Below are 56638 nucleotides of genomic sequence, written 5' to 3' on the forward strand. Positions count from 1 at the left end.
GTGCCTTAAGCGCTTTATCGAAATCGAAGGGCTGGGACATGTGTCATTCCTTTTTGATTGTATATTACTGGAATGACACAGAATTTCTAACACTCCCACAAGGACACGGCAACCAGTATTACCCTGGCGTGCAGTGGGATATGCGTGATTCCGCATGGCGCTATATCACTATCCTCGATCTGCCCTTCTCACTGATCTTCGATACACTGCTACTGCCGCTCGATATTCACCACGGGCCTTATGAGTAATTAACGCTCATCCCATTCGTCTGCCGCAGTACGGCCTTCCTCGGTATCAAGCGGGGGTTCAAGCTGGAATTCCCCTTCATCCCATTCATGCAAAGTATTCTCTTCCTGCCATTCCTGGCGGATCTCTATCTCATCATAATCGCCGTCAAACACGCTCTGCGCGGCTTCACCACTCAGCATCGGCAGACATTCGCCATCTGCACCTTCATCGGCGAAAAATTCGACCTGCCACATGATGTCCCCATCCTGCAGTACATATTTCTGAACGTTGAACTGCTGCACATTCGCTTCATCTTGTTCGAGGCCTGGATGGTCAGCCAGAAATTCTTCCCGGGCTGCATCGATAGCTTCTTCCAGCGTGGCATACATGGTCATCAGTGTCTCCCTTTGATTTGACGAGGTATTTAGGGAAAGAATAGCTGATTCTGTGATATTGCAAGTATGAAAGCGCAAAAATCATTCTATTGCCAGTCTGCGCCGTCGTAAGCTGTTCCATGAATAGATGGCATTGAACAACACCACGCCTGCCGTGACGCAGAATACGGCGCGGAAGCCATAGCTCGCGGAAATTGCGGCGCCCATGAGAGGGCCGGTGACGTTGCCGATATCGCGGAAAGATTGGTTGTAACTGAATATGCGCCCGGCTATCTGGTTGGTAGAGTTGTAAACCAGCAGAGTTTGAACGGCTGGCAGCAGCGCGCCATCCGCCGCGCCAAGCAGAAACCGCAATAGCGCGAGCTGCCACGGCGTTTGCACAAAAGACATTGGAATCAGCAGCAGTACGGAAATAATCAGCGCGACGATAAGGATCTTTTCCGGGCCAATTCTGTCGCCGAGCTTGCCGAGCCGGGGGGCGCTAAGTAATGCCGCCACGCCGGGAACGGACGCTATCATCCCGCTAATGAATGCAATATTACTGACATTTCCCGCGAGTTCGCGCACATAGAGCGTCAGGATGGGCGCAATAGACCCCGTCGCCACCTGAATAATCAGCGTGGTGACAAACAGGCTTAACACCAGGCGGGGATTTTTTAACGAGGCGACCACTTCCCGAACGTGAAGCATCTCTTTTTTGCTCACCGGCAGGAAATTCTCGCGAATAAAAAAGAAGGTGAGCAGAAAACAGATAAACAAAACGCTGGCGGTAATAAAAAAGACCGGGCGAAGGCCGTAATGGTCGGCGAGCAGACCGCCCGCAAGTGGGCCAAGCAGAGCGCCGCTGACGCCGCCAGTAGAGAGCGTCCCTAACGCCCAGCCGCTTTTATGGCGCGGCACCTGAGTGGCGATGAGCGCATTGGCGTTGGGAATAAATCCGCCCAGCAGGCCTAATAACGCGCGGAGGATCAGAAATTGCCAGATATTTTGCGCCATGCCCATTAACAGCATCACAATGGCCATGCCGAGAGCGGAACGCAACAGCATGATCTTACGCCCTTTACGATCCGCCAGGCCGCCCCAAAAAGGGGAAGCAATAGCTGAAAAGAGGAACGTAATACTAAAGACCAGCCCGGACCACATGTTGAGCGCGCTATGGCCTGTTACGCCGAGTTGCTCAACGTAGAGAGGGAGAAAAGGCATGACCAGGCTGAATGCCGCGCCGGTTAAAAAACAGCCCAGCCAGGTAACGGTTAGATTGCGTTTCCAGTTTATGGGGACATCAGAGGGTGACATAGCGTTCCACAGTATGATGCGCGGTTTGCGCTATCATCAATTTAATTATGAGCGTACTAATTATAATTATGCGCCGACCTTACCAGCCTCGCAATGTGGGGAGCTTTTAAAGCTAAAAGAGGGGAAAAATTGCAGCCTGACGGCTGCAATCCTGTCAATAGCGCGACGGTACGCCTTCAGGGCGAGTTTTAAAGCGGCGATGCAACCACATATACTGCTCTGGCGCCATCATAATGCACTGCTCAACAATCTTATTCATCCATGCGGCAGTCGCTTCTGCGTTCTCCAGCGGAGGCGAATATTCCGCAGGAAGAATGATCAGTTCGTAGCCTTTTCCATCGGGTTTACGGCGAGGCACGAAGGGGATAATACAGGCTTTAGACATGCGCGCGAGCATCCAGGTACCGGAGGTCGTGGCAGCCTGGTCGACAGCGAATAATGGTACAAAAACGCTGGCGCGCGGGCCGTAATCGTGATCCGGCGCATACCAGATCAATTCGCCGCTTTTCAATGCCTTAACCATGCCTTTCAGATCTTTGCGATCCAACATCGATTTATTGGAGCGTAAGCGTCCCCAGGTCTGTAACCAGTCGAGCAACGGATTATCATTCGGGCGATAAACTCCGATACCCGGGTTATGCATACCAAACATGCGGGCGCCAAACTCAAGGGTAAGAAAATGTATTCCTACCAGAATGAACCCCAGCCCCTGCGCCTTAACTTCACGGATATGCTCCAGACCGCTCGCTTCCATCCAGCGGTTCACTCGCCGATCGGGCCAGAACCAGGCCATGCCGGTTTCCATCACGCCCATACCGACGGATTCAAAGTTTTTGACCACCATGGTGTGGCGTTCCTGCGCGCTCATTTCCGGAAAGCATAATTCAAGGTTGCGATAGGCGATTTTCGCGCGGCGTTTCATTACGCGTCGCGCCAGGTGGCCCAATGCGCAACCCAATTTATAGATGACCGGGTAGGGGAGTTGCACGACCAACCAAAGCGCGCCTATACCCAACCAGGTTAACCAATAGCGCGGGTGCAGTAAGGCCACGGAGAACTTAGGCAACTTCGTCATTTCTATCCTGTCTTTCAACGAACAATTCCCCGTATTCTCGCATCTTTTTGCGTTGAGCAAAAATATGTAGCAGGAGAGTGGCGATTAAATCGACAATTGTTGTTAATTATTTAGTGTAAAGCAGGAAATGTAGCGCAAAATGTGTGGATGTAAATTGGCGAGACTTGCCTTATCATGCCTGCCCACTTTATTTTTTGCTGATTGCAGGATACGTACACCATGCCAGTGTTACACAACCGCATCTCTAATGACGAGCTGAAAGCCAAAATGCTGGCGGAAAGCGAGCCGCGTACGACAATTTCTTTTTATAAATATTTCACTATCGCCTCGCCGCAACAGACGCGGGACGCGTTGTATCAGGTGTTTACGGCGTTGGACGTTTTTGGTCGCGTTTACCTGGCGCATGAGGGCATCAATGCGCAAATCAGCGTGCCGCAAAGCAAGGTCGAGACCTTTCGTCAACAGCTTTATACGTTCGACCCCGCGCTGGACGGGGTGCGTTTAAATATCGCGCTGGAGGATGACGGAAAGTCATTTTGGGTGCTGCGTATGAAAGTTCGCGACCGTATCGTTGCTGACGGTATTGACGATCCGAGTTTTGACGCCAGTAATGTCGGCGATTATCTGAAGGCGGCAGATGTGAATGCGATGCTGGACGATCCTGACGCGGTCTTTATTGATATGCGCAACCACTATGAGTATGAAGTTGGCCATTTCGAAAATGCTCTGGAAATCCCGGCGGATACGTTTCGTGAACAGTTGCCAAAAGCGGTTGAAATGCTGCGGGAACATGCAGATAAAAAGATAGTGATGTACTGTACCGGCGGTATTCGTTGTGAGAAAGCCAGCGCCTGGATGAAACACAACGGTTTCAATAAAGTCTGGCATATTGAGGGTGGCATCATTGAGTACGCCCGTCGCGCGCGCGAGCAGGGGCTTCCCGTTCGCTTTATCGGCAAAAATTTTGTATTTGATGAGCGAATGGGCGAACGAATCTCGGATGAGGTTATCGCGCATTGCCATCAGTGCGGCGCGCCCTGCGATAGCCATACCAACTGCAAAAACGACGGTTGCCATCTGCTGTTTATCCAGTGTCCGCAGTGCGCCAGTAAATTTAACGGCTGCTGTAGTGAACAATGCTGTGAAGAGTTGGCCTTGCCGGAGGAAGAACAGCGCCGACGTCGTGCGGGTCGCGAGAACGGCAACAAAATTTTTAATAAATCTCGTGGTCGGCTTAATAGCAAACTGAGCATTCCCGATCCGGCTGAGTAATATCTTGCCGGATAGCAGCGTAAAGGCCGCTATCCGGCATTTCGCCAGGCGTTACTTCTGCTGAACGCCTTCTACTGAGATGATAAGCTCAACCTCTTGTGAGGCCGGGCCGAGATCGGTAGTTATATTGAAATCCTTCAGCTTAATTTTTCCTTCGGCCTCAAAGCCCGCGCGCTTACCGCCCCACGGATCGTCGCCCTGGCCCATCAGCTTCGCTTCCAGCGTCACCGGTTTAGTCACGCCATTGAGCGTCAGATTGCCGGTAATATCCAGTTCATCGCCCTCTTTTTTCACGCTGGTAGAGGTGAAGGTTGCCTGCGGGAATTTCGCAACATTAAGAAATTCCGCGCTACGCAGGTGTTTGTCACGTTCGGCATGGTTAGTGTCGACGCTATTGGTGTTAATGGTCACGTTCACTTTGTCGGCCGACGGATTTTTTTCGTCAAAAGTGAACGTGCCGTCGAAATCTTTAAAGGTGCCGTATAGCCAGCTGTAGCCCAGATGCTGAATGCGGAAATTGACGAACGCATGTTGGCCTTCTTTATCAATTTTATACTCCGCCGCCACGGCGGAACCGGTCGTGAATAACAAGGATGCGAGGGTGAATCCCAGCAGGTTCTTTTTCATTTTTGAGCTCCATAGTCAGATGACGACATTCCTGTCATACGTTTCAGTGTGTCGTCTTTATCGATGAAATGGTGTTTTAGCGCCATAACCCCATGCGAGAGCGAGATAATGACCAGCGACCAGGCAAACCACAGATGCAGCGTTCCGGCGATGTCAGCCTGCGCGCCCGCGTCCGTAAGCGTGGCCGGAATCTCAAACCAGCCAAAGACGCTAATCGGTTTACCGTCGGCGGTGGAAATCAGGTAGCCGCTAATGATTATCGCAAAGAGCAGGAGATACAGGAGGAGATGACCCGCGGCGGCGCCAGCGCGCGTTAAACGGGAATAGCTGGTCAACGCAACGGGCGGTGGCGAATAAAGCCGCCAGATAATACGCACGATCAGCGCCATCATCAGTAACATGCCAATACTTTTATGTATTTCCGGCGCCTGGTGATACCAGCCGTCGTAATAACTGAGCGTGACCATCCATAAACCCAACGCAAACATGCCATAGACCACCAGGGCGGTCAGCCAGTGGAGCGCGGCGGAAACCACGCCATAACGCTGTGGAGTATTTTTAAATTGCATAAACACACCAATGAATATTTCACGAGAGAATGAAAATGGCGTGGAAAAGCGTCGAATGCAACTTATAAATAAGAATTTGAATGATATTTATTTTTATTTCAATAATTTTGATGTTGTTTGCGGTTCAGCTTCAGAAGTTTCGAGATATTTCACTCCTGTAACCGCGCAACGGCAGGAACTAGCATTATTGTCGTGCTTCAACGTTATGAAATAAAAAGTGAGGAATTTTCAGGAAGTGTCAGTTAACGTCAATGAAAAGCAATCAGAAGAAAAGGAGATAAACAATATCCATCACCGCCAGCAGCGACCAAAGAATAACGTAAAGCATGAAATGTTCGCGAATATTATTCATCAGAAAATGAAAGAGACGACGCATAGCTTACCTTAATAAACAGCCCCTTTACGGGGCCGACAAATTATTGGCTAAAACGGGAAAGCCGGAACGGCGTCAGATCAAAGGAGGGCGTTTTTCCCAACGCAAAATCCGCAGCGATTTCTCCTAACACCGGGGCGAATTTAAAACCATGTCCGCTGAGTCCAGTGATGACAAGCGTGTTCTCATGGCCAGGCAGCGTATCGATAATAAAATCCTCGTCCGGCGAATTATCATAGGTACATGCCGCCCCATGTAAACAACCGCCGATACCCGGCAGTACGTTACGCAGGAAAGGAAATGCTTCCGCGCCATCGCTGGCAACGGCGGCAAAGGGCTTGCGCTCTTCCGGAGCCTGTATTAGCTGTCCGCCATTGTGTTTGCCGATTTTTAACTCGTCGTTTTCCGCCGGGAAGCCGTAATATTGATCGCCGTTGGGCATTTCGCCGGTAAAGGCCGGAAAGCGGTTTTTAGTGCTGTAACGTCCATCCGCCTTAAACCAGGCAAAAACTTTACGTACGGGCTGAACGGGCAGCTCCGGTACCAGCGCTTTGACCCAGGTGCCCGCGCTAATTAGCGCCTTGCTGGCGTGGTAGCTGCCTTCACTCGTCTCTATCGTCACACCGTTATCATCATGGTGAATATGGCTTACCGGGCTGTTAAATAGCTGTGCGCAGCCTGCTTCTCGGGCCAGACGAAGCCATGTGGTAATGGCTAATTCGCTGCGCAGGAAACCGGAGTCAGCTTCAAACAGCCCGATATAATTTTCGGGCACGCGAATTTCCGGCCAGCGCGTCATGAGGGCCGTCGCGTCCAGGCGCTCGACGTTCAATTGCCACTGTTGCGCGCTTCGTGCGACGTTGGCTAAGAAAGCGGAATCGGCCGGGCCGAGGTTAACGACGCCGGAGCGGACAAAAATAGGCTCTTCATTGTGTGTGGAGAGTTCATCCCAAAGTGCCTGGGCGCGAAGCACCAGTGGGACATATTTTTCGCCTTCACCATAAGCGTGGCGGATAAGACGGGTATCGCCGTGGTGGCTGCCCTGTTGATGAGGCGGCATATGCGCATCGGTCATCAGGACCTTTAGCCCGGCGCGGGTGGCGTAATAACCAGCGGCGGCGCCAACCGAACCGCTGCCGATAATAATAAGGTCGTATTTCATCAGCTTCTCTCTGCTATCGCGATGATTTCAGGGTAAATAACTGCGCTGAGATATACAAGCCAGAAATAAGTGAGGCACCTTACGGTGCCTGAGAGAGGGGGAGCGCGTCACGCTAATGGCGACGATACTCGTTTTCCTGGTAATCGCCTGATTCTATTTTGGCGATGCCGGCTTCTAATATTGAAATAAATTGCCTGGCTACATCTGTTGTTAACCAGAGCGTTTGACCAACTTCAGTCCCTTCCGGTTCCGGACGATTTGGGGTCTGGTAGTGTAAACGCAGCATCAGCGCATCATAGCTATCGACGGTGCTGATGTCCCATCCTACAAGCGGATGGGTCTGAATGACTTCATTATTCTTTTCCATCATGCCCCCCTGGTACGTGTTATAAGACAACGGTTCTCGAGGTTCAATGCGTGTTTTTCTTCTGAAGCAACTTCAGTATACCAATTAATAAGGCTATTCACTGCGTTTTTAAAGAGACCGGAGGATAAATTTCTCTTTTTAAGAATTATATGAACAATAAAGCGGCAGTTCATTCATATTTTTTTAGGATGTTGTGCAATTATTTTGACGGTCAGGCGAAATATTCATCAGTTGCGCAAATAAAAAAGCCGGGGCGACCCGGCAAACATACATCACTGCATATCATTTTTTATTCATTGATGAACCAGTCATCAGCGCTCTCCCAGGTCTCCTGGAGAATCTCGCTAATGCGTTCTTTGTCCTCTTTTGATGCGCCAATGACGGACAAGTTGTTGGCGGTAGCGTAACGCACGGTGACGTTACCCAAATTCTCAGGAAAATGATGGCTAATACGGCGGGAGAGTTCGCCCGCCAGCGCATCAATCGCACCGGCAGGCAGAGGTGACGTTTTGGCTATAGTGACTTCAATACGCATAATGGCCCCCTGTTGAATATACTGGATATATATACAGTTAAATCCAATATATAGCAACAGGTAAGCGCATTTTTTATTTTTTTACTGACCAGCGTACTGTTTCACCCGCTAAAAAAGGCACCAGCGAATCATCAGCCAGCGCGATATTTTCCGGTACCTGTTGTTCATCGCGAACCAGTTCCACCCACCCCGTATTCACCGGCAGGCCATAGAATTGCGGGCCATTCAGTGAACAGAACGCTTCAAAGTGCGCCAGCGCGTTCATTTCCTCAAACACGGCGGCATAACTGCCAAGGGCGGAGGGGGCGTTGAAACAACCGGCGCAGCCGCAACTGGTCTCTTTACGATGACGTGAATGCGGCGCTGAATCCGTCCCCAGGAAGGCGCGCGTAAAACCACTGGCAACCAGTTCGCGTAACGCCTGTTGGTGAATATTGCGTTTCAGAATCGGCAGACAGTACAGGTGAGGACGAATGCCGCCGACCAGCATATCATTACGGTTAAACATTAAATGTTGAGGCGTAATGGTAGCCGCCAGGTAGTCGTTGCCGTCACGTACATACTGCGCGGCATCTTTGGTCGTGATGTGCTCAAAGACCACTTTAAGCGCGGTCAGACGCTGGCGTAGCGGTTCCATTACGGTGTCGATAAAACGCGCTTCGCGATCGAAGATATCAACATCCGCATGGGTCACCTCACCGTGGACCAGCAATGGCATTCCGAGTTTTTCCATCCGCTCCAGTACCGGCATGATAGCGTCGACTGACGTTACGCCATGACTGGAGTTAGTGGTGGCATTGGCCGGGTAAAGCTTAGCCGCAGTAAATACGCCTTCATGGAAACCACGCTCCAGTTCATCGGCATCGAGCGAATCCGTTAAATAGCAGGTCATTAACGGCGTGAAATCATGCCCGGCGGGCACCGCATCGAGAATACGCTGGCGGTAGGCGATCGCTGCATCAACGGTCGTGATGGGGGACGCCAGGTTCGGCATCACGATAGCGCGACCATAAATTTCGCTGGTATAGGGTACGACCGTTTTTAACATGTCGCCATCGCGAAGGTGAACGTGCCAGTCGTCCGGGCGGCGGATCTTTAAAACCTGGGATGGTGCAGTCATTAATAAGCTCCGGCTGAGGAATAGTCTTTTTGCCGGAAACAAAGGATAAGCGGAAACGTTTTCGTTTGCACGTAAAAAAAGGGCGCGAGCGCGCCCTCCGAAATCAATTGGTGAAAGGAATAACGATTTCACCAGGTTTAACTTCAATGCCTTTCGCGAGTTTCTTCGCTAACGCTTCGCCTTTACTGCTGTCCTCACGCAACACGTAAGCGGGCCGCTGGTTAAAGTAGCTACGTAAAGACTGATTTAAATAAGGCAGGAGCGTTTGTAGCACCGATTGCATTTTCTCCGGCGTCACGGTGGCGTCTACTACTTCCATCTCCTGAAGATAGATGGCGCCTTTTTCTTTATCAAAGACCGGCAGGGCTTTTAGCTTGAGTTTCATCGCCGCTTTTTGACTGCCAAACAGGGAATTCATATCCAGCCTGGCATCGCCAGTAAGGGTGACTTTATTAGGCTCTTCCCGACCAATCTGGCTGGCAAGATTAGTCAATACGATATGCGCGTCGGCAATGCCGGGCAGACCAATATCTTTTGAGAAATTATTCCGTTTTTCAAGCGCTTGATTGATTTCTTGTTCGCTAATGGTGTATTGCGTAAGTTGATTACAACCCACTAACAGGCCGCTAACTACCAGCGCAGCGGCAAAAAAAAACTTTTTCATGGCGTTCCTTAGCATGTTGCCTGTGCCCTAATCTTGACACAAAGCAGTATGTCGCGCCAGCGGACATGGCGCCACTAGAAAAAGCTGAAAAAGGCGGCAAGAAAGGGTTGCCGCCTGGCGGGCGTTAGATAGCCATTGAGGAGAGTAAATTAATTTGCGTCTGCTTTGCCATATTATCGCGATAGTCCGCGACTTTTGTCGGCCAGTGAATACCGGCGACCAGCGTCAGATTACGCAGAAGCGGAAACAGATGAATATCATCTTCCGATAATTCGCCGTTAACGGCGTTGGGCTGTACGATGAGTTTATCCAGCAAACGTAAATCATCGCCGATCTTTTTAATCAGTCCGGCAGAGTGCGCAAGATGGTTGTCAAAACTGCCAGATGAGGCTTCTTTTTTGCGGATAAAATACTGGCGCGCCGCAGGGGTAGAAAATTCATCGAAAGCGGATTTTGCAAATCGCGGCAGCAGTAGCTGATTAACGTAACCGTTAACTTTGCGCAACCACTCTTCAATGGCTGGATTGCGTTTCCCGGTTAACAGCGGTTTGCCGTCGAGGTTGTCGACATAATGTACAATATCCATACTTTCAGGAAGGTAGCGACTATCATCTTTTTGCAGGATGGGCACCATCTTTTGACCAATCATCCGGGTGGGCGTCGCCTCGTCGTCATTTTGTAACACGTTAAGTTCAACGGGGATGTTCTTCAGGCCGAAAATCATGCGGGCTTTAACGCAGAAAGGGCAATGATCGTAAATATAAAGCTTCACGTTTCTCCTCCATTTGACTGTCGGTATCTGACCAGTATGGAGGAGATAGCGACAGGTATCAAATCAGGCGCCGGGTTCCAGCATCCGGCGCGGCGTGCGTTTATGACTAAATTGCCAGCCTAAAGCCAAAAAGGTGATGAAACCGATAATACCGAGCATCATCCACGGTAGTTCAGGCTGCGCAAACGCTTTACCCATATCAAACAACCAGCCGCCGCCGATATAACCAATCGCGCCGCCAATGGCTAATCCCAGACGGCTAAAGCCCATATAGCTTCCCCGCGCCCTCGCGTCCGCGAGCGACGCGCTGAGCGTTTCGCGCGCCGGTTCGGCGATAACCGAGCCGATGTAGAAAGCGCAAATAAGCGTAAAAAGCTGCTGTAAATTGCCCACCATCCCGATGGGGAGCATGCTCAGCGACATGACGAGCAAACCGGCCATCAGCCGATGCTCCAGCCGAAAACGCTTTTCGCTCCAGCGGGCAATCGGGTAGAGCAACGTCAGCGAGAGACACGCCTCTATAGCGTACATCCATTTCACGGCAGCAGGCGAACCGGCGATATCGTTTACCATAATCGGCAACATTAACATGACCTGTACCGCCAGCATATAGTAGCCCGCCAGCGTCAGCACGTAGGTGACAAACCTTTTATCGCTCATGACGCGGCGCATTCCTTCACGCACCGGCGTTCTGACCGTTGATAGCTTCCAGGCCGGAAGCAGCCATGCGTTGAAAAGGGCGCATAATATGAACAAAATAGCGCCCGTCGCGCAGACCAGGCGAAAATCGTATTGTAGCAACCAGCTTCCCAGCAGCGCGCCAATCACCGCGCCCGCGCTGTCCTGCATCATCAACAGAGAGAAGAAGCGGCCCCGTTGCTCCGGACGAATTAATTTGACCACCAGCGCTGAACGCGGCGGGTCGAAAAGCGTACCGCCGAGACCGGAAAGAAAGCAGGAAAACCACAAGAGCCAGGGCTCATGCGCGATACCCATGGTGGCAAAGCCTGCGGCGCGCATCAGCATACCGGTGACAATCATCGGTTTCGCGCCAAAGCGATCGGCGATGGCGCCGCCAAAAATGCCCAGACCTTGTTGAATAAACTGACGCAGGCCGAGCGCGATCCCTACCATTACGGCAGCCCACCCCATTTGATCGACAAAGCGAATAGAGATGAGCGGGAAGACGACGAAAAAACCCAGCACCACCAACATGTTATCGATGAGAAGAAAATATTTACCCAGGTTCCTCGCCTGCGAGACGCGCGACATTTCCCCTCCCGGGAAATAAAAGATGAGCGTCTTCTATTCTGCGGCGGCGTTTCGTTTTTTCCTACCGTTAGCGGGACAATATTTTTTTATCAAAAGTCCTTTTTAATCGAGAGTTTTCATCAAAAAGTGGCAGCAATTCAAAAAATGACGATTTGCGCTTTTCACAGAGCCTGGTTGCGCAGGTATAGTAATGTTACTGGCGTGCTGAAGACGTTACAGGAAGGAGTAGGTATAGAATGTTTGGCTATCGTAGTAACGTGCCAAAAGTGCGCTTAACCACCGATCGTCTGGTGGTACGTTTAGTGCATGAGCGTGATGCCTGGCGTCTGGCCGATTATTACGCGGAAAATCGTCATTTTTTAAAACCCTGGGAACCGGTCCGTGATGAAAGTCATTGTTATCCTTCAGGATGGCAGGCGCGTCTGGGAATGATCGGTGAATTTCACAAACAGGGCTCCGCCTTCTATTTCGCGCTACTTGATCCGGAAGAAAAAGAAATTATCGGCGTGGCGAATTTTTCCAATGTGGTGCGCGGTTCTTTTCATGCCTGTTATCTGGGCTATTCCATTGCGCAGAAGTGGCAGGGGCAAGGGCTGATGTTTGAAGCCTTAACCGCTGCGATTCGCTATATGCAGCGCACTCAGCATATCCACCGTATCATGGCGAACTATATGCCGCACAACAAACGTAGCGGCGCGTTGCTGGCGCGGCTTGGCTTTGAAAAAGAAGGCTATGCGAAAGATTACCTGTTGATTGATGGACAATGGCGCGACCATGTCCTGACGGCGTTAACCACGCCGTTATGGACGCCGGGGCGTTGAGCGGCTTACGGAATGAGAGGCAAAGGGAGAAAACGATGAAATATGAATTAACTGCCACTGAAGCGCGAGTGATTGGCTGTCTGCTGGAAAAGCAGGTGACAACGCCGGAACAGTATCCGCTTTCCGTCAACGGGGTGGTGACAGCCTGTAATCAGAAAACCAACCGTGAACCGGTGATGAACCTGACGGAACAAGAGGTACAAGAACAGCTCGATAACCTGGTGAAACGCCACTTTTTGCGTACGGTCAGCGGGTTTGGCAATCGCGTCACCAAATATGAACAGCGTTTCTGTAATTCCGAATTTGGCGATCTGAAACTTAGCGCGGCGGAAGTGGCGCTTGTCACTACGCTGCTGCTGCGCGGCGCGCAAACGCCCGGCGAGTTGCGTAGTCGGGCGTCGCGGATGCATGAATTCAGCGATATGGCGGAAGTTGAATCCACGCTGGAACGGCTTGCCAGTCGTGAGGACGGCCCGTATGTCGTCCGTCTGGCGCGTGAACCGGGTAAGCGCGAAAGCCGTTATATGCACCTTTTTTGCGGCGACGTCGATGAACTGTCTCTCCAGACGTCTGCGCCGGAAAGTGCGTCGGGCGATCTTCAGTCGCGCGTCGAAGCGCTGGAAAGCGAAGTGGCGGAGTTAAAGCAGCGGCTGGATTCTTTGTTAGCTCACCTGGGAGAGTAATGTGAGAACATTACGGATTGGCATTGTCGGATTAGGCGGTATTGCGCAGAAGGCCTGGCTGCCGGTATTAACCAACACCGCCGGATGGACGCTACAGGGCGCCTGGTCTCCTTCGCGGGATAAAGCCTTACGTATCTGCGAAAGCTGGCGCATACCGTATGTGGATTCGCTGGCGAATTTAGCGTCCGGCTGCGATGCGGTCTTCGTCCACTCCAGTACCGCAAGCCATTATGCCGTGGTCAGCGAACTTCTCAATGCCGGCGTCCATGTCTGCGTGGATAAACCGCTGGCGGAAAATCTACGTGATGCCGAACGGCTGGTGGCGCTGGCGGCGCAAAAAAAATTGACGCTGATGGTTGGCTTTAATCGCCGTTTCGCGCCGCTGTACCGCGAACTGAAGACGCGCCTCGGTACTGCGGCGTCACTGCGTATGGATAAACATCGTACCGATAGCATCGGGCCGCACGACTTACGTTTTACTTTGCTCGATGACTATCTGCATGTCGTGGATACCGCTCTGTGGCTGGCGGGCGGCGAGGCGCGCCTTGCCAGCGGCACGTTGCTCACCAGCGAGTCCGGCGAAATGTGCTATGCGGAACATCATTTTTCCGCCGACAAACTACAAATTACCACCAGTATGCACCGGCGCGCCGGAAGTCAGCGTGAATCGGTCCAGGCCGTCACCGACGGCGGGTTGTATGACGTGACGGATATGCGTGAATGGCGCGAAGAGCGCGGGCAGGGTATTCTCATCAAACCCATTCCGGGTTGGCAAACGACGCTTGAGCAGCGTGGTTTTGTCGGATGCGCGCGGCATTTCATTGACTGCGTACAAAATCAGACGGTTCCGGAAACGGCGGGGGAACAGGCGATTTTGGCCCAGCGCGTCGTGGAGGCGCTGTGGCGGGACGCCATCAGCGAATAACCCTCTGTAACATCTGGCGGTAGTAATTCATCGTAATCCAGGTACTATACCCTCAATAATTCGAGTTGCAGAAAAGCTAACGCACATGCAGCTCGAAGTATGGCGGGTATATATGCCCACTCTACATAATACCTCTTTTCACAGTGAATAATGGCAAACCGTAGGGAGTCTGTAAGGCCTGATAAGACGTTTTAACGTCGCCGTCAGGCGCGGTGATACAGCCGGATACGGCAGAAGTTGCGTTATCCGGTCGATGGATCAGCCATGCAGGAGTTTTACGCCAGGGTCTGGAATACAAAAGAAATGAATTTATTGAAATCGCTGGCTGCCGTCAGCTCGATGACTATGTTTTCACGCGTGTTGGGCTTTGCCCGTGATGCGATTGTCGCCAGAATTTTTGGCGCAGGGATGGCGACCGACGCCTTTTTTGTGGCGTTTAAACTCCCTAATTTACTACGCCGGATCTTTGCCGAAGGCGCTTTTTCTCAGGCCTTTGTGCCTATCCTGGCGGAATATAAGAGCAAGCAGGGTGAAGAAGCGACGCGGATCTTTGTCGCTTACGTTTCCGGCCTGTTGACGCTGGCATTGGCCGTCGTGACGGTGGCCGGTATGCTGGCCGCCCCGTGGGTGATTATGGTAACCGCGCCGGGTTTTGCCGATACTGCGGATAAATTCGCGCTGACGACGCAACTGCTGCGGATTACGTTTCCCTATATTCTGCTGATCTCGCTGGCTTCACTGGTTGGCGCCATTCTCAACACCTGGAATCGCTTCTCTATTCCTGCTTTTGCGCCGACATTTCTTAATATCAGCATGATCGGTTTTGCATTATTCGCCGCGCCATACTTTAATCCGCCGGTGCTGGCGTTAGCCTGGGCAGTCACCGTCGGCGGCGTGCTGCAACTGGTGTATCAACTTCCGTATTTGAAAAAGATCGGTATGCTGGTGCTGCCGCGCATTAACTTTCGCGACACTGGGGCGATGCGGGTGGTCAAACAGATGGGGCCGGCGATTTTGGGCGTTTCCGTCAGTCAGATCTCCCTTATCATCAATACCATTTTCGCCTCGTTTCTGGCCTCCGGCTCGGTCTCATGGATGTACTATGCCGATCGGTTGATGGAGTTCCCGTCCGGCGTGCTGGGCGTGGCGTTGGGGACCATCCTGTTGCCGTCATTGTCGAAAAGCTTTGCCAGCGGCAATCATGATGAGTACTGCCGCCTGATGGACTGGGGGCTGCGTTTGTGCTTTTTACTGGCGTTGCCGAGCGCGGTAGCGTTAGGCATTCTGGCGAAGCCGCTGACGGTCTCGCTGTTTCAGTACGGTAAATTCACCGCCTTTGATGCGGCAATGACGCAGCGGGCGTTAATCGCCTATTCGGTGGGGCTGATTGGCTTGATCGTCGTAAAAGTGCTGGCTCCGGGCTTCTATTCTCGCCAGGATATTAAAACGCCGGTGAAAATCGCCATCGTGACGTTAATCATGACGCAGTTAATGAACCTGGCGTTTATTGGACCGCTGAAACACGCCGGGCTGTCGCTCTCTATTGGTCTGGCGGCATGTCTCAATGCGTCGCTGCTGTACTGGCAACTGCGCAAACAGAATATCTTTACGCCACAACCGGGCTGGATGTGGTTCCTGATGCGTCTGATCATTTCCGTACTGGTGATGGCTGCCGTATTGTTCGGCGTGTTGCATATTATGCCGGAGTGGTCGCAAGGGTCGATGTTATGGCGTTTGCTACGTTTGATGGCGGTAGTGATTGCGGGTATCGCGGCCTATTTCGCCGCGCTTGCCGTGTTGGGCTTTAAAGTGAAAGAGTTTGTTCGCCGGACGGCGTAAATTCAGTGCCTGATAGCGCTGTGCTATCAGGCCTACAAGGCATTCAGGCCGGAAAGGCGCAACGTCGCCATCCGGCAATGATTAGATAGAAATTTTTTTACCGCCGCGGTGAGAGACGGAAGTCTGACCGTCAGCCCCGTACAAGGTCGGCTCCTGGTGAGGTTTCAGCACCTCCAGCGCCTGTTGATTACGCTCGATTTGCCCTTCCAGCAGCCAGCCGTTGTGCTGGTTGAGGTCGCGAAGATGCTGCGTTTTTTCGGTAATCGCCTGCCAGCGCTCTGCAATGTCATCGTTTGCGCTACGCTGCGCATTCTGCTCCAGACGGCGCTGTTGTTCCAGATAATCCAGCGTCGCCAGCAACGAGCTTTTTTCTTCTGTAATACGCTGTAGCTGGCTGCCGTTAATCTGGCCTACGGAAAGCTGTTGTTGCTCGGCGTCCATCACCGTCTTCAGGTCATTCAGGACGGTGGTCATCTGGTCAAGTATTTCTGACAAACGAGTCATACGCTTATTTACTCTGTAAGTAGCTCTGCGCCTCGCGAATGAGCGAGTCTGCTATTTTTCCCGTATCCATTTTTAACTCACCGTTACGGATAGCCGTTTTTAATGCTTCGACGCGTTCCATATTAATGTCGCTGACGCCTGGCTGCATGAGCTTCGCTTGCGCGTCGCTTAACGTTACGCTGGCGCTCGTCGCGGCGGACGTTTTTTCCTGACGTGTTTTTTGTACCGGCGTGTCGCTGGTTTCGCGCGTCTGGACAGTGCTAACGGGTTTCAAAGGTGAGGTACGGTCAATGCTCATTTATTTATCCTCATCGAGGGTTACGTTGTAGCGGCCAGCTACCATCATGGTTGAATATCTCATCGGCAGCCGCGACAAAATCTTTACACAATTATAGGTTAATAAGAATATTCCCATCAGAATCGACGGTTCCACTCACGATTTGACCCGATGTCATGCGCACGCGCGCATTTTGCGCGACGGCGGCATTATTCATCGCCTGACCTTCCGCATTGACGCTGAACCCCTCGCCATTGGCGATGACCTGTACTCGTTGCCCCGCTTTGACGCGCCAGGCCTGACGTATCATCGTAAGCTGTACCGGCTGCCCGGGAGCGAGATCGCGCAAACTGACGGCATCCTGAATCTGACGGATATCCAGTACCGTCCGCGGCGGTAACTGATCCAGCCTGCCACGTTTTAGCGTGACGTTGGCCGGCGTCAATTTTCCGCCGCGCGCGATGGGCGCGTCAACGGCGACATAATTGCCGGTCGCTTGCACATTCACCTGCAAATAACGTTTTTCATTGGCGCAGCGCGCCACCACATTGACGTTGCCCCACAGCTTCGCGCTGCCCATCATGCTGAAGGCTGGCTGCTCGCAGCTCGGCAGCAGATTGGGCGATGAACGGAGCGTGACAACCACCTCGTCGCTGAAGCCAGCCAGACGCTGGGAAAACCACGTGGCCAGCTGGGCGTTGATGTCCTGCGCCATTGTCAGGGGGCTGAACAGCAAAGCCGCCACGGCGAATCCTCGTTTTAACGTTTGCATGGTACTTCCCCCTGGTTGATGTCATGACAGGATTCTACCCGTGTGAAGCAAGCATCAACGCAATAAATAGCGACGCATTTTGCGTTTATTCCGGCGATAACGCGCGCGTGAAGGCATTTAAGCTGTCGGCTGAATTTTGCCATTTGCGGAGGAGATATGCTCGACAGGCTCGATGCCGCCTTACGATTTCAGCAGGAAGCGCTAAATCTGCGCGCGCAACGTCAGGAAATATTAGCGGCGAATATCGCCAATGCCGATACGCCGGGGTATCAGGCGCGCGATATTGATTTTGCCAGTGAGTTAAAAAAGGTGATGGTGCGTGGACGGGAAGAAACCGGCGGCGTCGCGTTAACGTTGACTTCCTCTCACCATATTCCCGCCCAGGCGGTCTCTTCTCCCGCAGTGGATCTGCTTTATCGCGTACCCGATCAGCCTTCTTTGGATGGTAACACCGTAGATATGGACAGGGAACGTACGCAGTTTGCGGATAACAGTCTCAAATATCAGATGGGGCTTACCGTTCTGGGTAGCCAACTCAAAGGCATGATGAATGTGCTACAGGGAGGAAACTAATTCGTGGCGCTGTTAAACATTTTTGATATTGCCGGATCGGCGCTTGCCGCGCAGTCCAAGCGGTTGAACGTTGCGGCCAGTAACCTGGCGAATGCGGATAGCGTCACCGGCCCGGACGGACAGCCTTATCGCGCCAAACAAGTGGTTTTTCAGGTGGACGCCGCGCCGGGTCAAGCCACTGGCGGGGTAAAGGTCGCCAGCGTGATTGAAAGTCAGGCACCGGAAAAGCTGGTTTATGAACCAGGCAATCCGCTGGCGGACGCTAATGGTTACGTCAAAATGCCCAACGTCGATGTGGTCGGCGAAATGGTTAACACGATGTCAGCCTCGCGCAGCTATCAGGCAAATATCGAAGTCCTGAATACCGTAAAAAGCATGATGCTTAAAACGCTGACATTAGGCCAGTAAAGGAGGCGCGTATGTCTATTGCCGTAAATATGAATGACCCGACCAACACGGGCGTCAAAACGACGACCGGCAGCGGATCGATGACCGGAAGCAACGCTGCCGATCTGCAAAGCAGTTTCCTGACCTTACTGGTCGCGCAATTGAAGAACCAGGACCCGACTAACCCATTACAAAATAATGAGTTAACGACGCAGTTGGCGCAAATCAGTACCGTGAGCGGCATTGAAAAACTGAATACGACGCTGGGGGCTATTTCCGGGCAAATCGATAATAGTCAGTCCCTACAGGCGACCACGCTGATTGGACATGGCGTTATGGTGCCTGGCACCACAATTCTGGCGGGTAAAGGCGCGGAAGAAGGGGCCGTGACGTCCACGACGCCGTTTGGCGTGGAATTGCAACAGCCTGCGGACAAAGTGACGGCAACCATTACCGATAAAGATGGCCGGGTGGTACGGACGCTGGAGATCGGTGAGTTGCGAGCCGGGGTACACACCTTTACCTGGGATGGTAAGCAAACGGACGGAACAACGGTACCGAATGGTTCTTACAACATTGCGATTACCGCCAGCAATGGCGGGACGCAACTGGTGGCGCAGCCGCTGCAATTCGCTCTGGTACAGGGCGTGACGAAGGGCAGTAACGGCAACCTGTTGGATCTGGGTACCTACGGCACCACCACACTCGACGAAGTTCGGCAAATAATCTAAGCCCTTACACTTATCAGGAGTCAGTCATGTCTTTTTCTCAAGCGGTTAGCGGCCTGAACGCTGCGGCCACCAACCTTGATGTTATCGGTAATAACATCGCCAACTCCGCCACCTATGGCTTTAAGTCCGGTACGGCATCATTTGCCGATATGTTCGCCGGTTCCAAAGTGGGGCTGGGCGTAAAAGTGGCGGGGATTACCCAGGATTTTACCGACGGTACGACAACGAACACCGGGCGCGGGCTGGATGTCGCGATTAGCCAGAACGGTTTTTTCCGCCTGGTAGACAGCAACGGTTCCGTGTTCTATAGCCGCAACGGCCAGTTCAAACTGGACGAGAACCGTAACCTGGTCAATATGCAGGGGATGCAGTTGACCGGCTATCCGGCCACCGGTACGCCGCCGACCATTCAGCAGGGGGCGAATCCTGCGCCGATCACCATTCCGAACACGCTGATGGCGGCGAAATCGACCACCACCGCGTCAATGCAGATCAACCTGAACTCAACGGACCCTGTACCGTCTAAAACGCCCTTTAGCGTGAGTGATGCGGATTCGTATAACAAAAAAGGCACCGTCACCGTTTATGACAGCCAGGGTAATGCCCATGACATGAACGTCTATTTTGTGAAAACCAAAGATAATGAATGGGCCGTGTACACCCATGACAGCAGCGATCCTGCAGCCACAGCGCCAACAACGGCGTCCACTACGCTGAAATTCAATGAAAACGGGATTCTGGAGTCTGGCGGTACGGTGAACATCACCACCGGTACGATTAATGGCGCGACAGCGGCCACCTTCTCCCTCAGCTTCCTTAACTCCATGCAGCAGAACACCGGGGCTAATAACATCGTCGCCACCAATCAAAACGGCTATAAGCCGGGCGACCTGGTGAGCTACCAGATTAACAACGACGGCACCGTGGTTGGCAACTACTCCAACGAGCAGGAGCAGGTGCTGGGGCAGATTGTGCTGGCTAACTTCGCCAATAACGAAGGTCTGGCATCCCAGGGCGATAACGTCTGGGCGGCGACGCAGGCCTCCGGGGTTGCGCTGCTGGGTACTGCCGGTTCCGGCAACTTCGGTAAGCTGACGAACGGCGCGCTGGAAGCCTCTAACGTGGATTTGAGTAAAGAGCTGGTGAATATGATCGTCGCGCAGCGTAACTACCAGTCGAATGCGCAGACCATCAAAACTCAGGACCAGATCCTCAATACGCTGGTTAACCTGCGCTAAGCGCCTGACGGGATAGCTTAATGGATCACGCAATTTATACCGCTATGGGGGCGGCCAGCCAGACGCTTAACCAGCAGGCGGTAACGGCCAGCAACCTGGCTAATGCCTCAACGCCGGGCTTTCGCGCGCAGCTTAACGCGTTACGCGCGGTGCCCGTTGATGGCCTCTCTTTAGCAACGCGCACGCTGGTTACGGCGTCGACGCCCGGGGCGGATATGACCCCGGGTCAGTTGGACTACACCTCCCGTCCGCTGGATGTCGCGTTACAGCAGGACGGCTGGCTGGTAGTGCAAGCGGCGGATGGCGCTGAAGGATATACCCGTAACGGGAATATCCAGGTGGGTCCGACCGGGCAGTTAACCATTCAGGGACATCCGGTTATCGGCGAAGGCGGCCCGATTACCGTTCCTGAAGGGGCGGAAATCACCATTGCGGCAGACGGCACGATCTCCGCGCTCAATCCCGGCGACCCGCCAAACACGGTGGCGCCCGTTGGGCGACTGAAGCTGGTCAAAGCGGAAGGCAATGAGGTGCAGCGGAGCGATGACGGTTTATTCCGCCTTACCGCCGAGGCACAGGCTGAACGCGGGGCGGTACTGGCCGCCGACCCGTCAATTCGCATTATGTCGGGCGTGCTGGAGGGCAGTAACGTCAAGCCGGTTGAAGCCATGACCGACATGATCGCCAACGCACGTCGTTTTGAAATGCAGATGAAGGTTATCACCAGCGTAGATGAGAACGAAGGGCGAGCTAACCAACTGCTGTCGATGAGTTAATACAGGACATTTTATGATCAGTTCATTATGGATCGCCAAAACCGGTCTGGATGCGCAGCAAACCAATATGGATGTGATTGCCAATAACCTGGCAAACGTCAGCACCAATGGTTTTAAGCGTCAGCGCGCGGTATTTGAAGATCTGTTGTATCAGACCATCCGCCAGCCGGGCGCGCAGTCGTCCGAGCAGACGACGCTGCCTTCCGGGCTGCAAATCGGTACCGGCGTGCGTCCGGTCGCCACGGAGCGCCTGCACAGTCAGGGGAACCTGTCGCAGACCAACAACAGTAAAGATGTGGCGATTAAAGGGCAGGGCTTTTTCCAGGTCATGCTGCCGGACGGTACGTCTGCCTATACCCGCGACGGCTCTTTCCAGGTGGATCAGAATGGTCAACTGGTGACGGCGGGCGGTTTTCAGGTGCAGCCGGCAATCACCATTCCGGCCAACGCGTTAAGCATCACGATTGGCCGCGACGGCGTGGTCAGCGTTACCCAGCAGGGGCAGGCCGCGCCGGTTCAGGTCGGGCAGCTTAACCTGACCACCTTTATGAACGACACCGGGCTGGAAAGCATCGGCGAGAACCTCTATATCGAAACGCAATCGTCCGGCGCGCCGAACGAAAGCACGCCGGGGCTCAACGGCGCGGGGTTGTTGTATCAAGGGTATGTCGAAACGTCGAACGTTAACGTGGCGGAAGAGCTGGTGAACATGATTCAGGTTCAACGCGCCTATGAAATTAACAGTAAAGCAGTATCGACGACCGATCAGATGCTGCAGAAACTGACGCAACTCTAAGGGGCCGCCGGTGGGGATACGCCACCGGCTCCCTGATTTTGAAGATGAAGGTAATGCAAAAATACGCGCTTCACGCTTACCCAGTTATGGCCCTGATGGTCGCGACGCTGACAGGATGCGCCTGGATACCCGCTAAACCGCTCGTGCAGGGGGCGACCACGGCGCAGCCGATACCTGGCCCGGTACCGGTGGCGAATGGCTCCATATTTCAGTCTGCGCAGCCGATTAATTATGGCTATCAGCCGCTTTTTGAAGATCGTCGACCGCGTAATATCGGCGATACGCTCACGATTGTGTTACAGGAAAACGTCAGCGCCAGTAAAAGCTCGTCGGCAAATGCCAGCCGCGACGGCAAAACCAGCTTTGGTTTTGATACGGTACCGCGTTATCTGCAAGGATTATTCGGTAATTCCCGCGCGGATATGGAGGCCTCCGGCGGCAACTCTTTTAACGGCAAAGGCGGCGCGAATGCCAGCAATACCTTTAGCGGCACGCTGACCGTGACCGTCGATCAGGTTCTGGCCAATGGCAATTTACACGTCGTGGGGGAAAAACAGATCGCGATTAATCAGGGAACGGAATTCATCCGCTTCTCCGGCGTGGTAAATCCACGCACCATCAGCGGCAGCAACTCCGTTCCCTCGACACAGGTGGCGGATGCGCGGATTGAATATGTCGGGAACGGCTATATTAACGAAGCGCAAAATATGGGCTGGCTGCAACGTTTCTTCCTTAATTTGTCGCCGATGTAAGCGAGGTGTATGTGTTTAAAGCTCTTGCAGGAATCGTTCTGGCACTGGTTGCCACTCTGGCGCACGCCGAGCGTATCCGGGATCTGACCAGTGTCCAGGGAGTACGGGAAAACTCGCTGATCGGCTACGGGCTGGTGGTCGGGCTGGACGGTACGGGCGACCAGACGACCCAGACGCCATTTACCACCCAGACGCTGAATAACATGCTGTCACAACTGGGGATTACGGTCCCCACCGGCACCAATATGCAGTTGAAAAACGTGGCGGCGGTGATGGTGACGGCGTCGTATCCGCCTTTTGCGCGACAGGGACAAACGATCGATGTCGTCGTTTCCTCAATGGGGAACGCTAAAAGTCTGCGTGGCGGGACGTTATTAATGACGCCGTTAAAAGGGGTGGACAGCCAGGTGTATGCTCTGGCGCAGGGCAATATTCTGGTCGGCGGCGCGGGCGCATCCGCAGGCGGCAGTAGCGTGCAGGTTAACCAGCTTAATGGCGGGCGCATCACTAATGGCGCGATTATCGAACGCGAGTTGCCGACTCAGTTCGGCGCTGGCAACACCATTAATCTGCAATTGAACGACGAAGATTTTACGATGGCGCAGCAAATTACCGACGCCATCAACCGCGCCCGCGGTTACGGCAGCGCCACTGCGCTTGATGCGCGAACGGTACAGGTACGCGTGCCCAGCGGCAACAGCTCGCAGGTGCGTTTTCTGGCGGACATTCAAAATATGGAAGTCAACGTGACGCCGCAGGATGCAAAAGTTGTGATCAACTCGCGTACCGGTTCGGTGGTCATGAATCGGGAAGTCACGCTGGATAGCTGCGCTGTGGCGCAGGGCAATTTGTCAGTGACAGTCAATCGCCAGCTCAACGTCAACCAGCCGAATACGCCATTTGGCGGCGGGCAGACCGTGGTGACGCCACAGACTCAAATAGATTTGCGTCAGAGCGGCGGATCGCTACAGAGCGTGCGTTCCAGCGCCAATCTGAACAGCGTAGTACGCGCGCTGAATGCGCTTGGCGCGACGCCGATGGACCTGATGTCGATTTTGCAGTCCATGCAGAGCGCGGGCTGTCTACGCGCCAAACTGGAAATCATCTGATGATCGGAGGCGGTAAATTGCTGGCCAGCGCGGCCTGGGATGCGCAATCTCTGAACGAACTGAAAGCGAAAGCGGGCCAGGACCCGGCGGCGAATATCCGTCCTGTGGCCCGTCAGGTGGAAGGGATGTTTGTGCAGATGATGCTGAAAAGTATGCGCGAGGCTTTACCCAAAGATGGTTTATTCAGCAGCGATCAGACGCGTCTGTATACCAGCATGTATGACCAGCAGATCGCCCAGCAGATGACCGCCGGTAAGGGATTGGGGCTGGCGGATATGATGGTTAAACAGATGACGGGCGGGCAGACGATGCCTGCAGATGATGCGCCGCAAGTACCGCTTAAATTCTCCCTGGAGACGGTAAACAGCTATCAAAATCAGGCGCTGACCCAACTGGTGCGCAAAGCCATACCGAAAACGCCGGACAGCAGCGATGCGCCGCTCTCCGGCGACAGTAAAGACTTTCTGGCCCGGCTTTCGCTCCCGGCGAGGCTGGCCAGCGAACAAAGCGGGGTGCCGCATCATCTGATTCTGGCGCAGGCGGCGCTGGAGTCCGGCTGGGGGCAACGGCAAATCCTGCGGGAGAATGGTGAACCCAGCTATAACGTATTTGGCGTTAAAGCGACCGCCAGTTGGAAAGGGCCGGTGACGGAAATCACCACCACTGAATACGAAAATGGCGAAGCGAAAAAAGTGAAAGCAAAATTCCGCGTCTATAGCTCGTATCTGGAGGCGTTATCGGATTATGTCGCGCTGTTAACGCGTAACCCACGCTACGCTGCCGTGACCACTGCCGCCACGGCAGAGCAGGGCGCAGTGGCTCTGCAAAACGCCGGATACGCCACTGACCCGAATTACGCACGTAAATTGACCAACATGATTCAGCAGTTGAAAGCGATGACTGAAAAGGTCAGCAAAACCTACAGCGCGAATCTCGACAATCTCTTTTAAATTGCTCAAGTCCACGTAGTCGCTGCCGATAACAACGAGTATTGAAGGATTAAAAGGAACCATCATGTCCAGCTTGATTAATCACGCCATGAGCGGACTTAACGCCGCGCAGGCCGCGTTAAATACGGTCAGTAATAACATCAACAATTATAACGTTGCGGGTTATACCCGGCAGACAACTATTCTGGCGCAGGCAAACAGTACGTTAGGGGCTGGCGGCTGGATAGGTAATGGCGTTTACGTTTCAGGCGTACAGCGCGAATATGATGCGTTTATCACTAATCAGCTACGCGGCGCGCAAAACCAGAGCAGCGGCTTAACCACGCGCTATGAACAAATGTCGAAAATCGACAACCTGCTGGCCGATAAATCCAGCTCACTGTCTGGTTCGTTGCAGAGTTTTTTTACCAGCCTGCAAACGTTAGTCAGTAATGCGGAAGATCCTGCGGCGCGTCAGGCGCTGATTGGTAAAGCGGAAGGGCTGGTAAACCAGTTCAAAACCACCGATCAGTATCTGCGCGATCAGGATAAACAGGTCAATATCGCGATTGGCTCCAGCGTGGCGCAAATCAACAATTACGCGAAGCAGATAGCTAACCTGAACGATCAAATCTCCCGTATGACGGGCGTAGGCGCGGGCGCATCGCCGAACGACCTGCTCGATCAGCGTGATCAGTTGGTCAGCGAGCTTAACAAGATCGTTGGCGTCGAGGTGAGCGTACAGGACGGCGGCACCTATAACCTGACGATGGCCAATGGCTATACGCTGGTGCAGGGGTCGACGGCGCGTCAGTTGGCGGCGGTTCCCTCCAGCGCCGACCCGACGCGAACGACTGTCGCTTATGTCGATGAGGCCGCCGGTAACATCGAAATTCCGGAAAAGTTGCTGAACACCGGTTCGCTCGGCGGATTACTGACGTTCCGTTCTCAGGATCTGGATCAGACTCGTAATACGCTGGGCCAGTTGGCGTTGGCGTTTGCCGATGCGTTTAACGCGCAGCATACCAAAGGTTATGACGCCGACGGCAATAAAGGGAAAGACTTCTTTAGCATTGGCTCGCCGGTGGTATATAGCAACAGTAATAATGCCGATAAAACGGTATCGCTAACCGCTAAGGTGGTCGACAGCACGAAGGTTCAGGCGACGGATTATAAGATTGTTTTTGACGGTACAGACTGGCAGGTTACTCGCACTGCGGATAACACCACTTTCACGGCGACAAAAGATGCTGACGGAAAACTGGAGATTGACGGTCTGAAAGTGACGGTAGGGACTGGCGCACAGAAAAACGACAGTTTTCTTCTCAAGCCGGTCAGCAATGCTATCGTCGACATGAACGTTAAAGTGACAAATGAAGCCGAGATTGCGATGGCGTCTGAGTCAAAACTCGATCCTGATGTGGATACCGGCGACAGCGATAACCGCAATGGTCAGGCATTGCTGGACTTACAAAACAGCAACGTAGTGGGCGGCAACAAAACCTTTAACGATGCTTACGCCACGTTGGTCAGCGATGTGGGTAACAAAACGTCAACGCTGAAAACCAGCAGCACCACGCAGGCGAATGTGGTTAAACAGCTTTATAAACAGCAACAGTCGGTTTCCGGCGTTAACCTCGACGAAGAGTACGGCAATTTGCAGCGTTATCAGCAGTATTATCTGGCGAATGCGCAAGTATTGCAGACCGCGAATGCGCTGTTTGATGCGTTATTGAATATTCGCTAAAGGAGAAGGATGACATGCGTATCAGTACCCAGATGATGTACGAACAAAATATGAGCGGCATCACTAATTCTCAGGCCGAATGGATGAAGCTGGGCGAGCAGATGTCTACCGGTAAGCGCGTTACCAACCCATCTGACGATCCGATCGCCGCGTCGCAGGCGGTAGTACTCTCTCAGGCGCAGGCGCAGAATAGCCAGTACGCCCTGGCGCGTACGTTTGCCACCCAAAAAGTGTCGCTGGAAGAAAGCGTACTCAGTCAGGTGACGACGGCGATTCAAACCGCGCAGGAAAAAATCGTCTATGCCGGAAACGGCACGTTAAGCGACGATGACCGCGCGTCGCTGGCGACGGATTTACAGGGCATCCGCGATCAGCTGATGAACCTGGCAAACAGCACTGACGGCAATGGTCGCTATATCTTTGCCGGGTATAAAACGGAAGCGGCGCCATTCGACCAGGCGACAGGTGGTTATCATGGCGGCGAGAAAAGTGTTACCCAGCAGGTGGATTCCGCACGCACGATGGTAATTGGCCATACGGGCGCGCAAATTTTTAATAGCATCACCAGCAATGCGGTGCCGGAACCGGATGGCTCGGACTCCGAAAAGAATCTGTTTGTCATGCTCGATACGGCAATTGCCGCACTCAAGACCCCGGTGGAAGGCAATGACGTGGAAAAAGAAAAGGCCGCTGCCGCCATTGATAAAACCAATCGCGGCTTAAAAAATTCGCTTAATAACGTCCTGACCGTTCGTGCGGAACTGGGAACGCAACTGAGCGAACTCAGTACGCTGGATTCACTGGGAAGCGATCGTGCGCTGGGACAGAAACTGCAGATGAGCAACCTGGTAGATGTGGACTGGAACTCGGTCATTTCCTCCTACGTCATGCAACAGGCGGCATTACAGGCGTCCTATAAAACGTTTACCGACATGCAGGGAATGTCGCTTTTCCAGTTGAACCGGTAACGCCTCTTTTTGAAACATATCACGAAACTGGATATGTTTTGTCTGCCCGCGCCATCCACCCCGGCGCGGGCATTTTTTTAGTCGTCATTGAGTTAGTGGTCATATTGTCGCGCCCGTAGCGACGCCATCCGTACGTATTATCCCGCCCGATCTCATAAACGCCTGGAGTGACTAAAAGACGCCATGGGGTGAGGCATCGCCCTGTAAGGGGCATAAAAAAGCCGACCTGGCGGTCGGCTTTGTATCAGCATTTACATCATTCTACCGGCTGTGGGCGTGTCGCCGGGGCGCTGGCATGACGTGTAGCGCTGTGTCCGCCTGCCGCGCCTTTACCTTCAAAGTGGAAGGAAGGGCGCTGCCAGTCGCTATGGTGCGGGGTTTCCGGCACATATTCCGGCGCTGGCGCACGCGTCATCGGCGCGCTGGCGTGATTATGATCGTCGTCAACGCAGACAACGTCCTGCGGCTTTTCCACCACCTGGGCCGGTGCGATAACGGTTTCTTCTGCCGTGTGCTCCACAACAGCCGCTTCCGCTTTTGTCTCTTCTTCTGGCTCGACAACGACAACATCAGCTACGTCTTCAGCCACTGTAATGGACGCGTCGGCGGTTTCTGCTACCGGTTCGGCGTCAGCAATAACCTCTTGCGCCACCGGCGTATCGCTTTCGGCAATCAGTTGCGGCTGTTCATCAACCGGCGCGGCAATCACTTCCGGATGCGTTGTCTCGACGACAGTCTGCGGCTCAACGGCAACGTTTTCTACCGCCTGTACCGACGCTTGTGGTTCGAGCGCTACGGTCGCAGCGATAACCTGCTGTTCAGCGACAACCGGTTGTGGCAGCGCCAGATCTGCTTCACGCTGCTCTTCAACAACCTGCGTTTCCTGCGGACGGACAATCGGGTAGCGGATCCAGACTTTACCGGACGCCATTTCCGGCGACGCGCAGGCGACGGTTAACGGCATCGGCGATTGTGTCGGGTAGCGCTCGTCACGATAGCGACGGCGACGCTGACCGCTTACGCGCAGGTGGCGCGGAGAACGGCGGGAGCGACGCGGCATACCGGTATTATCGCGAGGTTCTACGCTATCATCCTGCTCCGGCGCGATATCGGCGACGACAGGTAAATCAACTTTCGCCAGCTCGGTACGCGGCGCTGGAACGGGCTGTTCAACGTTTTCAACCGGGCGTGGTTCGTCGACGACGACCGGCGTGTCAACCGTTTCAACCACTGCGCTGTTGGTAAAGCGGACTTTCTGATTAAGCTGACGCTGCTTGCGGCGCGGCTGAACCTGCTGAACGCGTTCTTCCTGCTCGGTCTCCTGGACAGGTTGTTCTTCGCGGTTAAGCGCTTTTACTTCCTGCTGCGCCTGACGCTTGTCATCATTGCGGCGGCGGCTGCGTTCGCGACGCGGCGTCTGTTGCTGCTCATCGCCAGTTTTCACTTTTTCCGCCGTTTCCTGCTGGCGGGTGTCGCGCGTTTCTGCATTTTGCTGCTGCGCCTGGCGACGGTTACGACGATTATCGTCGCGGCTCTCGCCGCCGTCACGTCCGGCACGGTTATCACGGGTGTCGCGGCGTTCGTTACGATCGCGACGGTTGTTCTGCCGTGGCTTGCGACGATCCTGCTGACGCTCCGCTTTTTCTTCCGCTTTCGGTGCGGCTGTTTCAACGGTTTTCGTTTCTTCACCGCTGAACAGTTGTTTCAGCGCGTTAAGGAAGCGGCTAAACAGACCCGGCTGGGCAGGCTGCGTGGCGGCAACATTATCCTTTTTCGCCGTGGCGACGCTAACCGCCGGTTCGACAGGCGTCGGCGCTGGAGGCACATCTGGCATAGCGAATGTCGCCAGCGCAGGCTGTTCCGGGCGTTTACGCTCGGCGTACTCTTCTTCAGAAGGCAGCGCCATCGCTTCTTCGTGCAGCTTCGGCAGCATGTAGCTCAGGGTCGGCGTTTCTTCCCCTTTACGTACGCGCAGCACGGAATAGTGCGGCGTTTCCATCTGATCGTTCGGGACGATGACACAGCGGACGCCATCCTGACGCGTCTCAATAGCGTTAACTGCCGTCCGTTTTTCGTTAAGCAGATAAGAGGCGATCGGCACCGGAACAATGGCATGGACTTCCTGCGTATTCTCTTTCAGCGCTTCTTCTTCAATCAGGCGCAGAATGGACAGCGACAGAGATTCGTTATCGCGCACGGTGCCGGTACCGCTACAGCGCGGACACACGTGATGGCTGGATTCGCCCAGCGACGGGCTCAGGCGCTGACGCGACATTTCGAGCAGGCCGAAGCGGGAAATATGGCTAATCTGAATACGCGCCCGGTCCTGACGCACCGCTTCACGCAGGCGGTTTTCTACCGCGCGCTGGTGACGTACCGGCGTCATATCGATAAAGTCGATAACGATCAGTCCGCCCAGGTCGCGCAGACGCAACTGGCGGGCAATCTCATCGGCCGCTTCCAGGTTGGTATTGAACGCGGTTTCTTCGATATCGCCGCCGCGAGTCGCGCGGGCGGAGTTGATATCGATGGCGGTTAACGCTTCGGTACTGTCAATGACGATGGAGCCGCCGGAGGGCAGGCGCACTTCACGCTGGAACGCTGACTCGATCTGCGATTCGATCTGGTAATGGCTGAACAACGGGATTTCACCGGTGTATAGCTTAATTTTGCTGCTAAAATCCGGGCGGCCCAACGCGGCGATATGCTGACGCGCCATTTCCATCACTTTTGGATTGTCGATCAGGATTTCACCGATATCCTGACGCAGATAGTCGCGAAACGCGCGTACGATGACGTTGCTTTCCTGATGGATCAGGAACGGCGCGGGACGGCTTTCAGCGGCTTTCTGAATGGCTTCCCAGTGTTTCAGGCGGAAGCTTAAATCCCACTGCAACGCTTCGGCGGATTTACCCACGCCCGCGGTACGTACGATAAGCCCCATCCCTTCAGGAAGTTCCAGGCTGGCCAACGCTTCTTTTAACTCGGTACGATCGTCGCCTTCAATGCGACGGGAGATACCACCCGCGCGCGGGTTATTCGGCATCAGTACCAGGTAGCTGCCCGCCAGACTGATAAAGGTGGTTAACGCCGCGCCTTTGTTGCCGCGCTCTTCTTTATCGATTTGAACAATGACTTCCTGGCCTTCGCGTAACACGTCTTTAATGTTCGGGCGACCATGAGCGCTGTAGTTAGCGGGGAAATATTCGCGGGCAATTTCTTTTAACGGGAGGAAACCGTGGCGTTCTGCGCCGTAATCAACAAAAGCCGCTTCCAGGCTCGGTTCAATACGGGTAATTTTGCCTTTATAGATGTTCGCTTTTTTCTGCTCGTGTCCGGGGCTTTCTATATCCAGATCGTACAGACGCTGCCCATCTACAAGGGCGACGCGCAACTCTTCCTGCTGAGTCGCGTTGATTAACATTCTTTTCATCGTAACTTACTCATTATTCTTACGTTGACGACTAAGCTGCGGGCATGGTAACGCCTTACCGGGCATGAACCGATGGCCTCGTGACTATTTCGCGTCGCCAACCTCACGGTTATCGTCAGCTCAAAGAGGCGCAGAGTGTCGGTTGCCTGTATTTCATACGGAAACACAGCGCAATTATCAGGGAAGCAGCCTGGGCATTACTCTCCAGAGAAGATCCTATCTACCGGTAAGGACTGCAACCCGCAGCCCGCTAACTGTCTGAAAAATCAATACGTCTTACGCCATTGCTGCGTTGATGATCGGTCAGACAAAATGGGTTATTCCGCTAAACTTTTTGTTTTAACAAGTTTCGGTGCGGAAACCGCATCATTATTCCACTGCTAACCTTGTTATAGCAAGATGACTTTTACCATTTATCACCCGCTTACTCACAGTTTTTTCACCAGCGCGAGCCAATCGCTTTAATAACCAGCAAAACCGCAGTGAAAAATGTTCATCCACTGGCGTAGACGTCTCTATAAGCATAGAAAAATGTGTGGCGCGAATCTCACAGGCTATTTAGAATCGCCCCCCATGAAAACAGAAACGCCATCCGTAAAAATTGTTGCTATCGCCGCTGACGAAGCGGGGCAACGCATTGATAACTTTTTGCGCACCCAACTGAAAGGGGTACCAAAAAGTATGATTTATCGCATCTTGCGTAAAGGCGAGGTGCGGGTGAACAAAAAACGCATTAAACCGGAATACAAACTGGAAGCGGGCGATGAAGTCCGCATTCCGCCGGTTCGCGTTGCTGAACGCGAAGAAGAGGCCGTGTCGCCGCATTTGCAAAAAGTGGCGGCGTTGGCGGACGTCATTTTGTATGAAGACGACCATATTCTGGTGCTGAATAAGCCTTCCGGCACCGCCGTACACGGCGGGAGCGGGTTAAGTTTTGGCGTCATCGAAGGGCTGCGGGCGTTGCGTCCGGAAGCGCGATTCCTGGAACTGGTGCATCGTCTTGACCGCGATACCTCCGGCGTGCTGTTGGTGGCGAAAAAACGCTCCGCGCTGCGTTCGCTGCATGAGCAACTGCGCGAAAAGGGAATGCAGAAAGATTATCTGGCGCTGGTGCGCGGCCAGTGGCAATCGCACGTTAAAACCGTACAGGCGCCATTATTAAAGAACATTCTGCAAAGCGGCGAACGCATTGTTCGCGTGAGCCAGGAAGGCAAACCGTCAGAAACGCGCTTCAAGGTGGAAGAGCGCTATGCCTTCGCCACGCTGGTGCGCTGTAGCCCGGTCACGGGCCGTACGCATCAGATTCGCGTACATACCCAATATGCCGGTCACCCTATTGCGTTCGACGATCGCTACGGCGACCGTGAGTTTGATCAACAGCTTACCGAAGCGGGAACCGGTCTTAAACGTCTCTTTCTGCACGCCGCGGCGCTGAAGTTCACGCATCCGGGAACGGGCGAAGTCATGCGCATTGAAGCGCCAATGGATAACGCCCTGAAGCGCTGTCTACAGGTGCTGCGTAACGCAAAATAGTTCCTCTCTCGGGCAGGTTATCTGCCCGAATCTCACTTTTCTCATAATATTTTTGTTTTGCTGTATCCGACGCATTTTTACCGTTGTGTACTGTTTATTCTTGCGATCCGGATTTCGGCGTGTTTAAGGACGAACAGATGGCCAATACTAGCTGGATGCGCTCATTTACTCAGCGTTGGGGAAAATACGTTATCGTGCCGCTCGTGATCGCGATGTTGGCCGGTTGCGAAGGGAAGGGCGATAGTTCACGACGGGCTTTCGTTGAGTATTTGAATACGCAAATCATTACGTCTCCCGTGGTGGGCGTCTGTGAGTTGACGCCAGCCCAACGTCAGGCTTTTGGTCATTACGCCGATGACTACGATGTACTATTAACTGCCTACGGGCAAATCTTTGCTGTGGTGTATGAGACCGGCCAGGAGGATAAGATCACCGGTGTTATCCAGTCTGAGCGTGATAATCTGGTTTTCCTGAACGAGCTACGTGTGGCTCGTGACGTAAACAATCGATTTATCCTTCGGTTGAAAAATGTGAGTAGTGAAAACAGAAAAAAATATTCTGCTTTAAAGCTCCCCTCTGATGTGAAGCCTGTCTTTGACGCTGCGTGGAATAAAACCGTAACACCGCTGGATGAGACGATGACTCGCTATTATTTTCTGCGCGGAAAGCGGCTCGACCAACTGGTCGCAATGGGCGAGTTTCTGCAAAAACAGGGAAATAAAGTCCGCTTTGAAACGAATGGAAAAGCGGTTTTTGCCGACCAGGCAGCAAAAGAACACTTTCAGGATCAACAAGTTAATTTTTTCATTACGCAGAATGATATAAACCATCTTACGCAGCAGATGGTTGAATTTATAAATAGTCAACAAGATGCGGCTGATGCTGGCGGCGTTAATTAAAGGAATGTGTCGTGAGGTGAAGCAATGTTAGGGGGGCGTAAACTCATCGCGAGATGGAATTTAACGAGTCGCAAGGGGAAGGTTTCAGGACAGTAAACGTCCTGAGAGTTGCTCGCGAGAATAAGTTCGTAAGCCGCTTTTGACGCCGTAGAGCGCGTCAGGCGAGTATTGAGAACATGTGTTTTTACAAAACTGAACTGAGATGGGGAATTCATTAACGCGCACGTATACCGCTGTTGATACCCTATGGGATAAAACGCACCGTACATCGGTTCGTAATGCCAATGCTTTTTTTCTGGTCGGTGAATGGATTGACCAGGAAACGGGCCCGCACGAAGAGAGTGAAGATCGGCAGGCGCTAAATTGTTCACAACAAGCGCTTTCCAGTTGGTTAGAACTGGAAGCGGTCGAAACTGCTCCCCAATAAACGGGAGATAACTACCAACACGTGCAGAAACGGCTTTTAGCGGTATTTGAAAAGCCTACAGAATATCCGTTTACTGCAGTAGCGGGTTGAAGCCTTCCCGTCGCAGCATCTGGCACAGAGCAATAAGCGGCAAGCCGATCAGCGTGTTCGGATCGCGGCCCTCTAAGCGCTCAAATAATGCAATGCCTAAACCTTCGCTTTTAAAACTTCCCGCGCAATGCAGCGGATGCTCTTTACGGACATAGTCGTCTATTTCCGCTTCGCTTAAATGGCGAAAATGAACGTCAAAAGGCTCCACTTCGGTTTGTAAGTGCCCGGAGGCGGAGTTATACAGTGCCAGTCCGGTATAAAACGTCACAATATTTCCGCTGGCTTTGGCTAATTGCTGACGCGCTTTTTCTTCCGTCAGCGGTTTGCCGGTGATTTCGCCGTCCAGAACACAAATTTGGTCGGAGCCAATAATCAAATGATTCGGGAAACGCGCGGCGAGCGATTGCGCCTTCGCCTGCGCCAGCCGCAGCACCAACTGACGCGGCGCTTCGCCCGGCATGGGGGTTTCATCAACATCCGGCGCGGCGCATTCGAAAGGAATCGTCAGCTTTTCCAGCAGCGCGCGACGCCAGGGAGAGGTAGACGCAAGGATGAGACGGGGCATATTTTTTCCCTCAGATATAGCGTAATGATGAGAGCCATCTTAAACTATGCTCTTCGGTCTTCAAGCCTGTCATACTGACTCGTCTTGAGCGAAAATAAGTCTGTAACCCGCAATGTGTGCGAATTATTGGCAAAAGGCAACCGCAGGCTGCCTTTTTCTTTGACTATATGACGTTACGAAGTTAATATGCGCGCCCTATGCAAAAGGTAAAATTACCCCTGACTCTTGATCCGGTTCGTACCGCTCAAAAACGCCTTGATTACCAGGGTATCTATACCCCCGATCAGGTTGAGCGCGTTGCCGAATCTGTAGTCAGTGTGGACAGTGATGTGGAATGCTCCATGTCGTTCGCTATCGATAACCAGCGTCTCGCCGTTTTGACTGGCGATGCGGTCGTTACGGTGTCGCTCGAATGCCAGCGTTGCGGGAAACCGTTTACCCATCAGGTTCACACAACGTATTGTTTTAGCCCTGTCCGTTCCGACGAGCAGGCTGAAGCACTGCCGGAAGCGTATGAGCCGATTGAGGTAAACGAATTCGGCGAAATCGATCTGCTGGCGACGGTTGAAGATGAAATCATCCTCGCCTTGCCGGTAGTTCCGGTGCATGATTCTGAACACTGTGAAGTGTCCGAGGCGGACATGGTCTTTGGCGAACTGCCTGATGAAGCGCAAAAGCCAAACCCATTTGCCGTATTAGCCAGCTTAAAGCGTAAGTAATAGGTCTTCCCCGCGGACGCAGGGATAAACCGTAATTGAGGAGTAAGGTCCATGGCCGTACAACAGAATAAACCAACCCGTTCCAAACGTGGCATGCGTCGTTCCCATGACGCTCTGACCGCAGTCACCAGCCTGTCTGTAGACAAAACTTCTGGTGAAAAACACCTGCGTCACCACATCACTGCCGACGGTTACTACCGCGGCCGTAAGGTCATCGCTAAGTAATCGCGCGATACTCGATGCCTTTTGCATCACAGGCGTGCCTGTGGTGTAAAAGCCGAAGAGTACAAGCGTGATAAAGCTTAGTGAGGATTTCTCCGCGTAAGCGGAGAACACCGAACCAGGCAGCGACGATACCTTGACACGTCTAACCCTGGCGTTAGATGTCATGGGGGGCGATTTTGGTCCTTCCGTGACGGTGCCTGCAGCATTGCAGGCACTGAACGCTAATTCGCAGCTCACTCTTCTTTTAGTCGGGAATCCCGATATTATCACGCCATTACTTGCCAAAGCTGACTTTGAACAACGTTCGCGTCTGCAGATTATCCCTGCACAGTCAGTTATTGCCAGTGATGCCCGGCCTTCGCAGGCGATCCGCGCCAGTCGCGGGACATCCATGCGTGTGGCCCTGGAGCTTGTGAAAGAAGGCCGAGCCGAAGCTTGCGTTAGCGCCGGTAATACCGGGGCGCTGATGGGGCTGGCGAAATTATTGCTCAAGCCTCTTGAGGGGATTGAGCGTCCGGCGTTGGTGACGGTATTACCGCATCAGCAAAAGGGCAAAACGGTAGTGCTTGATTTGGGTGCCAACGTCGACTGTGACAGTACCATGCTGGTGCAGTTTGCCGTGATGGGCGCCGTTTTGGCGGAAGAGGTCGTCGGGATCAAAAATCCCCGCGTGGCGCTACTCAATATCGGGGAAGAAGAAACCAAAGGCCTCGATAGTATTCGCGAAGCCTCTTTAATGTTAAAAACAGTCCCAACCATCAATTACATCGGCTACCTTGAGGCGAATGAGTTACTGACGGGAAAAACCGATGTACTGGTGTGTGACGGCTTTACAGGCAATGTCACACTTAAAACGATGGAGGGGGTTGTCAGAATGTTCCTTTCACTGCTGAAATCACAGGGCGAGGGGAAAAAACGGTCGTGGTGGCTGCTGTTATTAAAACGTTGGTTACAAAAAAGCCTGACGAGGCGATTCAGTCACCTCAACCCCGACCAGTATAATGGCGCCTGTCTGTTAGGATTGCGCGGCACGGTGATAAAAAGTCATGGTGCGGCCAATCAGCGAGCATTTGCAGTCGCGATTGAACAGGCAGTGCAGGCGGTGCAGCGACAAGTTCCTCAGCGAATTGCCGCTCGCCTGGAATCTGTATACCCAGCCGGATTTGAACCGCTGGACGATGGCAAAGGCGTAAACCTGCGGGCGCACAGATAATATCGCTGTCTCCCCGGCGCCGCCAGCGTGCCAGACGTTTACAGGTAACGGTATATAACCGAAAAGTGACTGAGCGTACATGTATACGAAGATTATTGGTACTGGCAGCTATCTGCCCGAACAAGTGCGGACTAACGCCGATCTGGAAAAAATGGTTGAGACCTCTGACGAGTGGATTGTCACTCGTACAGGTATTCGTGAACGCCATATCGCCGCGCCGAATGAAACTGTCGCGACGATGGGCTTTACCGCTGCGAATCGCGCGATTGAGATGGCGGGGATCGATAAAGACCAAATTGGCTTGATTGTGGTGGCTACCACATCAGCAACGCATGCATTTCCAAGCGCGGCATGTCAGATTCAAAGTATGCTCGGTATTAAAGGTTGCCCGGCGTTTGATGTCGCGGCAGCGTGCGCAGGTTTCACCTACGCGTTAAGCATCGCCGACCAGTACGTTAAATCCGGCGCGGTTAAACACGCGCTGGTGGTCGGTTCCGATGTATTAGCCCGCACTTGCGATCCTGGCGATCGCGGTACGATCATTATTTTCGGCGATGGCGCAGGCGCGGCCGTACTGAGCGCTTCTGAAGAACCGGGTATTATCTCCACTCATCTTCATGCCGATGGCCGTTACGGTGAATTACTGACCCTGCCGAATGCCGATCGCGTAAATCCGGATAACCCGATTTACCTGACGATGGCGGGCAATGAAGTCTTTAAAGTGGCGGTCACTGAACTGGCGCATATTGTCGATGAGACGCTGGCGGCTAATAACCTGGATCGCTCAGAACTCGATTGGCTGGTGCCGCATCAGGCTAACCTGCGTATCATTAGCGCGACAGCGAAAAAACTCGGCATGTCGATGGATAATGTCGTCGTCACGCTGGACAGGCACGGCAATACCTCCGCGGCTTCTGTGCCGTGCGCGCTGGATGAAGCCGTGCGTGACGGGCGAATTAAAGCCGGTCAGCTGGTATTGCTTGAAGCCTTCGGGGGTGGATTCACCTGGGGCTCCGCGCTGATTCGTTTCTAGTATAAGGATTTAAACATGACGCAATTTGCATTTGTGTTCCCCGGTCAGGGTTCTCAGAGCGTTGGGATGTTGGCCGAAATGGCGGCAAATTACCCTATCGTAGAAGAAACGTTTGCTGAAGCTTCTGCGGCTCTGGGATATGATCTGTGGGCGCTCACCCAGCAAGGTCCAGCGGAAGAACTGAATAAAACCTGGCAGACGCAGCCGGCGTTATTAACCGCTTCCGTCGCTCTTTGGCGCGTTTGGCAGCAGCAGGGCGGTAAAATGCCTGCGTTAATGGCAGGTCACAGCCTGGGCGAATATTCCGCGCTGGTTTGCGCTGGCGTCATCAACTTTGCTGATGCCGTTCGTCTGGTGGAAATGCGTGGTAAATTCATGCAGGAAGCGGTTCCGGAAGGTACTGGCGGCATGTCTGCGATCATCGGGCTGGATGATGCCTCTATTGCTAAAGCCTGTGAAGAATCTGCCGAAGGGCAGGTTGTTTCGCCGGTTAACTTTAACTCGCCGGGACAGGTGGTTATCGCCGGGCATAAAGAGGCGGTAGAACGCGCGGGCGCAGCCTGTAAAGCCGCTGGCGCGAAACGTGCGCTGCCGCTGCCGGTGAGCGTACCGTCGCACTGCGCGCTGATGAAACCAGCGGCAGATAAGCTGGCGGTTGAATTAGCCAAAATTACCTTTAGCGCGCCAACGGTGCCGGTAGTAAACAACGTTGACGTGAAATGTGAAACCGATGCCGCCGCTATCCGCGATGCGCTGGTTCGCCAGTTGTACAATCCGGTACAGTGGACGAAGAGCGTGGAATTTATCGCGGCGCAGGGCGTTGAACATCTTTATGAAGTGGGTCCAGGTAAAGTCCTCACTGGTCTGACGAAACGTATTGTCGACACCCTGACAGCGTCGGCGCTGAACGAGCCGGCGGCGCTGTCTGCGGCACTTACGCAATAAAAGAGGAAAACCATGAGCTTTGAAGGAAAGATTGCGCTGGTGACTGGTGCAAGCCGTGGCATAGGCCGCGCAATTGCAGAGACTCTCGTTGCCCGCGGCGCGAAAGTTATCGGGACTGCGACCAGTGAAAATGGTGCGAAGAACATTAGCGACTATTTAGGTGCTAACGGGAAAGGTTTGATGTTGAATGTGACCGATCCTGCATCTATTGAATCTGTTCTGGAAAATATTCGCGCAGAATTTGGTGAAGTGGATATCCTGGTTAATAATGCCGGTATCACTCGTGATAATCTGTTGATGCGAATGAAAGATGATGAGTGGAACGATATTATCGAAACCAACTTATCATCCGTTTTCCGCCTGTCAAAAGCGGTAATGCGCGCTATGATGAAAAAGCGTTGTGGTCGCATTATCACTATTGGTTCTGTGGTTGGTACCATGGGAAATGCAGGTCAGGCAAACTACGCTGCGGCGAAAGCGGGCCTGATCGGTTTCAGTAAATCACTGGCGCGTGAAGTTGCGTCCCGTGGTATTACTGTCAATGTTGTGGCTCCGGGTTTTATTGAAACGGACATGACGCGTGCGCTGTCTGACGATCAGCGTGCGGGTATCCTGGCGCAGGTGCCTGCGGGTCGCCTCGGCGGCGCTCAGGAAATCGCCAGTGCGGTTGCATTTTTAGCCTCTGACGAAGCGAGTTACATCACTGGTGAGACTCTGCACGTCAACGGCGGAATGTACATGGTTTAATCACGATTGAAAAATATTTGCGTTATTAGGGCGAAAGGCCGCAAAATAACGTAAAATCGTGGTAAGACCTGCCGGGATTTAGTTGCAAATTTTTCAACATTTTATACACTACGAAAACCATCGCGAAAGCGAGTTTTGATAGGAAATTTAAGAGTATGAGCACTATCGAAGAACGCGTTAAGAAAATTATCGGCGAACAGCTGGGCGTTAAGCAGGAAGAAGTAACCAACAATGCTTCTTTCGTTGAAGACCTGGGCGCAGATTCTCTTGACACCGTTGAGCTGGTAATGGCTCTGGAAGAAGAGTTTGATACTGAGATTCCGGACGAAGAAGCTGAGAAAATCACCACCGTTCAGGCTGCCATTGATTACATCAACGGCCACCAGGCGTAAGTGAACATCTCCAGGCGGTCGTTCGACCGCCTGAGTTTTATCTTTTTGTCCCACTAGAATCATTTTCCCTCCCTGGAGGACAACCGTGTCTAAGCGTCGTGTAGTTGTGACCGGACTGGGCATGTTGTCTCCTGTCGGCAATACCGTAGAGTCTACCTGGAAAGCTCTCCTTGCCGGTCAGAGTGGCATCAGCCTGATCGACCATTTCGATACTAGCGCCTATGCAACGAAATTTGCTGGCTTAGTAAAGGATTTTAACTGTGATGACATTATCTCGCGCAAAGAACAGCGCAAGATGGATGCCTTCATTCAATATGGAATTGTCGCTGGCGTACAGGCCATGCAGGATTCTGGCCTTGAAGTGACGGAAGAGAACGCAAGCCGTATTGGCGCCGCTATCGGCTCCGGTATCGGTGGTCTCGGTCTGATCGAAGAAAACCACAGTTCGCTGGTAAAAGGCGGACCGCGTAAGATTAGCCCGTTCTTTGTCCCGTCGACGATTGTTAACATGGTAGCAGGCCATCTGACTATCATGTATGGCCTGCGTGGGCCAAGCATCTCTATTGCGACTGCCTGTACTTCAGGCGTGCATAACATCGGCCATGCCGCGCGTATCATCGCCTATGGTGATGCGGACGCGATGGTGGCAGGTGGCGCAGAAAAAGCCAGTACGCCGCTGGGCGTAGGTGGTTTTGGCGCAGCGCGCGCGCTGTCGACCCGCAACGATAACCCACAGGCGGCGAGCCGTCCGTGGGATAAAGAACGCGATGGTTTTGTACTGGGCGACGGTGCCGGTATGTTGGTGCTTGAAGAGTACGAACATGCAAAAGCGCGTGGTGCGAAAATCTATGCTGAAATCGTCGGCTTTGGTATGAGCAGCGATGCTTACCATATGACGTCGCCGCCGGAAAATGGCGCAGGCGCTGCGCTGGCGATGGTTAACGCGTTGCGTGATGCCGCGATTGAGCCTGCTCAGATTGGCTACGTCAACGCGCACGGCACGTCGACGCCTGCCGGCGACAAAGCTGAGACGCAGGCGGTTAAGTCAGTCTTTGGCGATGCTGCAAGCCGAGTGATGGTGAGCTCGACCAAATCGATGACCGGCCATCTGTTGGGCGCCGCAGGCGCAGTAGAGTCTATTTTCTCTATTCTGGCGCTACGCGATCAGGCCATTCCGCCAACCATTAATCTGGATAACCCGGATGAAGGTTGCGATCTGGACTTCGTGCCGCACGAAGCGCGCCAGGTCAGCGATCTGGAGTATGCTCTGTGTAACTCCTTTGGCTTTGGCGGAACTAACGGTTCCTTGATTTTTAAAAAGATCTAAGTTAAGCCAGAGACAGACATTAATAAAAAGGTCCGCTTGTCGGGCCTTTTTTATCAGGCATATCACCTCTTGTTCTGCGTTATTCATCCTGCCACACTAGCAGGCGACGGATAAGGAGCCACTATGTTTTTAATTAATGGCCATGCGCAGGATCAACTTGCTGTAAGCGACCGGGCGACGCAGTTCGGCGATGGCAGTTTTACGACCGCACGTATTGTTGATGGCAACATTTGCCATCTGGAAGCGCATCTTCAGCGCTTGCAGGTTGCCTGTGAAAAATTACGGATCGCTTTTAGCCATTGGTCGACCCTTCGGCAAGAGATGACAATGTTGGCCACAGGGCATGATTCAGGCGTGTTGAAAGTGATCATTAGCCGTGGTAGCGGCGGCCGGGGATACAGCGCCATGAATTGTCAGGCAGCTACCCGAATCCTCTCCGTTTCTGCTTATCCCGCTTATTATTCTCAGTGGCGTAAGCAAGGCATCACTCTTACCCTTAGTCCCATACCGCTTGGGCGCAATCCTTATCTTGCCGGATTAAAACATCTGAACCGCCTCGAACAGGTGTTGATTCGCTCTCATCTTGAGCAGACGGACGCCGATGAGGCGCTGGTTCTTGACAGCGAGGGATGGGTTACGGAATGCTGTGCGGCTAATTTGTTCTGGCGTACAGGCGACATTGTTTTTACGCCGCGTCTGGATCAGGCCGGGGTGAACGGCATTATGCGACAATTTTGTTTACGCCAACTGGCGCAATCTCCTTTCCAGGTTATTGAAGTACAGGCGAGAGAGGAGGCAGTCAGGCAGGCGGATGAGATTATCATTTGCAACGCGCTAATGCCGATTATTCCCATACGCGCCTATCACGGGACGTCGTATTCTTCGCGAACACTGTTTCAATTTTTAGCCCCATTTTGTGAGCATCCGAATTAGTTATGAAAAAATTGTCAGGCGTTTTCCTTCTGCTGTTGGTTGTGCTGGGTATTGCCGCGGGCGTGGGGATGTGGAAAGTTCGCCATCTGGCGAACAGCACGTTACTTATTAAAAACGAGACTATCTTTACGCTCAAGGCGGGAACGGGGCGGCTGGCGCTTGGCGACCAGCTTTATGATGAAAAAATCATTAATCGCCCCCGGGTATTTCAGTGGCTGCTGCGCGTGGAGCCTGAGTTATCGCATTTTAAAGCGGGAACTTACCGTTTTACGCCGGGGATGACCGTACGGGAAATGCTTGAGTTGCTGGAGAGCGGCAAAGAAGCGCAATTCCCGTTGCGGTTTGTGGAAGGGATGCGCCTTAGCGACTACCTGAAACAGTTACGAGAGGCGCCGTATATTCGCCATACATTGCCGGATGATGACTACGCCACTGTCGCTCAGGCATTAAAGCTTGCGCACCCGGAATGGGTAGAAGGGTGGTTCTGGCCCGATACCTGGATGTATACCGCCAACACCAGCGATGTCGCTATTCTCAAGCGAGCGCATCAAAAGATGGTGAAAGCTGTCGATACTGTCTGGAAAGGTCGGGCCGAGGGGCTGCCTTATAAAGATCAGAACCAACTGGTGACAATGGCCTCGATTATTGAAAAAGAGACGGCTGTCGCCAGCGAACGCGATCAGGTGGCCTCAGTCTTTATTAATCGCCTGAGAATCGGTATGCGCCTTCAGACCGATCCCACCGTGATTTACGGGATGGGGACGAGTTATAATGGTAACTTGTCGCGTGCGGATCTGGAAAAGCCGACGGCTTATAACACGTATACCATAACCGGGCTGCCGCCAGGACCGATTGCATCGCCCAGCGAAGCGTCATTGCAGGCGGCGGCGCATCCGGCGAAAACGCCGTATCTCTATTTTGTGGCCGACGGTAAAGGCGGTCACACATTTAACACCAATCTTGCCAGCCATAATCGGTCAGTGCAGGAGTACCTGAAAGTGCTTAAGGAAAAAAATGGGCAGTAATTATATCGTCATCGAGGGCCTGGAAGGCGCCGGAAAAACCACTGCGCGCGACGTGGTGGTGGAGACCCTTGAGCAACTGGGTATTCGTAATATGATTTTTACCCGTGAGCCGGGCGGTACGCAGCTTGCCGAAAAACTAAGAAGTCTGGTGTTGGATATCCGATCGGTAGGCGACGAAGTGATTACCGATAAAGCGGAAGTGCTGATGTTTTATGCCGCTCGCGTACAGCTCGTCGAAACGGTAATCAAACCCGCGCTGGCGCAAGGCATATGGGTGATCGGCGATCGCCACGATCTCTCGACCCAGGCGTATCAGGGGGGAGGGCGCGGCATTGATCAAACCATGCTGGCGACACTACGCGATGCCGTGCTGGGCGATTTTCGCCCTGACCTGACGCTGTATCTGGATGTCACGCCGGAAGTCGGGCTAAAACGCGCCAGAGCGCGCGGCGATTTGGATCGCATTGAGCAGGAATCTTTTGATTTCTTTAACCGGACTCGCGCGCGCTATCTGGAACTGGCGGCGCAAGACTCGCGTATCCGCACCATTGACGCGACACAGCCGCTGGATGCCGTCATGCGCGACATTCGCGCCACGGTGACGAAGTGGGTGCAGGAGCAAGCGGCATGAAATGGTATCCATGGTTACGGCCCGCCTATGAAAAACTGGTAGAAAGTTACCAGGCGGGACGTGGGCACCATGCGCTACTGATTCAGGCCTTACCTGGCATGGGCGACGAGGCGCTGTGCTATGCTCTGAGCCGTTATCTGTTATGCCAGCAGCCTGAGGGCCACAAAAGCTGTGGGCATTGCCGTGGCTGTCAGCTTATGCAGGCTGGCACGCATCCGGACTATTACACGCTGACGCCGGATAAAGGCAAAAGCAGCCTCGGCGTAGATGCGGTACGCGAGGTCAGCGAGAAATTGTACGAGCACTCCCGTCTGGGCGGCGCGAAGGTGGTGTGGATTGCGGATGCGGCGCTATTAACCGACGCCGCCGCCAATGCGTTGCTCAAAACGCTGGAAGAGCCGCCGGAGCAAACCTGGTTTTTCCTTGCCAGCCCGGAGCCTGCTCGTCTGTTGGCGACATTACGCAGCCGCTGCCGGCTGCATCATCTGGCGCCGCCGTCCGAATCGTATGCGATGTCATGGCTATCGCGAGAAGTGACGGCGTCACAAGAAGCATTGCTCACGGCGCTACGCCTGAACGCGGGGTCGCCCGGCGCCGCGCTGGCGCTGTTGCAGTCTGAACGTTGGGCGCAGCGTGAGGCGCTGTGTCAGGCGTTGATGGACAGTTTACATACGGGCGACTGGTATGCGGTATTAACGGCGCTCAATCATGAGCAAGCCCCGGCGCGCCTGCATTGGCTGGCGACGCTGCTGATAGACGCGCTGAAACGTCAGCACGGCGCGTCGTACCTGACAAACGTTGATGCGGACGCGGTTGTTGCCGCGCTGGCGGGGCCGCTATCCCCGGCGCGTATTCAGGCAATCCTGAACGATGTTTGCCATTGTCGTGATCAATTACTTCATGTGACCGGATTAAACCGCGAACTGGTATTAACCGATCTCATTCTCCGCATCGAGCATTACCTGCAACCAGGCACCTTGTTGCCTGTTCCTCATCTTTGAGAGAGACATTATGTTTTTAGTCGACTCACACTGCCATCTTGATGGTCTGGATTATCAATCTTTGCATAAGGACGTGGACGATGTGCTGGCGAAAGCCGCCGCGCGCGATGTGAAGTTCTGTTTAGCGGTGGCGACGACGCTGCCGGGGTATCGCCATATGCGCGAGCTGGTGGGCAAGCGCGATAATGTGGTCTTTTCCTGCGGCGTGCATCCGTTAAATCAGGATGAAGTATATGACGTAGAAGAACTGCGCCTCCTTGCTGCAGAAGACGATGTGGTGGCGATGGGCGAGACCGGGCTTGATTACTTTTACACGCCTGAGACCAAAATCCGCCAGCAGGCGTCTTTTATTCATCATATCCAGATTGGCCGCGAATTGCATAAACCGGTGATTGTCCATACTCGCGACGCGCGTGCCGATACGCTGGCTATCCTGCGCGAAGAAAAAGTGACGGATTGCGGCGGCGTACTACACTGTTTTACAGAAGACAGAGAAACGGCCGGCAAATTGCTGGATCTGGGGTTTTATATCTCTTTTTCCGGCATCGTAACGTTCCGTAACGCTGAACAGTTGCGTGATGCGGCGCGCTATGTGCCGCTGGATCGGTTATTAGTCGAGACCGATTCTCCTTATCTGGCGCCGGTGCCGCATCGCGGTAAAGAGAACCAGCCTGCGATGGTACGCGACGTCGCAGAATATATGGCGGTATTGAAAGGGGTTGCCGTTGAAGAACTGGCGCAGATCACCACCGATAACTTTGCTCGCCTGTTCCATATTGACGCGTCTCGCCTGTCATCAATCCGTTAAACGAGTTTTTTTAAAGCTCGTAATTAATAAACAAAACGCGTAAAGTTCACCGCCACAAAAGGGGCGGTGAGCGATCTTATGGAAACATTCGGAAACTCATTTTGGCAGAATGTGATACTTTTTAGGCTATCTGGCGCTGAAACGTGATAGCCGTCAAACAAAATCAGACGTATTTATTTTACTCTGTGTAATAAATAAAAGGGCACTTAGATGTCCTGTCCACGGCGGGGTTCTCCCCCCTCGCCAATGCGTGAGAACGTAGAAAAGCACAAATACTCAGGAGCACTCTCAATTATGTTTAAGAATGCATTTGCTAACCTGCAAAAGGTCGGTAAATCGCTGATGCTGCCGGTATCCGTACTCCCTATCGCAGGTATCCTGCTGGGTGTCGGTTCCGCTAACTTCAGCTGGCTGCCAGCCGTTGTATCGCACGTTATGGCAGAAGCGGGCGGATCTGTTTTTGCCAATATGCCGCTGATTTTCGCTATCGGCGTGGCGTTGGGCTTCACCAACAACGACGGCGTTTCGGCTCTGGCGGCGGTAGTAGCGTATGGCATCATGGTGAAAACCATGGCTGTGGTTGCGCCGCTGGTTCTGCATTTACCTGCTGAAGAGATCGCCGCTAAACACCTTGCTGATACGGGTGTTCTCGGGGGGATTATCTCCGGTGCTATCGCAGCGTATATGTTTAACCGCTTCTACCGTATCAAACTGCCTGAGTATCTGGGCTTCTTTGCGGGCAAACGCTTCGTGCCGATCATTTCGGGTCTGGCCGCTATTTTTACCGGTGTGGTGCTGTCTTTCGTATGGCCGCCAATCGGTACGGCTATCCAGGCGTTCTCGCAGTGGGCGGCTTATCAGAACCCGGTTGTCGCGTTTGGTATTTACGGTTTTATCGAGCGTTGCCTGGTGCCGTTTGGTCTGCATCATATCTGGAACGTTCCTTTCCAGATGCAGATCGGCGAATACACCAACGCAGCGGGTCAGGTATTCCACGGCGACATTCCGCGCTATATGGCGGGCGACCCGACGGCGGGTATGTTGTCTGGCGGCTTCCTGTTCAAAATGTACGGTCTGCCGGCTGCGGCCATTGCTATCTGGCACTCTGCTAAACCGGAAAACCGCGCAAAAGTGGGCGGTATCATGATTTCCGCCGCGCTGACCTCGTTTTTGACGGGTATTACCGAGCCTATCGAGTTCTCCTTCATGTTCGTGGCGCCGATCCTGTACATCATTCACGCGATTCTGGCAGGTCTGGCATTCCCGATCTGTATCCTGCTGGGGATGCGTGACGGTACGTCGTTCTCCCACGGTCTGATCGACTTTATCGTGCTGTCCGGTAACAGCAGCAAATTGTGGCTGTTCCCGATTGTTGGCGCCGGTTATGCGATTGTGTACTACACCGTGTTCCGCGTGCTGATCAAAGCGCTGGATCTGAAAACGCCGGGTCGTGAAGACACTACTGATGACGCAAAAGCGGGTGCGACCAGCGAAATGGCGCCGGCTTTGGTTGCGGCGTTTGGCGGTAAAGAGAACATCACTAACCTGGATGCCTGTATCACGCGTCTGCGCGTGAGCGTAGCCGATGTAGCGAAAGTGGATCAGGCTGGCCTGAAGAAACTGGGCGCGGCAGGCGTTGTCGTCGCGGGTTCCGGCGTTCAGGCTATTTTCGGTACGAAATCCGATAACCTGAAAACGGAAATGGATGAGTACATCCGTAACAGCTAAGCAGTAATGATGTTGGGGAGAATTAAGGCAGCCATTCGGCTGCCTTTTTTTAATGGTGCTTTATATGCCGCTCTCCGACAGTCTGTCAGAACTGATAATTGGCGGTGAGGCTGACATTACGCGGCGCGCCGTAAACAATGGAACCATCAATATTGGTGTCGTAGGTTTTATCGAACAGGTTGTTGATGTTTCCCTGTACGGAGAAATTTTTCGTCACCTGATAGCGGGTAAACAGATCGACCAGCGCATAGCTACCCTGTTCGGCGCGGAAAGTGCCGTACGGCGTCGTGGTATCTTTGTAAACCCGATTCTGCCAGTTCACGCCGCCGCCGACCGTCAGCTCCGGTATCGCCGGCAGACGATAGCGGGTGAATAACTTCACGCTGGTGCGCGGAAGATTAGGGTTCACGGCGTTACCTTCATTGTCCTCGGCAACATACCGGGTAGCCCCGAAAGTCATCTGCCAGTTATCGGTAATTGCGCCGTTTACTTCAAATTCGACGCCTTTGCTCACCGTTCCGTCAGTAGACTTCCAGGCAAACTCCCCATTACTGCCAGGGATGGGAATAGTGGTTGCCTGAGCAACGTTATCCTGCTCAATGCGGAACACGGACAACGTGGTGGTGAGGCGGCTGTTCATCCAGTCGGACTTCAGGCCCGCTTCATAGTTATTACCGGTAATCGGAGCCAGATATTGACCCGCTTTGTCACGTTTATTCTGCGGCTGAAAGATAGAGGTATAACTGGCATAAGCGGACCAGTTGTCGTTGATATCATAAATCAGCCCGGCATACGGCGTGGTATGGTTTTTCTCCATGCTGTAGGTCAGTGTATCAACACGCCAGTTGGTATAACGAGCGCCAAGAATCAGATGCAGCGGGTCGGCCAGCGAAATGCGCGTAGCGGCATACAGCGATTTCATATGCGTGGTATCGTCCTGCGCCAGATTTTGTGGCGCCCAGTGGGTTTGGGGGAAATTACCGTTAAAGGCGCTGAAGTTGCCAATGTCGTCCGGAAAGACGTTCGCCCAGGCGCTAAAATAGCGGTTATTCTGTTTACTATAACTGCCGCCAAACATCATATTGTGCTGACGGCCAAACAGCTCATAAGCGCCATCGGCAAAGAGATCTATGGCATCTACTTTGCGCTTGCCGCTGTTCCAGCCCGTACCGCCGACCACGGGGTAGCTTGCGCCATAAGGACTCACCAGCGTACCTGTCTCTTTATCGACTAACGCATCGATATACATCATTTTACTGTCGAATTTGACCTCAGTATGGGTCGCATTCAGGGTCGCCTGCCAGCTTTCGGCAAAACGCTGTTTAAACGTGACGAAGAATTTATTTATCTCTTTGTTGTTATAAGCCCAGTCCGGGGCGGTACTACGCGCGCGGTCATAGCTATTTTTGCTGCCATCGGTGTTCCAGCGCGGCAGACCGCCCCAGGTTGGGCTGTTGACATCAATTTTTTGATATTCATAACCAGCTGAAAGGCTGGTGGTTGCACCCAGATCGGCATCGATAATTCCGGAAAAGAACGCTTTCTCACTGTTATAGCGGTCCAGCCAGGAATCATTATTCTGATAACCCGCCACGATGCGCCCACGGACATTACCGTCTGCGGTGAGCGGACTTTGCAGATCCATGACGTAACGCTGCTTATTCCAGCTACCGTATTCTGTGGAGACGTTACCTTTGAACTCCCGACTGGTGGCGTGTTTACGGATCATATTAATTGAGGCAGAAGGATTGCCGGTTCCGGTCATCAGCCCATTCGCGCCGCGAACCACCTCCACGCGCTCATACAGCGCGGTATCCGTTAGCGCATCGCCCAGATTCCAGCGGGACTCAAAATACGTTGGAATACCGTCCACCATATAGTTGTCAATTTCAAACCCGCGCGAGTAATAGCTGATGCGATCGGAGTCAGCCTGGCTTCCGCTGATCCCCAGCGTATTGGTCATCACCTCGCCCAGGGTTTGCAACTGCTGGTCTTCCATACGCTGTTGGCTGACAATACTGACCGACTGCGGGATATCGCGCTGAGTCATCGGCATTTTGGTGCCCGCTGCGGTCGTTTTCACGCTGTAATCCTGTTCTTCACGGTTTACGGCGTCAGCGGTCGTCGCGCCTTCGACAATAACGGTATCCTCAGCCGCGAAGGCGGCAGGCATAAATGCCATCGCCATACCCATAGCTAACAGCGACGGTGCGGCGGTGGACGGAAGGTGTTTGTCCCGGCGGTATTGAATGAAAGACATCTGAAAATCCTTGCTTGTTATTGGGGTAAGTTCAGGACGTATGACGTTGAACCTTTTCATTCTTTGCTAGTTAATGCGCATAAAAATGCAAATGAGAAATATACGCATTTGTATTAAATGTGTAAAACGGTATAACCAGGGAAACTAGAAATATTTTTTAAGCGTACAAAGGCGTCATGGCAGGGGGATATGGCGGTAAGTCCAGCATGTAGTCATTTTTCGCTTAATAAATCGTGGGTTAAAGTTGAAAGAGCGTCGGTAACTCGCTCATACTCTATACTCGCAGTATGGCTCGGCGTAGCATGTGCGCTGCAAGGGCTATTATGAAAAAGGAAAACGTCGTGGCAGAAGAAACTATATTCAGCAAAATTATTCGTCGTGAAATCCCTTCGGATATCGTTTATCAGGATGAGCTGGTCACCGCCTTTCGTGATATTTCACCGCAGGCGCCGACGCATATCTTGATTATTCCCAATATCCTGATCCCAACCGTCAATGACGTGACGGCGGAACATGAACAGGCGTTAGGTCGGATGATCACCGTGGCGGCGAAAATCGCCGAACAGGAAGGCATTGCCGAAGATGGGTATCGTTTAATCATGAATACCAACCGTCATGGGGGCCAGGAGGTTTATCATATCCATATGCACCTACTGGGCGGCCGCCCGCTAGGCCCGATGCTGGCGCATAAAGGCTTGTAAGTATGATCAAAGGATGCATCGCGGTTTCTCTGGGCTTGCTGCTGCTTACCGGCTGCCGGTCACACCCTGAAATTCCGGTAAGCGACGCGCAGTCGCTGGTGATGGAGTCCACGGTTCTGGCGGCGGGCGTCACCGCAGAGCCGCCTGAACTGACGGCGTCTGATATCCAGCCATCAGCCTCTTCCCGCGTCTATAACGAAAGGCAAGAGCCCATAACCGTTCATTATCGGTTTTACTGGTATGACGCGCGGGGGCTGGAGATGCATCCGCTGGAGGCGCCGCGTAGCGTAACCATACCCGCGCGTTCGTCGGTAACGCTATTTGGCAGCGCCAATTATCTGGGGGCGCATAAGGTCAGGCTTTATCTTTATTTGTGAGGAGTGAATTTTGATGACAAAAATGCATCGCTACGCTGCCATTGCTGCGCTGGCGATATTTCTCTCCGGGTGTATGGCGCAACGTCAACCTGCGCCAGTTGAAGAGGTAAAACCAGCGCCAGAACAACCCGCGCAGCCGCCGCAGCCTCCTGTTGTGCCGTCTGTGCCAACCATTCCACAGCAACCGGGGCCGATCGAACATGAAGATCAAACGGGCCAGCCAGCGCCTAAGGTGCGCCACTATGACTGGAACGGCGCGATGCAACCGCTGGTCAGCAAAATGTTGCAGGCTGATGGCGTGACAGCCGGAAGCGTATTGCTTGTCGACAGCGTGAATAACCGGACGAATGGGTCGTTAAATGCGAACGAGGCAACGGAAACGTTACGTAATGCGCTGGCGAACAACGGTAAATTTACGCTGGTCTCCGTACAGCAACTCGCGATGGCAAAACAACAGTTAGGGTTGTCTCCGCAGGATAGTCTGGGAACGCGCAGTAAAGCTATTGGCATTGCGCGCAATGTCGGGGCGCAATATGTACTTTACTCCAGCGCATCCGGTAACGTTAACGCGCCTGCATTACAGATGCAGTTAATGCTGGTGCAAACTGGCGAGATAATCTGGTCAGGTAAAGGTGCGGTCCAACAACAATAATCCCTTAACGCGCGACGAGATCCTGTCGCGCTATTTTCCCCAGTATCGTCCCGCCGTCGCCGCATCGCAGGGGCTAAGCGGCGGGAGCTGTATTATTGCTCACGATACTCACCGTATCGTGCTGCGCCGTCATCACGACCCCGACGCTCCACCAGCCCATTTTTTACGTCATCACCGCGCCTTATCCCAATTGCCAGCCAGTCTGGCGCCGCGAGCGCTTTTTTATACGCCGGGCTGGATGGCGGTAGAATATCTGCATGGTGTGGTAAATTCCGCTCTGCCAGATGCCGACGAACTGGCGGCCTTACTGTATCATTTGCATCAACAGCCGCGTTTTGGCTGGCGTATCGCGCTATCGCCACTATTGGCGCAGTACTGGTCGTGTTGCGATCCGGCAAGGCGTACGCCGTTTTGGTTGCGGCGGCTCAAACAGTTGCAAAAAAACGGTGAACCTCGCCCGCTGCGGCTCGCGCCTTTGCATATGGATGTCCATGGCGACAATATAGTATTAACGTCCGCCGGGTTGAGACTGATTGACTGGGAGTATGCCGGCGACGGCGATATTGCGTTGGAGCTGGCGGCAGTATGGGTTGAGGATGAACGCCAGCACCGACAACTGGCAGACGCTTATGCCGCGCGCGCGCGAATCGACGCCCGGCAGCTATGGCGACAGATACGATTATGGCACCCCTGGGTCATTATGCTAAAAGCAGGGTGGTTCGAATACCGCTGGCGACAAACCGGCGAGCAACAATTTATCAGGCTGGCCGATGAAACCTGGCGCCAGCTACGTATGAAAGGATAAGGAGAGCAGTGTGGGCCCAGTAATGTTGAATGTCGAAGGATGTGAGCTGGATGCGGAGGAGCGCGAGATACTGGCGCATCCGCTGGTTGGCGGGCTTATTCTGTTCACGCGTAATTACCATGACCCGGAACAGCTGCGCGAATTAGTGCGCCAGATTCGGGCGGCATCGCGTAACCATCTGGTGGTGGCCGTCGATCAGGAAGGCGGGCGCGTACAGCGTTTCCGTGAAGGGTTTACCCGCCTGCCCGCGGCGCAATCTTTTTTTGCGCTGCATGGGCTGGAAGAGGGGGGACGACTGGCGCAGGAGGCAGGGTGGCTGATGGCCAGCGAAATGATCGCGATGGATATTGATATCAGTTTTGCGCCAGTGCTGGACGTCGGGCATATCAGCGCGGCAATTGGCGAGCGCTCCTATCATGCCGATCCCGCAAAAGCGTTGGCAATGGCAACGCGCTTTATTGACGGCATGCATGACGCCGGGATGAAAACGACCGGTAAGCATTTCCCCGGTCACGGCGCGGTCACGGCGGACTCCCACAAAGAGACGCCGTGCGATCCACGTCCTGAAACGGACATCCGTGGCAAAGATATGTCGGTGTTCCGCACGCTGATTAGCGAGAATAAACTGGATGCGATTATGCCTGCCCACGTGATCTACCGCGCTATCGATCCGCGTCCGGCAAGCGGTTCGCCGTACTGGCTGAAAACGGTGCTGCGTCAGGAGTTAGGCTTTGACGGCGTCATTTTCTCCGACGATCTGTCTATGGAGGGCGCGGCGATTATGGGCAGCTATGCTGAGCGCGCTCAGGCGTCGCTGGATGCGGGTTGCGATATGATTCTGGTCTGCAATAATCGTAAAGGCGCAGTCAGCGTGTTGGATAATCTGTCGCCGATCAAAGCAGAACGTGTTACACGTTTGTATCATAAAGGTTCATTTTCACGCCGGGAGCTCATGGACTCAGCACGCTGGAAAACAGCCAGCGCCCAGCTCAACCAGTTACATGAACGCTGGCAGGAAGAAAAAGCAGGTCATTAACTCGAGTTTTCGTGAGGGTGCCAGATGATTATTTATTTACACGGTTTTGATTCAAATAGTCCGGGCAACCATGAAAAAGTGTTGCAATTACAGTTTATCGACCCGGATGTTCGGCTGGTAAGCTACAGTACGCGGCATCCTAAGCACGATATGCAGCATCTGCTGAAAGAAGTGGACAAAATGTTGCAGTTGAATGTGGACGAGCGCCCTTTAATCTGTGGCGTGGGGCTGGGCGGTTACTGGGCGGAGCGGATTGGCTTTTTGTGCGATATCCGTCAGGTGGTTTTTAACCCGAACCTGTTCCCCTATGAAAACATGGAGGGGAAAATCGATCGCCCGGAAGAATATGCGGACATCGCTACAAAGTGCGTGACCAACTTTCGCGAAAAAAATCGCGATCGTTGTCTGGTGATCCTCTCGCGTCATGACGAAGCGCTGGACAGCCAACGCTCAGCGCAAGCGCTTCACCCGTATTATGAAATTGTGTGGGATGAGGAACAGACTCACAAATTCAAAAATATTTCGCCGCATTTGCAACGTATCAAAGCGTTTAAAACGCTGGGGTAACGCCATCCGGCAATATGGCGTTATCAGTGACCGGATAACCAGCCTTGCGGCTGGTTTTTTTATGCTCAATTCTCGCAAACTGTCTATCTTTTCAGCATGAAAACTTGATGCACATCAATTTTGGTATGACCAATGCACCGTTCATGCTATTCTCATATCAGAAGCTTATTCTCATTAACGTAACTTGTTGTTAATTAAAGGCTATGCTAATAACTTTTAATTAACAATTGGTTAATAAATTTAAGGGGGTCACGTTGACTACACCATTAAAAAAGATCGTGATTGTCGGCGGCGGCGCTGGCGGGCTGGAAATGGCGACGCAGTTAGGCCATAAACTGGGGCGCAAGAAAAAAGCGAAAATCACGCTGGTAGACAGAAATCACAGCCATCTGTGGAAACCATTGCTGCACGAAGTGGCGACTGGCTCTCTGGACGAAGGCGTGGATGCGCTGAGCTATCTGGCCCATGCGCGCAATCATGGTTTCCAGTTCCAGCTGGGGTCGGTGATGGATATCGATCGCGAAGCGAAAACCATCACTATTGCCGAGTTACGTGATGAAAAGGGCGAACTGCTGGTGCCGGAGCGCAAAATCGCGTATGACACGCTGGTGATGGCGCTGGGCAGCACCTCTAATGATTTCAACACGCCGGGCGTGAAAGAGCACTGTATCTTCCTCGATAACCCGCATCAGGCGCGCCGTTTTCACCAGGAGATGCTGAACCTGTTCCTCAAGTATTCGGCTAATCTGGGCGCGAACGGTAAGGTCAATATCGCCATCGTTGGCGGCGGTGCGACGGGGGTTGAGCTGTCGGCTGAACTGCATAATGCGGTAAAACAGCTGCATAGCTATGGTTATAAGGGGCTGACCAACGACGCGCTGAACGTGACGTTGGTTGAGGCTGGCGAGCGTATTCTGCCTGCGTTGCCGCCGCGTATCTCCAGCGCCGCGCATAATGAACTGACCAAACTGGGCGTTCGCGTGCTGACGCAAACTATGGTCACCAGCGCCGACGAAGGCGGTCTGCATACGAAAGAAGGTGAATATATTCAGGCCGATCTGATGGTGTGGGCGGCGGGTATCAAAGCGCCGGATTTTATGAAAGAGATTGGTGGTCTGGAAACGAACCGCATTAACCAACTGGTGGTGGAATCGACGCTGCAAACCACGCGCGATCCTGATATTTATGCGATTGGCGACTGCGCTTCCTGCGCACGTCCGGAGGGAGGTTTTGTGCCGCCTCGCGCTCAGGCGGCGCATCAGATGGCTACCTGCGCGATGAATAACATTCTGGCGCAGATGAATGGCAAACCGCTGAAAGCTTACCAGTATAAAGATCATGGATCGCTGGTCTCTCTGTCCAACTTCTCTACCGTGGGTAGTCTGATGGGGAACCTGACCCGCGGTTCAATGATGATTGAAGGACGTATCGCCCGCTTCGTGTATATCTCGCTATACCGTATGCACCAGATAGCGCTGCATGGATACTTTAAAACCGGCCTGATGATGCTGGTGGGCAGTATTAACCGCGTCATTCGTCCGCGCCTGAAACTGCATTAATTTCTCTGCGCCTCACCGGCTGCTCGCGCCGGTGAGCGCTTCTCCATCTCTTGCTTCGGAGTTGTCCGAATCCTTCAGCTTTACCGCCTCATCCCGCATTTTTCATCCTCATTCCGATTGGCTTTGTTCGCATACTGGTTGCAAAATTGTTACCAATAGCAACGAAGGAGGAACTCCCGTGAATAAATCAATGTTGGCGGGTATAGGGATTGGCGTAGCGGCTGCGCTGGGTGTGGCGGCAGTGGCCAGTCTCAACGTATTTGATCGTGGTCCGCAATATGCGCAGGTGATATCGGCTAAACCGATTAAAGAGACGGTAAAAACGCCGCGTCAGGAGTGCCGTAATGTCACGGTCACGCATCGCAGACCGGTTCAGGACGAAAACCGTATTGCCGGCTCGGTGCTTGGCGCAGTAGCAGGCGGCGTGATTGGACATCAATTTGGCGGCGGTCGTGGTAAAGATGTGGCGACGGTCGTCGGGGCGCTGGGCGGCGGTTATGCTGGCAATCAAATCCAGGGATCAATGCAGGAAAGTGATACTTACACTACCACGCAGCAACGCTGTAAGACGGTGTATGACAAATCTGAAAAGATGCTTGGCTACGACGTGACCTACAAAATTGGCGATCAGCAGGGCAAAATCCGCATGGATAAAGACCCCGGAACGCAAATTCCCCTCGACGGCAATGGCCAACTGGTTCTGAATAACAAAGCATAAAAAAGCTGTACTCTGCAAGTTAGCCCCTCATTCGCTCAGGCTGAGGGGCTTTTTTTTATCCGAAGCCGCGTCGTTCAGGACTTGAGCAGTTCAGGCCAGATGCGCAGAGTCGTACGCGTAATTTGCATCAGTTGTTCGAAGGTGGCACCTTCACGGGCGCTGATCGACATTCCCTGTAAAATACAGTTTATATATTCTGCGAGCGCCTGCGGGTTACAGTGCGCCGGAATTTCACCGCGCTCCTGACGTTGGCGCAGAAACTGGATGAGCGTCTGTTCCTGCATGGCGTGGCGTGATTTTACCGTGCGGGCGATATCGCGCGAGGAGGCGGCCAGGGTGGCGGACGTATTAATCATAAAGCAGCCAGCCGGCGTGTCTGTACTGGTAAAGCAGGCGGCAATTTCTGTGAAGTAATCTTCCAGCGCCGATTCCACGCTTTTCTCTTCACAAAAGAGCTGGGCTTCGTGCTTTGAGGCAAAGCGAGTGATGTAGCGATCCAGGACAGCGCGAAATAATCCTTCTTTGTTAGTGAATTCCGCATAGAGAGTAGGCGCTTTCGCCCCGGTAGCCTCTACGAGATCGGCAAGCGAAGTTGCTTCATAGCCGTGCTGCCAGAAGAGAGTCATGGCCTTATCAAGCGCGGCTTCCCTGTCGAACACTTTTGGTCGGCCACGGCTTTTCTTCGCGCAACTCGTGGTATCCGTTGTCATGATGCCGTTGTACCTGTTTAAAGAG

61 protein-coding genes and 1 pseudogene are annotated in these 56638 nt (G+C 53.3%); 42 read left to right on the top strand and 20 right to left on the bottom strand.

The genetic code is table 11. The features are described 5' to 3' along the window. Positions 1–89 precede the first annotated feature (89 nt). Positions 90–248 (top strand): annotated as a pseudogene (locus tag ACLJR2_RS19720) (YceK/YidQ family lipoprotein); the annotation flags it as partial. Here ACLJR2_RS19720 and ACLJR2_RS19725 read toward each other — a convergent pair. From ACLJR2_RS19725 to ACLJR2_RS19735, 3 genes are all read right to left on the bottom strand, one after another. Continuing rightward, positions 249–623, bottom strand: a complete 375-nt coding sequence (locus ACLJR2_RS19725) for a MysB family protein (protein ID WP_001534912.1) — start codon at positions 621–623, stop codon at positions 249–251. It abuts the pseudogene before it with no gap. An 81-nt stretch (positions 624–704) separates the two neighbouring features. Then, positions 705–1919, bottom strand: coding sequence for a multidrug efflux MFS transporter MdtG (gene mdtG, locus ACLJR2_RS19730; protein ID WP_000075053.1), 1215 nt, complete (start codon positions 1917–1919; stop codon positions 705–707). A gap of 154 nt (positions 1920–2073) precedes the next feature. After that, the gene (locus ACLJR2_RS19735; protein ID WP_000163972.1) at positions 2074–2994 is read right to left on the bottom strand and encodes a Kdo(2)-lipid IV(A) acyltransferase; all 921 of its coding nucleotides are present in this window, start codon (positions 2992–2994) and stop codon (positions 2074–2076) included. A 219-nt stretch (positions 2995–3213) separates the two neighbouring features. Here ACLJR2_RS19735 and ACLJR2_RS19740 point away from each other — a divergent pair, with 219 nt between their 5' ends. Then, positions 3214–4266 carry a rhodanese-related sulfurtransferase gene (locus ACLJR2_RS19740; protein WP_001144639.1) on the top strand — a complete coding sequence of 351 codons (1053 nt, stop codon included), beginning with the start codon at positions 3214–3216 and terminating at the stop codon, positions 4264–4266. Between the two features lie 51 nt (positions 4267–4317). Here ACLJR2_RS19740 and ACLJR2_RS19745 read toward each other — a convergent pair whose 3' ends face one another. The 10 genes from ACLJR2_RS19745 to mdtH all read right to left on the bottom strand — a co-directional run bounded on the left by ACLJR2_RS19745 (position 4318) and on the right by mdtH (position 11727). Further along, the gene (locus ACLJR2_RS19745) at positions 4318–4893 is read right to left on the bottom strand and encodes a YceI family protein (RefSeq protein WP_000739886.1); all 576 of its coding nucleotides are present in this window, start codon (positions 4891–4893) and stop codon (positions 4318–4320) included. Then, the gene (locus ACLJR2_RS19750) at positions 4890–5462 is read right to left on the bottom strand and encodes a cytochrome b (protein WP_001159791.1); all 573 of its coding nucleotides are present in this window, start codon (positions 5460–5462) and stop codon (positions 4890–4892) included. Before ACLJR2_RS19750 ends, ACLJR2_RS19745 begins: the two co-directional genes overlap by 4 nt. 262 nt (positions 5463–5724) lie before the next feature. Continuing rightward, positions 5725–5838: a YceO family protein gene (locus tag ACLJR2_RS19755; RefSeq protein WP_001253282.1), complete on the bottom strand. Its 114-nt coding sequence runs from the start codon at positions 5836–5838 to the stop codon at positions 5725–5727. Positions 5839–5878: 40 nt separating this feature from the next. Continuing rightward, entirely contained in the window at positions 5879–6997 is a 1119-nt protein-coding gene (gene solA / locus ACLJR2_RS19760) for an N-methyl-L-tryptophan oxidase (RefSeq protein ID WP_000872770.1), read from the bottom strand. A gap of 112 nt (positions 6998–7109) precedes the next feature. Further along, complete coding sequence (gene bssS, locus ACLJR2_RS19765) at positions 7110–7364, bottom strand: biofilm formation regulator BssS (protein WP_000414441.1); 255 nt, start codon at positions 7362–7364, stop codon at positions 7110–7112. A gap of 289 nt (positions 7365–7653) precedes the next feature. After that, on the bottom strand, positions 7654–7899 hold the full coding sequence (dinI, locus tag ACLJR2_RS19770) for a DNA damage-inducible protein I (RefSeq protein ID WP_001217763.1): 246 nt from the start codon (positions 7897–7899) through the stop codon (positions 7654–7656). A 73-nt stretch (positions 7900–7972) separates the two neighbouring features. Beyond that, a complete protein-coding gene (gene pyrC / locus ACLJR2_RS19775; protein WP_000126587.1) occupies positions 7973–9019 on the bottom strand; it encodes a dihydroorotase in 1047 nt (348 codons plus the stop codon). Between the two features lie 103 nt (positions 9020–9122). Beyond that, positions 9123–9683: a lipoprotein gene (locus tag ACLJR2_RS19780; protein WP_000713052.1), complete on the bottom strand. Its 561-nt coding sequence runs from the start codon at positions 9681–9683 to the stop codon at positions 9123–9125. Positions 9684–9807: 124 nt separating this feature from the next. Continuing rightward, positions 9808–10455, bottom strand: a complete 648-nt coding sequence (gene grxB / locus ACLJR2_RS19785; RefSeq protein ID WP_000780893.1) for a glutaredoxin 2 — start codon at positions 10453–10455, stop codon at positions 9808–9810. A gap of 63 nt (positions 10456–10518) precedes the next feature. Beyond that, entirely contained in the window at positions 10519–11727 is a 1209-nt protein-coding gene (gene mdtH / locus ACLJR2_RS19790) for a multidrug efflux MFS transporter MdtH (protein WP_000092177.1), read from the bottom strand. Positions 11728–11963: 236 nt separating this feature from the next. Between mdtH and rimJ the strand changes: the two genes are divergently transcribed. From rimJ to murJ, 4 genes are all read left to right on the top strand, one after another. Continuing rightward, positions 11964–12548 carry a ribosomal protein S5-alanine N-acetyltransferase gene (rimJ, locus tag ACLJR2_RS19795; protein WP_000468204.1) on the top strand — a complete coding sequence of 195 codons (585 nt, stop codon included), beginning with the start codon at positions 11964–11966 and terminating at the stop codon, positions 12546–12548. 35 nt (positions 12549–12583) lie between these two features. Further along, on the top strand, positions 12584–13231 hold the full coding sequence (locus ACLJR2_RS19800; RefSeq protein ID WP_000873047.1) for a YceH family protein: 648 nt from the start codon (positions 12584–12586) through the stop codon (positions 13229–13231). Between the two features lies 1 nt (position 13232). Continuing rightward, a complete protein-coding gene (locus tag ACLJR2_RS19805) occupies positions 13233–14156 on the top strand; it encodes a Gfo/Idh/MocA family protein (protein ID WP_001259725.1) in 924 nt (307 codons plus the stop codon). 303 nt (positions 14157–14459) lie between these two features. Beyond that, entirely contained in the window at positions 14460–15995 is a 1536-nt protein-coding gene (murJ, locus tag ACLJR2_RS19810; RefSeq protein WP_001537775.1) for a murein biosynthesis integral membrane protein MurJ, read from the top strand. An 81-nt stretch (positions 15996–16076) separates the two neighbouring features. Here murJ and flgN read toward each other — a convergent pair whose 3' ends face one another. The 3 genes from flgN to flgA all read right to left on the bottom strand — a co-directional run bounded on the left by flgN (position 16077) and on the right by flgA (position 17548). Continuing rightward, positions 16077–16499 carry a flagella biosynthesis chaperone FlgN gene (gene flgN / locus ACLJR2_RS19815; protein ID WP_000197547.1) on the bottom strand — a complete coding sequence of 141 codons (423 nt, stop codon included), beginning with the start codon at positions 16497–16499 and terminating at the stop codon, positions 16077–16079. 4 nt (positions 16500–16503) lie between these two features. After that, the gene (flgM, locus tag ACLJR2_RS19820) at positions 16504–16797 is read right to left on the bottom strand and encodes a flagellar biosynthesis anti-sigma factor FlgM (RefSeq protein ID WP_000020893.1); all 294 of its coding nucleotides are present in this window, start codon (positions 16795–16797) and stop codon (positions 16504–16506) included. Positions 16798–16888: 91 nt separating this feature from the next. Further along, entirely contained in the window at positions 16889–17548 is a 660-nt protein-coding gene (flgA, locus tag ACLJR2_RS19825; RefSeq protein ID WP_001194073.1) for a flagellar basal body P-ring formation chaperone FlgA, read from the bottom strand. 156 nt (positions 17549–17704) lie between these two features. On the opposite strand from flgA, the gene flgB reads away from it, so the two are divergent. The 11 genes from flgB (at position 17705) to flgL (ending at position 27554) form a co-directional block, all read left to right on the top strand. Then, positions 17705–18121: a flagellar basal body rod protein FlgB gene (flgB, locus tag ACLJR2_RS19830; protein WP_000887043.1), complete on the top strand. Its 417-nt coding sequence runs from the start codon at positions 17705–17707 to the stop codon at positions 18119–18121. 3 nt (positions 18122–18124) lie between these two features. After that, a complete protein-coding gene (gene flgC, locus ACLJR2_RS19835) occupies positions 18125–18529 on the top strand; it encodes a flagellar basal body rod protein FlgC (RefSeq protein ID WP_001196448.1) in 405 nt (134 codons plus the stop codon). Positions 18530–18540: 11 nt separating this feature from the next. After that, on the top strand, positions 18541–19239 hold the full coding sequence (flgD, locus tag ACLJR2_RS19840) for a flagellar hook assembly protein FlgD (protein ID WP_000020450.1): 699 nt from the start codon (positions 18541–18543) through the stop codon (positions 19237–19239). 26 nt (positions 19240–19265) lie between these two features. After that, positions 19266–20477, top strand: a complete 1212-nt coding sequence (gene flgE, locus ACLJR2_RS19845; protein WP_000010567.1) for a flagellar hook protein FlgE — start codon at positions 19266–19268, stop codon at positions 20475–20477. A 20-nt stretch (positions 20478–20497) separates the two neighbouring features. Beyond that, positions 20498–21253 (top strand): flagellar basal body rod protein FlgF, encoded by a 756-nt coding sequence (locus ACLJR2_RS19850; RefSeq protein WP_000349276.1) that lies wholly within the window; start codon positions 20498–20500, stop codon positions 21251–21253. Between the two features lie 13 nt (positions 21254–21266). Next, positions 21267–22049: a flagellar basal-body rod protein FlgG gene (gene flgG / locus ACLJR2_RS19855; protein WP_000625851.1), complete on the top strand. Its 783-nt coding sequence runs from the start codon at positions 21267–21269 to the stop codon at positions 22047–22049. Positions 22050–22102: 53 nt separating this feature from the next. Beyond that, the gene (flgH, locus tag ACLJR2_RS19860; protein WP_001174897.1) at positions 22103–22801 is read left to right on the top strand and encodes a flagellar basal body L-ring protein FlgH; all 699 of its coding nucleotides are present in this window, start codon (positions 22103–22105) and stop codon (positions 22799–22801) included. Positions 22802–22812: 11 nt separating this feature from the next. Next, positions 22813–23910, top strand: coding sequence for a flagellar basal body P-ring protein FlgI (locus ACLJR2_RS19865; RefSeq protein WP_001518955.1), 1098 nt, complete (start codon positions 22813–22815; stop codon positions 23908–23910). Then, positions 23910–24860 (top strand): flagellar assembly peptidoglycan hydrolase FlgJ, encoded by a 951-nt coding sequence (gene flgJ / locus ACLJR2_RS19870; RefSeq protein WP_000579053.1) that lies wholly within the window; start codon positions 23910–23912, stop codon positions 24858–24860. Before ACLJR2_RS19865 ends, flgJ begins: the two co-directional genes overlap by 1 nt. A gap of 64 nt (positions 24861–24924) precedes the next feature. After that, positions 24925–26586: a flagellar hook-associated protein FlgK gene (gene flgK / locus ACLJR2_RS19875; protein ID WP_000096425.1), complete on the top strand. Its 1662-nt coding sequence runs from the start codon at positions 24925–24927 to the stop codon at positions 26584–26586. Positions 26587–26600: 14 nt separating this feature from the next. Continuing rightward, positions 26601–27554 (top strand): flagellar hook-associated protein FlgL, encoded by a 954-nt coding sequence (flgL, locus tag ACLJR2_RS19880; RefSeq protein WP_001223032.1) that lies wholly within the window; start codon positions 26601–26603, stop codon positions 27552–27554. Positions 27555–27810: 256 nt separating this feature from the next. On the opposite strand, the gene rne is transcribed toward flgL, so the two are convergent. Then, positions 27811–30987, bottom strand: a complete 3177-nt coding sequence (rne, locus tag ACLJR2_RS19885; protein ID WP_000827474.1) for a ribonuclease E — start codon at positions 30985–30987, stop codon at positions 27811–27813. A gap of 573 nt (positions 30988–31560) precedes the next feature. Between rne and rluC the strand changes: the two genes are divergently transcribed. The 3 genes from rluC (at position 31561) to ACLJR2_RS19900 (ending at position 33846) form a co-directional block, all read left to right on the top strand. After that, positions 31561–32520 carry a 23S rRNA pseudouridine(955/2504/2580) synthase RluC gene (rluC, locus tag ACLJR2_RS19890; RefSeq protein WP_000846319.1) on the top strand — a complete coding sequence of 320 codons (960 nt, stop codon included), beginning with the start codon at positions 31561–31563 and terminating at the stop codon, positions 32518–32520. Between the two features lie 155 nt (positions 32521–32675). Then, positions 32676–33419, top strand: a complete 744-nt coding sequence (locus tag ACLJR2_RS19895; protein ID WP_077905128.1) for a DUF3053 domain-containing protein — start codon at positions 32676–32678, stop codon at positions 33417–33419. Between the two features lie 202 nt (positions 33420–33621). Beyond that, complete coding sequence (locus ACLJR2_RS19900; protein WP_000528428.1) at positions 33622–33846, top strand: hypothetical protein; 225 nt, start codon at positions 33622–33624, stop codon at positions 33844–33846. A 70-nt stretch (positions 33847–33916) separates the two neighbouring features. Here ACLJR2_RS19900 and ACLJR2_RS19905 read toward each other — a convergent pair whose 3' ends face one another. Continuing rightward, positions 33917–34501: a Maf family protein gene (locus tag ACLJR2_RS19905; RefSeq protein WP_001137604.1), complete on the bottom strand. Its 585-nt coding sequence runs from the start codon at positions 34499–34501 to the stop codon at positions 33917–33919. Positions 34502–34698: 197 nt separating this feature from the next. On the opposite strand from ACLJR2_RS19905, the gene yceD reads away from it, so the two are divergent. The 14 genes from yceD to ptsG all read left to right on the top strand — a co-directional run bounded on the left by yceD (position 34699) and on the right by ptsG (position 47228). Then, a complete protein-coding gene (gene yceD, locus ACLJR2_RS19910) occupies positions 34699–35220 on the top strand; it encodes a 23S rRNA accumulation protein YceD (RefSeq protein WP_001174492.1) in 522 nt (173 codons plus the stop codon). 51 nt (positions 35221–35271) lie between these two features. Continuing rightward, positions 35272–35445, top strand: coding sequence for a 50S ribosomal protein L32 (gene rpmF, locus ACLJR2_RS19915; RefSeq protein WP_000290727.1), 174 nt, complete (start codon positions 35272–35274; stop codon positions 35443–35445). A gap of 133 nt (positions 35446–35578) precedes the next feature. After that, the gene (plsX, locus tag ACLJR2_RS19920; protein ID WP_001518286.1) at positions 35579–36658 is read left to right on the top strand and encodes a phosphate acyltransferase PlsX; all 1080 of its coding nucleotides are present in this window, start codon (positions 35579–35581) and stop codon (positions 36656–36658) included. A 79-nt stretch (positions 36659–36737) separates the two neighbouring features. Continuing rightward, positions 36738–37691: a beta-ketoacyl-ACP synthase III gene (gene fabH / locus ACLJR2_RS19925; RefSeq protein WP_000288148.1), complete on the top strand. Its 954-nt coding sequence runs from the start codon at positions 36738–36740 to the stop codon at positions 37689–37691. Positions 37692–37706: 15 nt separating this feature from the next. Then, on the top strand, positions 37707–38636 hold the full coding sequence (gene fabD, locus ACLJR2_RS19930; protein ID WP_000191343.1) for an ACP S-malonyltransferase: 930 nt from the start codon (positions 37707–37709) through the stop codon (positions 38634–38636). A 12-nt stretch (positions 38637–38648) separates the two neighbouring features. Beyond that, positions 38649–39383, top strand: a complete 735-nt coding sequence (fabG, locus tag ACLJR2_RS19935) for a 3-oxoacyl-ACP reductase FabG (protein ID WP_000007236.1) — start codon at positions 38649–38651, stop codon at positions 39381–39383. A gap of 155 nt (positions 39384–39538) precedes the next feature. After that, positions 39539–39775: an acyl carrier protein gene (gene acpP, locus ACLJR2_RS19940; RefSeq protein ID WP_000103754.1), complete on the top strand. Its 237-nt coding sequence runs from the start codon at positions 39539–39541 to the stop codon at positions 39773–39775. Positions 39776–39860: 85 nt separating this feature from the next. Further along, positions 39861–41102, top strand: a complete 1242-nt coding sequence (fabF, locus tag ACLJR2_RS19945) for a beta-ketoacyl-ACP synthase II (protein ID WP_000044664.1) — start codon at positions 39861–39863, stop codon at positions 41100–41102. A gap of 123 nt (positions 41103–41225) precedes the next feature. Continuing rightward, positions 41226–42035, top strand: coding sequence for an aminodeoxychorismate lyase (gene pabC / locus ACLJR2_RS19950; RefSeq protein ID WP_000478659.1), 810 nt, complete (start codon positions 41226–41228; stop codon positions 42033–42035). 2 nt (positions 42036–42037) lie between these two features. Further along, a complete protein-coding gene (gene yceG / locus ACLJR2_RS19955) occupies positions 42038–43060 on the top strand; it encodes a cell division protein YceG (RefSeq protein WP_000736459.1) in 1023 nt (340 codons plus the stop codon). Beyond that, positions 43050–43691 carry a dTMP kinase gene (tmk, locus tag ACLJR2_RS19960; protein WP_000535396.1) on the top strand — a complete coding sequence of 214 codons (642 nt, stop codon included), beginning with the start codon at positions 43050–43052 and terminating at the stop codon, positions 43689–43691. The genes yceG and tmk overlap by 11 nt, the downstream gene beginning before the upstream one ends. Next, positions 43688–44692: a DNA polymerase III subunit delta' gene (holB, locus tag ACLJR2_RS19965; protein WP_000872452.1), complete on the top strand. Its 1005-nt coding sequence runs from the start codon at positions 43688–43690 to the stop codon at positions 44690–44692. The genes tmk and holB overlap by 4 nt, the downstream gene beginning before the upstream one ends. Before the next feature lie 10 nt (positions 44693–44702). Then, positions 44703–45500, top strand: coding sequence for a metal-dependent hydrolase (locus ACLJR2_RS19970; protein WP_000480274.1), 798 nt, complete (start codon positions 44703–44705; stop codon positions 45498–45500). Positions 45501–45794: 294 nt separating this feature from the next. Continuing rightward, entirely contained in the window at positions 45795–47228 is a 1434-nt protein-coding gene (gene ptsG / locus ACLJR2_RS19975; RefSeq protein ID WP_000475705.1) for a PTS glucose transporter subunit IIBC, read from the top strand. Positions 47229–47313: 85 nt separating this feature from the next. Here the strand turns inward: ptsG and fhuE are convergent, their stop codons facing one another. Then, on the bottom strand, positions 47314–49488 hold the full coding sequence (gene fhuE, locus ACLJR2_RS19980; RefSeq protein ID WP_000008398.1) for a ferric-rhodotorulic acid/ferric-coprogen receptor FhuE: 2175 nt from the start codon (positions 49486–49488) through the stop codon (positions 47314–47316). Positions 49489–49829: 341 nt separating this feature from the next. On the opposite strand from fhuE, the gene hinT reads away from it, so the two are divergent. From hinT to ACLJR2_RS20020, 8 genes are all read left to right on the top strand, one after another. Continuing rightward, a complete protein-coding gene (hinT, locus tag ACLJR2_RS19985) occupies positions 49830–50189 on the top strand; it encodes a purine nucleoside phosphoramidase (protein WP_001532068.1) in 360 nt (119 codons plus the stop codon). A gap of 2 nt (positions 50190–50191) precedes the next feature. Continuing rightward, the gene (locus tag ACLJR2_RS19990; protein ID WP_000589563.1) at positions 50192–50566 is read left to right on the top strand and encodes a YcfL family protein; all 375 of its coding nucleotides are present in this window, start codon (positions 50192–50194) and stop codon (positions 50564–50566) included. 13 nt (positions 50567–50579) lie between these two features. After that, entirely contained in the window at positions 50580–51218 is a 639-nt protein-coding gene (gene lpoB / locus ACLJR2_RS19995) for a penicillin-binding protein activator LpoB (protein WP_000164355.1), read from the top strand. Beyond that, entirely contained in the window at positions 51199–52023 is an 825-nt protein-coding gene (gene thiK, locus ACLJR2_RS20000; protein WP_001257320.1) for a thiamine kinase, read from the top strand. The genes lpoB and thiK overlap by 20 nt, the downstream gene beginning before the upstream one ends. Positions 52024–52033: 10 nt before the next feature. After that, entirely contained in the window at positions 52034–53059 is a 1026-nt protein-coding gene (gene nagZ, locus ACLJR2_RS20005) for a beta-N-acetylhexosaminidase (RefSeq protein ID WP_000529340.1), read from the top strand. A gap of 24 nt (positions 53060–53083) precedes the next feature. Continuing rightward, positions 53084–53626, top strand: coding sequence for an alpha/beta hydrolase YcfP (gene ycfP, locus ACLJR2_RS20010; RefSeq protein ID WP_000587945.1), 543 nt, complete (start codon positions 53084–53086; stop codon positions 53624–53626). Positions 53627–53880: 254 nt separating this feature from the next. Beyond that, entirely contained in the window at positions 53881–55185 is a 1305-nt protein-coding gene (gene ndh, locus ACLJR2_RS20015) for an NADH-quinone dehydrogenase (protein ID WP_000211055.1), read from the top strand. A gap of 178 nt (positions 55186–55363) precedes the next feature. Continuing rightward, on the top strand, positions 55364–55903 hold the full coding sequence (locus tag ACLJR2_RS20020) for a glycine zipper 2TM domain-containing protein (protein WP_001043449.1): 540 nt from the start codon (positions 55364–55366) through the stop codon (positions 55901–55903). 74 nt (positions 55904–55977) lie between these two features. Here ACLJR2_RS20020 and comR read toward each other — a convergent pair whose 3' ends face one another. After that, positions 55978–56613 carry a TetR family copper-responsive transcriptional repressor ComR gene (gene comR, locus ACLJR2_RS20025; RefSeq protein ID WP_000205986.1) on the bottom strand — a complete coding sequence of 212 codons (636 nt, stop codon included), beginning with the start codon at positions 56611–56613 and terminating at the stop codon, positions 55978–55980. Positions 56614–56638: the final 25 nt, after the last annotated feature.

Source organism: Salmonella sp. SAL03688, assembly GCF_046551895.1.
Taxonomy (GTDB): domain Bacteria; phylum Pseudomonadota; class Gammaproteobacteria; order Enterobacterales; family Enterobacteriaceae; genus Salmonella; species Salmonella enterica.

Coding starts and splice junctions, on each gene's coding strand:
- ACLJR2_RS19850 (WP_000349276.1), top strand. CDS start 20,498: ATGGATCACGCAATTTATACCGCTATGGGGGCGGCCAGCCAGACGCTT.
- yceD (WP_001174492.1), top strand. CDS start 34,699: ATGCAAAAGGTAAAATTACCCCTGACTCTTGATCCGGTTCGTACCGCT.
- pabC (WP_000478659.1), top strand. CDS start 41,226: ATGTTTTTAATTAATGGCCATGCGCAGGATCAACTTGCTGTAAGCGAC.
- ACLJR2_RS19990 (WP_000589563.1), top strand. CDS start 50,192: ATGATCAAAGGATGCATCGCGGTTTCTCTGGGCTTGCTGCTGCTTACC.
- flgG (WP_000625851.1), top strand. CDS start 21,267: ATGATCAGTTCATTATGGATCGCCAAAACCGGTCTGGATGCGCAGCAA.
- bssS (WP_000414441.1), bottom strand. CDS start 7,364: ATGGAAAAGAATAATGAAGTCATTCAGACCCATCCGCTTGTAGGATGG.
- fabH (WP_000288148.1), top strand. CDS start 36,738: ATGTATACGAAGATTATTGGTACTGGCAGCTATCTGCCCGAACAAGTG.
- fabG (WP_000007236.1), top strand. CDS start 38,649: ATGAGCTTTGAAGGAAAGATTGCGCTGGTGACTGGTGCAAGCCGTGGC.
- rpmF (WP_000290727.1), top strand. CDS start 35,272: ATGGCCGTACAACAGAATAAACCAACCCGTTCCAAACGTGGCATGCGT.
- flgN (WP_000197547.1), bottom strand. CDS start 16,499: ATGACTCGTTTGTCAGAAATACTTGACCAGATGACCACCGTCCTGAAT.
- ACLJR2_RS19970 (WP_000480274.1), top strand. CDS start 44,703: ATGTTTTTAGTCGACTCACACTGCCATCTTGATGGTCTGGATTATCAA.
- pyrC (WP_000126587.1), bottom strand. CDS start 9,019: ATGACTGCACCATCCCAGGTTTTAAAGATCCGCCGCCCGGACGACTGG.
- rluC (WP_000846319.1), top strand. CDS start 31,561: ATGAAAACAGAAACGCCATCCGTAAAAATTGTTGCTATCGCCGCTGAC.
- acpP (WP_000103754.1), top strand. CDS start 39,539: ATGAGCACTATCGAAGAACGCGTTAAGAAAATTATCGGCGAACAGCTG.
- flgH (WP_001174897.1), top strand. CDS start 22,103: ATGCAAAAATACGCGCTTCACGCTTACCCAGTTATGGCCCTGATGGTC.
- fabD (WP_000191343.1), top strand. CDS start 37,707: ATGACGCAATTTGCATTTGTGTTCCCCGGTCAGGGTTCTCAGAGCGTT.
- ACLJR2_RS19895 (WP_077905128.1), top strand. CDS start 32,676: ATGCGCTCATTTACTCAGCGTTGGGGAAAATACGTTATCGTGCCGCTC.
- dinI (WP_001217763.1), bottom strand. CDS start 7,899: ATGCGTATTGAAGTCACTATAGCCAAAACGTCACCTCTGCCTGCCGGT.
- yceG (WP_000736459.1), top strand. CDS start 42,038: ATGAAAAAATTGTCAGGCGTTTTCCTTCTGCTGTTGGTTGTGCTGGGT.
- ACLJR2_RS19725 (WP_001534912.1), bottom strand. CDS start 623: ATGACCATGTATGCCACGCTGGAAGAAGCTATCGATGCAGCCCGGGAA.
- tmk (WP_000535396.1), top strand. CDS start 43,050: ATGGGCAGTAATTATATCGTCATCGAGGGCCTGGAAGGCGCCGGAAAA.
- flgM (WP_000020893.1), bottom strand. CDS start 16,797: ATGAGCATTGACCGTACCTCACCTTTGAAACCCGTTAGCACTGTCCAG.
- holB (WP_000872452.1), top strand. CDS start 43,688: ATGAAATGGTATCCATGGTTACGGCCCGCCTATGAAAAACTGGTAGAA.
- flgK (WP_000096425.1), top strand. CDS start 24,925: ATGTCCAGCTTGATTAATCACGCCATGAGCGGACTTAACGCCGCGCAG.
- flgB (WP_000887043.1), top strand. CDS start 17,705: ATGCTCGACAGGCTCGATGCCGCCTTACGATTTCAGCAGGAAGCGCTA.
- lpoB (WP_000164355.1), top strand. CDS start 50,580: ATGACAAAAATGCATCGCTACGCTGCCATTGCTGCGCTGGCGATATTT.
- fhuE (WP_000008398.1), bottom strand. CDS start 49,488: ATGTCTTTCATTCAATACCGCCGGGACAAACACCTTCCGTCCACCGCC.
- ACLJR2_RS19740 (WP_001144639.1), top strand. CDS start 3,214: ATGCCAGTGTTACACAACCGCATCTCTAATGACGAGCTGAAAGCCAAA.
- ACLJR2_RS19750 (WP_001159791.1), bottom strand. CDS start 5,462: ATGCAATTTAAAAATACTCCACAGCGTTATGGCGTGGTTTCCGCCGCG.
- ptsG (WP_000475705.1), top strand. CDS start 45,795: ATGTTTAAGAATGCATTTGCTAACCTGCAAAAGGTCGGTAAATCGCTG.
- ACLJR2_RS19800 (WP_000873047.1), top strand. CDS start 12,584: ATGAAATATGAATTAACTGCCACTGAAGCGCGAGTGATTGGCTGTCTG.
- flgD (WP_000020450.1), top strand. CDS start 18,541: ATGTCTATTGCCGTAAATATGAATGACCCGACCAACACGGGCGTCAAA.
- solA (WP_000872770.1), bottom strand. CDS start 6,997: ATGAAATACGACCTTATTATTATCGGCAGCGGTTCGGTTGGCGCCGCC.
- ACLJR2_RS19905 (WP_001137604.1), bottom strand. CDS start 34,501: ATGCCCCGTCTCATCCTTGCGTCTACCTCTCCCTGGCGTCGCGCGCTG.
- comR (WP_000205986.1), bottom strand. CDS start 56,613: ATGACAACGGATACCACGAGTTGCGCGAAGAAAAGCCGTGGCCGACCA.
- rimJ (WP_000468204.1), top strand. CDS start 11,964: ATGTTTGGCTATCGTAGTAACGTGCCAAAAGTGCGCTTAACCACCGAT.
- flgJ (WP_000579053.1), top strand. CDS start 23,910: ATGATCGGAGGCGGTAAATTGCTGGCCAGCGCGGCCTGGGATGCGCAA.
- ACLJR2_RS19900 (WP_000528428.1), top strand. CDS start 33,622: ATGGGGAATTCATTAACGCGCACGTATACCGCTGTTGATACCCTATGG.
- ycfP (WP_000587945.1), top strand. CDS start 53,084: ATGATTATTTATTTACACGGTTTTGATTCAAATAGTCCGGGCAACCAT.
- murJ (WP_001537775.1), top strand. CDS start 14,460: ATGAATTTATTGAAATCGCTGGCTGCCGTCAGCTCGATGACTATGTTT.
- rne (WP_000827474.1), bottom strand. CDS start 30,987: ATGAAAAGAATGTTAATCAACGCGACTCAGCAGGAAGAGTTGCGCGTC.
- ACLJR2_RS19735 (WP_000163972.1), bottom strand. CDS start 2,994: ATGACGAAGTTGCCTAAGTTCTCCGTGGCCTTACTGCACCCGCGCTAT.
- ACLJR2_RS19755 (WP_001253282.1), bottom strand. CDS start 5,838: ATGCGTCGTCTCTTTCATTTTCTGATGAATAATATTCGCGAACATTTC.
- ACLJR2_RS19745 (WP_000739886.1), bottom strand. CDS start 4,893: ATGAAAAAGAACCTGCTGGGATTCACCCTCGCATCCTTGTTATTCACG.
- flgA (WP_001194073.1), bottom strand. CDS start 17,548: ATGCAAACGTTAAAACGAGGATTCGCCGTGGCGGCTTTGCTGTTCAGC.
- ACLJR2_RS19780 (WP_000713052.1), bottom strand. CDS start 9,683: ATGAAAAAGTTTTTTTTTGCCGCTGCGCTGGTAGTTAGCGGCCTGTTA.
- mdtG (WP_000075053.1), bottom strand. CDS start 1,919: ATGTCACCCTCTGATGTCCCCATAAACTGGAAACGCAATCTAACCGTT.
- flgL (WP_001223032.1), top strand. CDS start 26,601: ATGCGTATCAGTACCCAGATGATGTACGAACAAAATATGAGCGGCATC.
- mdtH (WP_000092177.1), bottom strand. CDS start 11,727: ATGTCGCGCGTCTCGCAGGCGAGGAACCTGGGTAAATATTTTCTTCTC.
- flgE (WP_000010567.1), top strand. CDS start 19,266: ATGTCTTTTTCTCAAGCGGTTAGCGGCCTGAACGCTGCGGCCACCAAC.